Raw genomic sequence first — 44994 nt, 5'->3', positions numbered from 1 at the left:
TGCGAAAAGGCTATAAGGTATGATAGTAAAAACAATGACTTGGTTGCTTAATTCAACGGCATTGGGGGGGTGACTTTATAATTTCCCAATAGCGCTAATAAATAAACCTTGAATAGACAGCTCTAAATCCTTTAATTAAACTAGCTAACTTGATCATTTAAAGCGCTAGGGGGTTCAGATGAGCTCGGGTTTGATTCGTTCCGTAACCACAGATGATGCAGCAGCAATCTGTGAAGTTTATAACTACTACATTGAGAACACCTGTATATCTTTTGAATATGACCCTGTCTCTGTTGAAGAGATGACTCGTCGCATTAGCGCTACTACCGAGTCATATCCATGGATAGTGTATGAAGAGCAAAGCAAGTTAATTGCTTATGCTTACGCGAATAAATATGCAGTTAGAGAAGCTTATAAAAACACACTGGAAGTAACTGTTTATGCAGCAAATGATAGCGGTGCTAAAGGTATTGGAACTAAATTATACGAGCACTTGTTTAAAATATTAGATGAGACTACCAGCGCGCATTCTTTAATGTCTGTAATTGCATTACCTAACGAAGCCAGCGTAAGACTGCATGAGAAACTAGGCTTTGAAAAAGCCAGTCACTTTAAAGAAGTGGGCTATAAATTTGATCAATGGATTGATGTAGGCTACTGGCAGAAGATGCTTTAGTTCCTGTTAGTTATCACGGTCTTTTGTAAAAAGTGCCCCAAAGTAGGGGGGTGACTTCATAACGTTTAAAGCTTAGCCTCAAACGGTTATGAATAGTGGAGTGTTTCTCGAAGCGCTAAATAGCTACTCATTAATCAGCTTACGTATAACCTCAACCGCACGATCGACTTCAACAGCATGTGGAAGATATTCTCTGATCTTTCCTGTTTTATCTAAAACGAAAATATAGGCGGTGTGATCAACAAGGTAACTTGCGGCTGTTGTGCCTTCTGCTTTTCGGTATTTAACATCATAGCGTTCAGCGATTTCGTCAATCTTTTCTTTAGTGCCTGTTATCCCCACCATTTGCGGGTGAAAGTACTTGGTATAATCTGCCAGTTTCTGCAGAGTGTCTCGGTCTGGATCTACACTGATCATTATTCCCTGAACACTTTTTAACTCTTCTTCATTTAACTTTTTAAACGCCGCACCAATCCTGGAAAGAGACGTTGGGCAAACATCTGGGCAAAATGTGTAACCAAAATACAGAAGAGTTACTTTGCCCTTGTAGTCACTTAAACTGACATCACCGTTAATGCTTTGTAGTGTGAAATCTCCACCAGGTGGATCTATATATTCGCCAGATTTTGGCTTTGGTGGCTCAAAGAAACTATTTCCAATAACTAAACCCAACACAAGTGCAATGATGGAAAGAGGAATGAGGGCTTTTGACATAATGGCTATGCTCTAATAAATTGGTATTGTAAATCAGCTATTTACAAGATTAACATACAAAGATGTTAACCTTGTTTCAGTGTTTTTTATATGGTTTCTATACAGAGTTATTCAACCGCTATTTTCTTAACTTCTGTTTTAACGGTCTTGGTTGAACCATCTTTAAACGTAAGTTCGATATCAACCATCTCACCGGGTTGTAGGTCCTTTTTCAAACCGATCAACATAATATGATATCCACCTGGCTTTAGTGCTGCAGTTCCATTTGCCTCAACAGATATTTTTTCTACCTGACCCATTTTCATCATGCCATCAATCATTTTGTGCTCGTGAAGTTCCGCATGGTCACTGGCTGTGGTATCAACAGATACTAAATCTTGTAATGCCGAAGATGAGTTTTCCATATTCATAAACATTGCCGTCACTTTTTGTCCGGGAGGCATTGCTCTTATGTAAGGGTCAACAATCGATATTGAGTCTGCAGCTGACATCTCAGCTTTTGCTTCTGTTTTAGTCTCTTTTTTGGTCTCTACTTCAGCCTCAGTTTTGCTGTTATCACAGGCATTGAGAAAAAAAGAATATAAAAGAATTAACATCAATTGATAGGTTCTAGACATAAGAGATACCGATATAAGTTTATAAATGAACACGTAGTATATAACTGTGAATACTCATTTTCATAGGGTAGTTATGATTAAAAATTGTAGAGAGAAGCTGGCAGAATACATAAAATATTTTAAGGTTACGGTACGTTCAGAAATCCTTATGTTTCTTAGTTATTTACAACTAAATTGGCGTTAAGTTACCACTCGGTCACAAGTTTTTTACTGTAGAATAATGGTGTAAAATACTCCTATCATAAATAATAAAATCGTAAAGAGGTAAATCTATGCCATCGTTTGATGTTGTTTCAGAAATCGATATGCACGAACTACGTAATGCAGTTGATCAGGCAAATAAAGAAGTCACCACCCGTTATGATTTTAAGGGCAGTGATTGTTCTTTTGAATTAAATGATGAAGTGATTACGCTGAAAGCTGAAGGTGAATTCCAGATAAAACAAATGCGAGATGTTCTACGTTCTAAAATGGTCGCAAGAAAAGTAGATACCAGCGCTCTGGATATTCAGGATGTTGAAGGTCAGTTAAAAAATACGCGGCAGAGAATGTTACTTAAACAAGGTTTGGATGGTGATGCTGGTCGTAAGGTTAGCAAACTGATCAAAGCCGGTAAATTCAAAGTCACCACTCAAATGCAAGATAAGCAAGTACGTGTTACTGGCAAGAAACGTGATGATTTACAGCAGGTGATGGCGATGCTGCGCGCTGAGGATATTGGCGTACCCGTTCAATTTACAAACTTCAGAGATTAAGCGTTTATTCTCATTAAAGAGATTCAGTCAAAGCAGATAATTGAGAGTTCTTAAAAAGAATATTTCCCAGATAGCGTGCGCCATCGCGACTGAGATGGCCACCATCAAAAGAGATTATCTTTGCCTTATCGGTGAAGACAGGGCAGCTTGATCCAGGTCCGCATACCACGTTATGCACATCTACAAATACTTGTTCGTCCAGTAATTTAGCCATTAATGTATTGATGTCGAGTTGATGGATATCGACCTTATTTCGTAGTTTTAAACGTTGGTTTTTGTCTAAATATTGCATGACTTGAGTGTCCGGTTTTAAAAAACTCCGTCTTCCAATCACAAATAATTTTTGCTCTGGTGAAAGCCTGAGGTTAGCAATCGTTTTTGGCAAAGCTTTGACCGCCCACATTCTCCAGAGTGCTGATAATATTATGACATCTGCTTCTGCTATTTGTGCTTCGGCTAGTTCGAGGCTATCTGATTTTTGACACAGAGTGACATCGTTCTTATGAACTTCCCTGTGCGATGTATTTCCGAGATATATCTGACATCGAGTCGGGATATAACGCGTTCTAATCTGGCTGTGTGTTAATAGTTTATTTTCAGCGATGGCATTCAAAAAATCTTGTGCGTGACTATCACCGATAATTAGAATTTTTGTTTGGTTAATATTTTGACTATCGGTATCGAAAGGTTTTTTCATTAACTGTAAGAAGCGTTTTCTTACGTATTCGCCGTTAGCGTTTGTTGGAGAGTTTGATGATAGTTTTGAGTTATTATCAGCAAAAGATTTTTCAGGGAAACAAAAGTTAACAGCCAATAAGAAAATTGCCGTGATAAGAATTCTAAAAATTTCCATGCCCCTATTAGGATCTCTATTCTGATATTCGTTTTTTATGACAGTTTAACTGTAATTAAGTGCAACTGGATATACTGAAACATTCTTCGAGGTTAACAGAAAAACCGCTTAAAAGTAGGGGGGTGACCTTACTTTTATTATTAAATATTAATTAGCAATTATTAATTAGTGCTAATAAAAAAGGCGTTCAAATGAACGCCTTTTTTATGTTTTTAATTTAGAAATTTATCTCTCTAAATTTACTTTCTTTTTGGTACATAAATATCTGTACAAGTACCTTCAGCAACTTCTGCAGCGAAGTTGAATGTTTCAGAAAGTGTTGGATGCGGATGAATGGTTAAACCAATATCTTCAGCATCAGCACCCATTTCAAGTGCCAATACAGCTTCAGCGATTAGTTCACCAGCGTTTGTTCCAACGATACCGGCGCCAATAATCTGGCCAGTACCTTTATCAAACATCACCTTAGTCATACCTTCGCTACGGCCGTTACTTAATGAACGCCCACTTGCAGCCCATGGGAATGCACCTTTAGTGATTTCAATACCTTCTGCTTTACATTCTTCTTCTGTTTTACCCATCCATGCAATTTCAGGATTGGTATAAGCAACAGATGGAATGGCACGTGCATCAAAGAATGCTTTGTGACCCGCAATCACTTCTGCAGCTGTTTTTCCTTCATGGGTTGCTTTATGTGCAAGCATTGGTTGCCCAACGATGTCACCAATCGCAAAGATGTGAGGAACATTCGTACGCATTTGGTTATCAGTAGCGATAAAGCCATGATCATCCACTGCAACACCTGCTTTATCAGCATCAATCAGTTTACCGTTTGGAGAACGGCCAATTGAAACGAGTACGCGATCGAATGTATCAGACTCTGGTACTTTCTTAGCTGTCTTTTCATCAAGCGCTTCAAATTTACAAAGCATGCCTGCATCAGATGGCTCAATAGAAGCAAGTTTAGTATTAGTGAAAATGTTTTCGTACTGCTTAGCGATACGACGCTCTAATGGCTTAACAAGATCGCGATCAGTACCAGGCATCAGGCCTGGAGATAATTCTACGATGGTTACTTGTGAACCAAGTGCATCATAAACTGTAGCCATTTCAAGGCCAATAATTCCGCCACCAACAACCAATAAACGCTTAGGAATATCTTCCAGTTCTAGAGCGCCTGTCGAGTCCATTACGCGTGGATCATCCCAAGGAATGAAAGGTAGCTTAGTTACACGAGAACCTGCAGCTATAATACAGTTATCAAAGGTAACTTCTGTTTTAGTGCCATCTTCTGCTTCAACTTCAATCGCTTTATCAGAAGTGAATTTTCCGTAACCCTGAACAATAGTTACTTTACGTTGCTTAGCAAGTCCTTTCAGGCCGCCTGTGAGTTTGCCAACGATATCATCTTTGTTCTCACGAACTTTATCGATTTCAATTTTCGGTTTGCCAAAGCTAACACCGTGGTGTCCAGCTTCTTCAGCTTCTGTAATTACTTGAGCAGTATGTAACAAAGCTTTTGATGGGATACAGCCTACGTTTAGACAGACTCCTCCAATGCTTTCATACTTTTCGATCATTATTACTTCTAAACCTAGATCGGCTGCGCGAAAAGCTGCTGTATATCCGCCTGGGCCAGAGCCAAGAACAACTAGGGGTGCGTGCATATTAATACTTCCTTCTATAGATAGCGGTAAAAGTTAAGATTAAAAAAATCAATGGTACAATCAATTATTATTTGTTCGTACTTTATACCATCATTCGTCGAATGTCAGATAACATTTTACTTAAATGAGAAGTAAATCGAGCACCATCGGCTCCATCTATGACTCTATGGTCATATGAGAGTGATAATGGCAGCATTAAGCGCGGCTTAAATTCACTTCCATCCCATAGTGGTTGTATAGAAGATTTTGATACACCAAGCACCGCCACTTCGGGCGCATTTACGATAGGCGTAAATTTCGTTCCACCAATGCCTCCAAGACTCGAAATAGTAAAACAACCGCCTTGCATATCAGATGGTTTGAGTTTTTTATCTCGCGCTTTTTGTGCGTATTCCCGAATCTCTTGTGATATTTCTACTAAAGACTTTTGATCAACCTCACGAATAACAGGAACCACCAATCCATCTGGCGTATCGACTGCGACACCGATATTAAAATATTTCTTGAGAATCAGGTTTTCACCGGTACTATCCAAAGAGCTATTAAAACGAGGGTAGAGTTTTAGCGTAGTAACAACAGCTCTAATAATGAAAGCCAAAGGCGTAATTTTTATGCCATCTTTTTCCATCTCTTTGCCCATTTGCTTACGAAAGGCTTCCATCTCTGTGATGTCGGCTTCATCGAATTGAGTAACATGAGGAACAGTTACCCAGCTACGATGTAAAAATTCACCTGTGAGCTTATTGATCTTACTCAGAGATTGCGTTTCAATTTCCCCAAATTTTGAAAAATCAATTTCAGGCATAGGTGCGACACCTAAAGAAGATCCACTTCCTTTGGTGTTTAATGCCTTCTTAACAAATCCTTTTACATCGTCTTTATTAATACGTCCTTTGCGACTAGTGCCATCAACTTCACCTAAATCTACACCCAATTCACGGGCAAACTTGCGAACGGATGGGCTTGCGTAAGCTTTACTGAAGCGCTTCTCATCTAAGTGAACAGTAGGTGATAATTTATTTACAGGAGATTTGCTCGGCTTGGCCTCAGCTGGCGCAGATACATTGAGCTTAACTGCATCTTCTTTAGGAGTTGGTTCTTCTGCAGGTTTATCAGCGATTCCACCAGTATTAACTTCCATCATTAATAGTACAGAGCCTTCAGATACTTTATCTCCGATTTTTACTTTAAGTTTTAGGACTTTACCCGAAGCGCTGCTGGGTATTTCCATAGATGCTTTATCTGATTCAACCGTGATGAGTGAATCTTCAGCTTCTATGATATCGCCTTCGGCAACTAACACTTCAATGACTTCTACCTCATCAAAATCACCAATATCTGGTACGATTATTTCTTCAATGCTGGTTTTTGAGGATGAGTCGGTAGCTGGCGCATCAGTGGTTGTTTCCTGCTTGACTGGAGCATCTGTTTTAGTAGTCTCAGTTTGTTTCTCTGTAGCGCTAGTAGCAGGTGCTTTATCAGATGAAGTTTCTGTCGATTCAGAATCATCAACCTCTAACATTAATAGCACAGTGCCTTCTGATATATTGTCACCCATACCTACTTTTAATTTCAGGATTTTCCCTGAAGCACTACTCGGAATTTCCATTGAGGCTTTATCTGATTCAACCGTAACAATTGAATCTTCAGCTTGAATAGTGTCGCCTTCGGCAACTAAAACTTCGATAACCTCTACGGCATCAAAATCGCCTATATCGGGTACTACGATTTCTTTAATACTCATGATCGTGGCCTCCCTTAAGCTTGTAGTGGGTTAAGTTTATCGGTATCTATACCGTACTTTTCAAGCGCATCAGCGACTTTCACCGCAGGTAAAGTGCCTTCATCTGCCAACGCTTTAAGCGCTGTAACCGTTATTTGGTAACGGTCAACTTCAAAATGCTTACGTAGTTCTACACGCGTATCGCTTCGTCCAAAGCCGTCTGTACCTAAAACGGTATAAGCGCTGGGTATCCACTTTCTCACCTGTTCAGAATACTGCTTAATATAATCAGTAGCGGCTACTGCAGGACCGCGATGACCCGTTAATTGCTTGGTAATATAAGGCACTTTCGCATCTTCTAATGGGTGTAATCTATTCCAGCGCTCAATCTCGTGTGCTTCACGAGCGAGTTCATTAAAGCTGGTACAACTCCAGATATCAGAATCCACACCCCAGTCTTCGAGTAATAAATCGGCTGCTGCTATCACTTCAAGCAAGATAGTTCCAGAGCCCATTAACTGGACTTTGTTCTTCTTTTTGCCGCCATTTTTCAGCAAGTACATACCTTTGACGATGCCTTTTTCAGCACCTTTAGGTAACGCAGGTTGCTTGTAAGATTCATTCATTGCAGTGATGTAGTAGTAAACATCTTCCTGCTTGTTGTACATGCGATTCATACCGTCATGAATAATCACTGCCATTTCATAAGCGAAAGTAGGGTCATAACTGATACAGTTTGGAATCAATCCGGCTTGAACCATTCCGTGTCCATCCTGGTGTTGTAAACCTTCGCCAGCGAGTGTTGTTCTACCCGCAGTTGCTCCAATCAGGAATCCACGAGATCGTGAATCACCCGCTGACCATGCGAGGTCACCGATACGCTGGAAACCGAACATAGAGTAATAAATATAGAACGGAACCATATTAACGCTGTGCGTACTGTATGCAGTTGCTGCAGCAATCCATGATGAAAAAGCTCCAGCTTCGGTAATACCTTCTTCAAGAATTTGACCGGTTTTGTCTTCTTTATAGAACATCACTTGTTCTTTATCTTGTGGATCATAAAGCTGACCTACAGATGAGAAGATGCCGAGTTGACGGAACATGCCTTCCATACCAAAGGTACGAGCTTCATCTGGCACGATAGGCACCACGTATTTACCCATTTTCTTATCGCGAGTAATCATTGTTAACATTCGAACAAATGCCATTGTTGTAGACATTTCACGATCACCTGAACCATCAAGAAGTGGCTGGAAGATATCGATGGGGGGAACTTCGAGTGGAGCCGCTGTACTTTTACGTACCGGAAGCGAACCACCTAATTGTTTACGGCGTTCTAGTAAGTATTTTTTAGCAGGGCTATCATCTTCTAGTTGGTAATATTTTGCTGCAGCTGCATCTTCATCGCTTAGAGGAATATTGAAACGGTCCTTGAATGCGATCATTTCTTCTTCGGTTAATTTCTTTTGCGAGTGAGTACGATTCTGGCCTTCACCTGCTGCACCCATACCGTAACCTTTTACCGTATGCGCAAGAATAACCGTAGGGCCATCTTTGTGATTCACTGCAGCATCGTATGCGGTATAGACTTTATGAGGATCATGACCACCACGATTCAAACGCCAGATATCATCATCAGTCATGTTTTGAACCATTGCGCTCAATTCAGGATAAGCACCAAAGAAGTTTTCGCGAACATAAGCGCCATCTTTTGCTTTGTAGTTCTGGAATTCACCATCAACGACTTCAAGCATGCGCTTTTTCAAGATGCCGTCTTTATCTTTAGCCAATAATGGGTCCCAGTAGCTTCCCCATAATACTTTGATAACGTTCCAGCCTGCGCCACGGAAGACTGCTTCCAATTCCTGAACGATTTTACCGTTACCGCGAACGGGGCCATCAAGGCGTTGTAAGTTACAGTTAACGACCCAGGTCAGGTTCTCTAGTTTTTCACGTCCTGCCAATGAGATCGCACCCAGTGTTTCTGGTTCATCGGTTTCACCATCACCTAAAAATGCCCAAACACGTCTGTCTTTGGTATCTGCTAATTTACGATGTTGTAGGTACTTCATGAAACGTGCCTGGTAGATCGACTTTATTGGTCCTAGTCCCATCGAAACTGTCGGGAATTGCCAGTAATCAGGCATTAACCATGGGTGAGGGTAGGAGGATAAGCCTTTGCCGCCAGCTTCTTGTCTGAATGTATCGAGTGTTTCTTCATCAAAACGACCTTCTAAAAAAGAACGTGCATAAATACCGGGAGATGCGTGCCCCTGGAAATAGATAAGATCACCGCCATGATCAGGCGTTGGTGCGCGCCAGTAATAATTGAAACCAACATCATAAAGTGTTGCTGATGAAGCAAATGATGCAATATGCCCACCTAACTCGCTAGCTTTGCGGTTTGCTCTAACGACCATAGCGGCAGCATTCCATCTAATGAAAGAACGAATACGACTTTCAATACCCGCATCACCCGGACAGGTTTTTTCTAAATGAGGAGGAATGGTATTTATATAAGCAGTGCTTGCACTATAAGGAAGGTTCGCACCATTGGTTCGGGCCGTATCGATTAGTTTTTCTATAATGAAGTGAGCGCGTTCAACACCCTCTGCTTCTATTATTGCTTCGATAGACTCCGTCCAATCTAGCGTTTCCTGGGGATCAACATCATTTATATGGTCGTCGCTCATTATTTCATCTCAGTGATATTATTTGTGTTACAAAGTTTAGCGTCAATTTGATTTTTGTCAACGTCAAATAAATCAGTATAAATATCAGTAATATACAGAGGTAGAATAATATATTTATCGGTTGGTGTTAATTTTAAAGCTATTGTTGTAAGCTCGCCTGATGGAAATAAATCTTAAAAAACCACTGCTTAATAGCAGTGCAGTTGAAACAAGCGATACAGAAGAAATTGAAGAATGTCTTTATCCTTTAGGGGGAAGATTTCGCGGGTTTTTACCCGTCGTTATTGATATGGAAACAGGTGGCTTTAATCATCATACCGATGCTTTATTAGAAGTCGCTGCCGTTACACTTAGATGTGATGAGCATGGCATGTTGTCACCCCACAGCACTTATGGATGGCATGTAAATCCTTTTGAAGGTTCAAACCTTGAACCTGCTTCATTAGAAGTGAATGGTATTGACCCTAACCTACCATTTCGTCAAGCGATTGCGGTTGATGAAAAGAAATGTCTAGATGAGCTTTTTCTGATCGTCAGAAAAGAAATGAAAGCCAATAATTGTAAGCGCGCTATATTAGTAGGGCACAATGCAGCTTTTGATCTTAACTTTTTGAATGCAGCGGTGCAGCGCATTGCCAAAAAACGCAATCCATTTCATCCGTTCAGTACTTTTGATACGGTGACATTAGCGGCAATGGCCTATAAACAGACGGTTTTAGCTCGCTCTGTTAAAGCAGCTGGATTCCCGTGGGATGCTAATGAAGCACATTCGGCAGTGTATGATACTGAAAAGACAGCAGATTTATTTTGTAATATCATAAATCAATGGGAAGACAAAATAGGAACGAAGAAACTAAACGGTTCAGAAGAATAGCGTTAAAGGGTTTGCATACGTAAATTACAAATATAAGTCATAACCATAAAAAAGCCATAATGAAACTCAATGAAAAAAGACAGCGATGTAACTAGCAAATTTCTGTGTAAGCTTTCTGATCTTGAGAATTTATCTTGTAAAAGTTTTACCGTTGACCACCCACAAAAGTCATCTCGTATATTTATAATAAGAAAGGCCGATGACGTTTTTGGCTATCTAAACGTATGTCCGCATGCCTTAGCACCTTTAGAGTGGAACCCCGATGACTTTCTTGATGAAAAAAAGGAATTTATTATATGCTCAATGCATGGGGCAAAATTCACTATAGAAGAAGGTACATGTGTTGAAGGACCATGCAACGGAGTTGGTTTAACTAAAGTAAATCTAAATATTACTGATGGGACTATCTTTATCGATAATCCCAAGAAAGTAGGTTAATGAATGGTCAATCAAATTTACTAATTCTATTAACCATCAATGTAAGAGTTTATTTTAGAAACAGCAATAGAATGAAGTTTGGCAAACATTTCTGTAAGCTTATGCCACATAGCTGACAAAACGTCGAGAAGGAGGTTTTCAAGTGTAATTGCCCCTAAAATAAACGAAGGAATAGTGATTGTCCAAACTAAATAAAAGGGTATATATGTAGTCTGATTACCCGTAAAAAAGAACCAGTTTAAACATAGCCATAATACACTCCCGGTAATAAATGCGGTTAACGCGCCTTCAAGACCAAACGTTAGTCTATTTCTTATAGTTTTTTCTTCATTGTTATCCATTTCGAAAGTTTTCCCCTATCTTAGTTTATTTTTATTTTTAAACATAAGCCTTTAGTTTGCTCAAAGAAGAAACTCTGCTTATGGTTTTATTACAAGAAACTGTAATTGAGTCCATTTGTTTAACTGTGACTCATTGAATTTTTAATTCAGACTAATAATTGCATATTTACTATTAATGAATGCTTAATAAAGATTTTAACTTTAAAACTTTTATACACTATAAATACTGTTACATATTACTATAAAAAAGCAGATCTTTTAGGTGAATAACTAAAGATGATGCATTGATTTACACTTAGGGAGACATTATGTCTAGCAAACTAGTTATTGAAAAATATGTGAATTTTACTAAAGTCCACTAACTACTTTCATGTATAGCATTTATGATTAAGTTCTTTTTGCGATAATTTAATTATATTTAGTAAATTAAAATTTAAGAGTGTTTTTGGGAATGTGTTATAAAAAATATTTTAAACAGCGCTTTTTAAAACAAGTAGCACAATTCATTTTTTTAATTTTTCTACTTCCAATTTCATCTGCAATCGCAAAAAAACCTTCCCAGTGTTTTGAAATTCAAAAATCCTGTCCAGCATTTCAATCTTTTCGAAAGAAAACCAATCCTGGAAACGTCATTGTTAAAGAAGGTAATAGTTACTCGATTATTCAAAAGAGTAAAAAAGGCACTCATTATAGAGTAAGAATTGAGGGTATCGATAGACAAGAGCGTTGGATTGAAAGCCGCTGTGGGATAAAAACCAATCAATGCGGTACTTCGAACAAGGAAAAAAGTGCCTTAAAAACAATCGCACCAAAACCTAACAATAAAAAAGCAAAATCAGGGCAGTACTTATTAGCGTTGAGTTGGATGCCTTCATTTTGTGAGTCGCGATCTAATAAAAAAGAATGCAGATCGTTGGGTGAGAATCGATATGACGCGACGCATCTTTCATTGCATGGTTTATGGCCGCAACCTCGCGCTAATGCGTATTGTGGGGTAAGTGATACGGACAAAGGTATTGACCGAAATAAACGCTGGCATCTTTTAGAGCCTTTAAAACTATCCCATGAAACGGTTAAAAAACTTGCATTTGTTATGCCAGGTTACGCATCAAATCTGCATCGACATGAATGGATAAAACACGGTACCTGCTATGGCACTGACGCTGATACTTACTACAAACATTCGATTGCATTAACACAAAAAATTAATGAGTCTGCTGTCGGTCGTTTGTTATCAAAAAATATTGGGAGGAAGGTTTCCCTCAAGCAGATACGTCAATCCTTCGATAGTTCATTTGGCAAAGGTGCTGGCAAAAAAGTCGACTTACGCTGTGACCGTAAAGGGCGAATCAGTGAATTGTGGATAAACTTTACCGGTGTCGTTACCGATAAATCAGCAGCTGCTTTAGATGTATCTAAGTTAATGAAGTCCGCTATAGATGCTGGCTCTACCTGTTTTAAAGGCTATGTCGATAGGGCTGATTAGCATTTTTTGTAATATGTTTTTCGCTATTTTTAGCCCGTGAAAAACGATCAGTTATGTTTAATTAGATAAGCTTAGTGCTTTAACGATTTCTGATTCATTAAACGGTCGAGTGAATACCGCGTATAAAGGCAAAATATCGTTCAATTTATCAACGTATTGGCGTTCGCTTTTATCCACAAAAACAATTACTTTAGTCTCTGGAGAATAGCGTTGTAAGGAATAAAGCATCACATCAAGATTGCTGATGTTTACTCCTGCGTAATTATTGCCGTATCCATAAAAGAATTCTGCCGCAATGAAATCTGGTTGTGTATTCTTTATCTTACTCATCAGTTTACGCATCGACTTAAAACACAACTCCTCTATACCTACCTTTTGATATAGCTGAGTAAAGTAAGGATGTGTCGGTGATTCAATCACACTGAAAATAGTTCGCTGTGGCATGAGTATATTGTTATCTCTAAGCTAGCATTTGTATATATCTCAAATAGCTAAACAGTAGCTGGGTTAATTTGAAATTGAATAGTGTTTAAAATTCCCCGCTCTGTAACAAGCTCTATTTACGTTTGATAAAACAAAAAAACGACTAAAAGTAGGGGGGGGACTAAAATAGATAAAAATTGATATATGTCATGCCTAAAAACGAGAATCATTTGCATTTAAGTTTTTGCTTATATACAATTCTTTTTAATTCTATTAGTTTAAGTAAATTAGAGCTAACACAATGCTAAATCCAAGTCCGCTAGTCAGTCATCAAGAATGTTCTCATGTATATGTGAAGAAGATTGTTTCCGATTGTAAAACACAGGTTCGTTTGCTCGGGCTTGGCATTGGCATCGGTTCTTATCTGCAGATATTACGTAATCGTGGTGGAGATATGGTATTGGCAAATAACAATAGCCGTATTAGTTTAGGACGTTCAATCGCCGAAAAAATTCTTGTTTCAGACGATCTTAGTTAACACGATCACTAGTTAACACAGTTTGAAATAACGGTTCTGGTATAAAAGATGGCTAAAAAATGTTGTGGTGGTGAAGTTTGCGATCGCGAAAACACCCCATGTGGTGATTTGAAAATAGCACTAGTGGGTAACCCGAACGCGGGTAAAACCACCTTATTTAATAAGCTCACAGGATCACGTCAAAGTACCGGTAACTGGCCAGGTGTTACGGTTGAACGCAAGCAAGGCTACTTCAAATATAACGGTCAAAGCATTCGTGTTATCGATTTACCCGGGACTTACTCACTGGATTATTCCGATGCCTCTGAAGATGAAGTCATTGCGCGTAAATTCTGCCTCGATTGTCCTGAACATATCTTCGTCAATATTCTTGATGCCAGCACTCTGGAAAGAGGTTTATACCTAACCCTGCAATTGCGCGAACTGGGTATTCCGACATTGGTCTATTTGAATATGATCGATGTGGCGAATAAGCGGGGGATGAAAATCAATGTCGAAGAGTTATCTAAACAACTGAAGTGCCCTGTAATCCCGATATCGTTAAAAGATGGCCAGACCTCAGCGCAGATACAAAAGCAACTGCTCAAAACAAGTCAGGCCAACAATAATCCAGAAGATTTCGCGCTTCAATACGATGAGAATGTTGAGATTGCGTTAGCTGAATTAGAACGCAAAAATCAGTGTAATCGACCAGAAGCATTGAAAATATTGCAGGAAAATCAGTCCACAATAACGGCGAAGATGATCGCTGATATTGAAGAAAAAACGGGTGAAGAACTCGATTTTCTTCTGGCAGAAGTTCGTTTTGAAAAAGCCACAGAGTTGGCAAAGCAAGTTGTTACAGAGCAGGGCAAAGTCAGCCGAACACGTTCTGACAAAATCGATAAATATGTGCTGGGTAACTGGCTCGGTGTGCCGATCTTTTTAGCGATGATGTATTTGCTATTCACCTTCAGTATCAATATTGGCGGTGCTTTTATTGATGTATTTGATCTCACCGCTCAAGCCTTTTTTGTTGATGGTTTGGGAAGTCTGATGGCAAGTATCGGTCTGCCTCAATGGTTGATTACCATAGTCGCTAATGGCTTTGGTGGTGGTGTTCAGGTTGTTGCCACGTTTATTCCTATTATTGGCGCATTATTTCTGTTTCTAACGATTCTTGAAGAGTCCGGTTATATGTCGCGTGCGGCATTTGTGATGGATCACTTTATGCGCAAGCTGGGTATTTCGGGCAAAGCATTTGTGCCGTTGATTGTCGGATTCGGTTGTAACGTTCCCGGTATTATGGCGACACGTACTCTGGATGATGCTCGCGAACGCATCATCACCGTAATGATGTCTCCTTTTATGTCGTGCGGTGCGCGTCTTGCGGTTTATGCTTTATTTGCTGCGGCTTTCTTCCCCGTAGGCGGGCAGAATATTGTTTTTTTGTTGTATTTGATTGGTATCTTATTTGCCATCATGACGGGTTTCATCCTGCGTAAAACCCTATTGAAAGGCGAAGCGGAAGACTTTTTTATGGAGTTACCGAATTACCAGATTCCTAGTATCAACAGTGTATTATTGAATAGTTGGGGCAAGCTCAAAGGGTTTATTTTTGGTGCAGGGCAGATCATTATCATCGTCGTCACGATCATTAATGTATCGAATTCAATAGGCACTGATTTTAGCTTTGGTAATGAGAACTCAGATAAATCAGTACTTAGTGCAACAGCCAGAACGGTAACGCCCATTTTTAAGCCGATGGGTATTGAAGAAGACAACTGGCCAGCAACCGTAGGCATCATCACAGGCTTATTAGCAAAAGAAGTCGTGGTAGGTACACTTGATGCTTTGTATTCTGGAATAGACAAACCCGTTACAGAAGTCAGCGAAAAGGAGCCGTTTGTTTTATCAACAAGTCTGAAAGTAGCTTTTTTAACAATTCCTGCTAATTTAAAAGATGTGGCAAGTAGCTTATCTGATCCGCTTGGTTTATCAACCGTCGCTGATGTTGCAAGTCAGGAAGAAGCGGCTGCAATTCAGGAGATAGATATTTCAACGTTTGGTGCCATGCATAAACGTTTTGATGGCAAAATTGGCGCATTCGCTTATCTTTTGTTTATTCTTTTGTATTTCCCCTGTGTCGCTGCAACAGGCGCAATGATTCGTGAAACATCAGTGGGCTGGGGTTTATTAGGTATTGGCTGGACCACTGGTTTAGCCTATGCCACAGCTGTGATTTTCTACCAGTTAGCCACTATCTCACAGCACCCAACACAATCAATTATCTGGGTGGTAAGTTTGTTAGCGATACTGACGGCAACAATTTACGCGTTTAAGGTCGTAGGTAATAAAGAGCCGGATAATCATAAGCCATTGAACTCTTCGGTGAGCTAACCATGAAACTCGGTGAAATCAGAAACTACATACAACAACGCCAGCAATCTTCGTTAAACGATGTCTCCATTCATTTCGATATCAGCAAAGAAGCTGCGAAGCTTGCGCTCGAATACTGGATTAAAAAAGGTAAGATCGCAGAGCAGGGCGCATCGTGCGGAAGCAGCTGCAATGGTTGTGGCGATGCAGATGAAAGTTACCAATGGGTAACGAATGAGAAGATCGTTCGCTGGTTGTAATTTAATCGAATTAATGATGAAGCCACCCCCCACCTTTGAGGCACTTTTTATAAAAGTGCCTCAAAGGTGGGGGGTGGCTTATCCAGGTCAAGCAAAAACCAACTAAGCTCATTGCCGTTACCCGAAGGAGTTGTCGATGTACTTCGATGTATTATTGTTGAGCTAATATTTCAGGAAACTATTTTTACTCATTTTGTTAAGTAGTATAAAAAAAGGGACAGTAAACTGCCCCTTTTCCATGAATCATCAAAATAGATAATCAATCTACCAAATGTACCCACTTATAAAATTCACCGCCATATCCATCTCCTGTCTTACCTTTAACCATTAAAGCCCCACCATGCGTTGGATTACTTGGTGGAATGCCATAATGCATATCCCATGAGCCACTATCTTTTCGCCATGCAACATTATTCTTACCGGTGACTTTCTGTGGCCAGAAATACTCGATGCCTTCTGCATTTCCGATAAGAGTGCGGTTGATGATTCTGCCGGTTTCAGGGTGTTCAAATGTCACTTTTAGCTTATCGATGTAAGATTCGCTTTGTGCGTCTAGATAATTAATACATTTTGAAATTGGACCGGATATATCTTTCATACTTGCTGAGACGCCAAGTCGCATATGGAGTGGTAGGTTTATCGTGCCAGTTTTTTTAAGCCAGTTTGTATCTCGTGTGCTTGAAATTTTGATATTTCCTCCGTCCGCACGATTTATACCGAAATCTAGACCTTTAAATGACAAGTTCATATCGTATCGACAGTCATCCTGATCAGCCAGATTCATACGGTACACCAGCTCATAACTTGCGTTTACAGTGCCTGTAGTATCCTTACAATTATCCGTACGAGGACCTGAATAACCGATGTAATGTTTATCACCGATATTACCTGAATTCATCAATTTGAATGCCTGTGAGGTACATTGATCATCACCCCAGAAGTAGGGTACAAAACTCACGTCATTATTCTTTTTACATTCTGCGGTTGCTACCATTGATGCCTTATTACCTGTAGCGCAGTAAGGCTGGTTTTCTTCGGTGTAATCACCGCCATAGTTATTGTGGTGATCTATGCGCAACGGTTGTACCGTTAACCCTCCACTGGTTTGATTGATATAACCGGGAAAGCCCCAAATCTCAGGTGTTTGATAACCTGTACTACCACCGTTGTAGAATTTCACTTCATCATTTTGCCAGGTAATTCCAACCAGATTGTCACTCAATTTATGGATATAACCGGGTGTACCACGCACTGATTCCGGGGTGCGTCCCGCCTGTGCAAATGCATAGAAGTCAACATCATCATGTGCAATGTACGTGGAGACCCGTGCAGTTGAATCTGATCCTTTACTATGGCCAAACACACTAACATCAGGCTTATTGAAGCGGGTTTTTAGTGTGTATAGCAAATCATCAAGCGCGTTAGCTGCATCGCTTACGCTGTTATCGTAGTTAATCGCATCGAATATATCTGAGTTATCACTGTACTGTAAGGATAGGTAAGTACGACCTGCATTGGGTGATATGATGGATGTGAATTGTTTGTAGTCTCCATTTTCAGCATTAGTGCCTGGCACAAAGATGTCGAATTTAGATAAACAAGCTGGCGCATCTGCAAATTTGGCTCTTATACGATCTTCAACACAGCTGGCGATCTCTTCACGATCTGCCGTCATGGTACAGGCGACACCGGATGAAGAGTGTTGGCTAAGATCTACGATATAGACATCGTCTTGAGTAAAGGATTTGTTACAGCTGGTTGTGACGTCATCTGGCGGTGTTGAGGAATTATCTGACCCTCCGCCACCGCCGCCACAGGCAACGAGAAAAGCATTGAGACAAAGGACAGTGCTTATGCGCATTAAGTTATTCATAGTGATCTCCGAAATAGTGAGTAAAGTTGTATGTGCTACGGAAATAACTATAGAGATCGGGTGATAGCTAAGGTATGGGGTGAATCCCCCATTTGAATTAAAAAAACAGGCTATAAGTAGGGGGGTGACATTTTATATTTCAAGGGCAAAGCAAGAGCCTTTATTCTCGATTGAATGAATACTTATTTTAAGATTATGCTGTTCTGCCAATTCTCTTGTGATGGCTAAACCTAAACCTTCACCGTCCGAGCTTTCGCCCTTTTGGTAAAGCTGTTGTAATTTATCGATGGCTTCATTCTTGATTCCATTGCCGGTGTCATGAACTTCAATTCTTATTCCATTATTGAGACGACGGCATCCAATTAGGACTTTCCCTTTATTGGTGTTTTTAATCGCATTTGATGTGAAGTTGGAAACGATGCGCATCAATACTAATGGCGGGAGTTGAGTGATAAAACTGGAATTTACCATTCGGAATTCAAGCCCTTTTGCGAGAGCTTCGGTTTCGAACATTTGTTTGATGGTAGATAGAATCAGCGAGACTGGGTATGGCTCAATCTCTGAAGAAATGATTGTGGTGTTTTCGTCTGCACTTTCCTCCCCAGCTACATTGAGTGAATGACTGATTTGATAATCTGAACCTGCTGTTTTTGCTTCCCCTGTTTCTTCTAATGCGTTTACTTCTTCAGGTCGTGATTCCTGCAAATAGCTATTACAAAGCTGTTCCATATAATCAAAGGCATCGTGTAATTGCTGTTTTATTTCGGGGCTTTGTTTGTGTGAAATACTGTCCATGGTTGATCTTAACGAGATCAGGGGTTGTCGAATATCATGGCTGGCGGTAGCGAGTTGTTGTTGTCTTTGTCGGGCGACTTCGCGTACTCGCGAATAGTTTTTTTCCGCTTCAAACAGTGATTTATTCATCTCTGCTTCGCGTTTTATGGCTTCTAGCTGCTTTTCCAAAGCGATCTCATGGTCTTTTCTTAAGCCTAACATTTGAGCGCTGATGATTGTCATGACCGCGATACCGATCAGTAAATAGGTTGTGTAATTGGCATAGCTGATGAAGGCATCGGGTAAGTTTTGCGAGAAGAAAAATAGCACAGCCAGTACACCGACAAAGAAGGTAATAATGACCATCGTTAAGGTGGTGAATTTGTTTCTTTTGGAGCTTATCCAGCTACTCATCGCAATCACGTTAAACAGGAGCATCAGGAATAAAAAGACATTGGCGATTGCAGAAATTACGGAGAAGTCTCCCTTGACGACAAAAGCGATTAGTAGCAAATTAATGAACGCCAGAGCTAAACTGATTTTTTTAAACAGTATTTGGTTAACCCCTAAGTTGGAGACTTTGCTGCTGATATAGAAGCCGGCTGCGTTTATAAATAATAGTATGTAAAGCGCTGCGCTCTGATTCCAGCGTGGTGAATCGGGCCAGATAAACTTAAAGGAGAAGCCGTCGATGGTCGCGATTAATAATAGACCGAGCAAAAACAGTGTGGCGTAATAACTGCCGATTGGGCTTTTCATGATAAGTGTTAGTAGCAGGAATAGCAGTCCTAGTGATAAGCCAACCGCGTAAAACCAGGCACTTAATACATTATCCGCATTGACGATTTCGGCAAAACTTAATGGTGATTCCAGGGAGAACGGGAGGAATGTTGATCCGCGCGTTTCATAACTGATTAAAATGTTAGTTGTTTCGTTGGGCAGGATTTCAATCAACTCGGTATTGAGCAATCTAAAGTTACTTTTGCGCGCTGAAAAGGGCGTGGTTTGATCTTCGTTTAGAATGAGTTCGAATCTATTGTTTTGATTCGTGTTGACTAGAAAGGCTTGCAGGCCTAGTCGATAGGGCACTCTTGCTACGAGCTTTTGTAATGATGTCTGCTCTGTATTGTTGTTAATGCTAAGCAATAGCCAGAAATGAGAGTCGTGGCTGCCGACATTGAATATAGCATTCTCTAACTGTATAGCCTGTTCAGACATTAATTGAGTGAGGGCAGCATCTTTGCTTAATGTAAGTTGAGGGTCTTCAATATAGGCTAGGCTGCTGATATCAACGGTTGAGTTTTGCGCTTGTGTATTTTCGGTGTTTGAATTCTGAGCGTGCGCGACAAGATTGCATCCCAATAGCAATGTGATTAAAAAACACCGAAAAAGAATGAAGGTTCTAGAATTAGTCATAGTAGTTGATATACAGTGAGGGTATCACAATTACCTTTTGCGGAAATCTATTCCATAAATGTCTGTTGAAACTGTCAGTCCAGAGTACACCGCTATCATAGCCGATGATCATCAAATTGTGCGTCAAGGTTTGAGAGTGGCGCTTGAAACCAAAGGACTGGTTGAGCGCAAAGGTATTAGTGTGGTTGCAGAGGCGGAAAATGGTTTTGAAGCGATTGCCGAGGTTAAAACCCACAAACCCCATGTGTTGTTGCTGGATATCGCAATGCCATTGGCCGGTGGCGCTGAAGTTGTTAATGATATTCAGCGCTGGAGTCCAGACACTAAAATAGTCGTGCTGACGGGAATCAATGCACCGGGTTTGGTGTGTAACCTTCTGGATGCGGGGGTTGATGGTATGTTTTCCAAAGGCTCGGATATGCAGGAGCTTTATGAAAAACTGCCGTTGATAATTCGAGGTACGCGCTATATCGCACAGAGTTTTGTTGATTTGATGGAGTCGTACAACAATAGCCAGAGTTTGACGGAACGGGAAAAGCAAACCCTGAATATGATCATCGCCGGTAAAACCAATAAAGAAATTGCGAATATTCTGGTGATCAGCCCAAAAACCGTAGACAAGCATCGCACCAGTTTGATGAACAAACTGAATGTGCATTCGATCGCCGAATTGATCACTTATGCATTGCGCAATGGCTTGATAGACCCTGATCATACTTCCTGACTCTCTTTCGTTTTCTTGAATTGTTTACATCAAATTCCGAGAATAAGGTGTGGAGCAATCTATTGATATGGGGTGAATCCCTTATTTGCCGTTTGAATAAATTTTAAATTCTGTGATTTATTTACTACAATAAAATATAAAGTCATAAATAATAAAAAATGCAGCTGAAGTTGCAGCTGTTATTGCGAGGAAAAAACGATAAGTAAAAGTGGTACAGACCGCTTCGACCTAATAAATATAAATGGGGGATTTACCCCATAACAAAATAACCTCGGTTTCTCTAATCTAGAAACTAGCAATAACGCTTATAGAGAATATAGAGGATAGAGACATGAACACACTAGCAATGAAGTTGGATTCAACTAACGGATCTGCATTAGCAGAATCATTTCATGCATCACTGGTATACATTTTCGGAGTTTTATTTTTACTCGCATCAAATGTTGTGTTGATGAGTAAAGCCGAAGCCGCAAATTGTGGTGGCTTAAATCAATATGCCTGTAAGGTCACATTTAAACGCCTCAAGGCATGTGATAAAGGCCTGCATAAAAACTATAAAACAAAACGCTGTGTTCGCAATAAAAGAATACTTCCACCTAAACAGAAGAATTGCGGCAAGCTAAATCAGATGGCATGCAGAATTACAGTGACCCGTCCGAAGGCCTGTGATTTCGGTTTACACCGCGATAGCCGTACATTCAGATGCGTTAAAAATAGAAAAATTCTACCGCCCAAGCAGAAAAACTGCGGAAAATTAGGTCAATATGCTTGTAAGGTTACAGCGACGCGCTTAAAAGCTTGTGATCTTCATTTGGTGAAAGATAAACGCACCAACCGTTGCAGAAAAGTAAAGTCGATCATTCCGCCAAAACAGCAGAACTGCGGTAAGTTAAATCAGTATGCCTGTAAAGTTACGGTGACTCGTCCTAAAGCTTGTGACTTCGGATTAGTCAGAGATAAAAATACCAAACGCTGCAGAAAGATGAAGTCAGTTCTTCCTCCCAAGCAAACCAATTGTGGCAAGTTGGGGCAGATGGCATGTCGTATTACAGTTACTCGTCCTAAAGCTTGTGATTTTGGTTTACATCGAGACAAACGTACCTTCCGTTGTGTAAAAAATAAAACAGTGGGTGAAGTGATAGTACCTCCGATGAAGCATTGCGGTAAGTTGAATCAACGTGCATGTAAAAAGTGGGAGAGGGTTGTGGCTTGTGATAAAGGTCTTCGTAGATACCCGCCAACAGGTAATTGTGTAAAGAGAAAAAAAGTTAATATTAAGAACTTCATAAAAACCGCCAAGAATGTGAAGAATGAATCATTTGGATTAATCAAGATCATGGCTACTGGTTACGGCTGTTACTTTAAAAATCCACCAGCGGCTGCATTACTAAAAGCAGGCCTAAACGGTAAACAGAAGAAAAAGGGTTTTATCAAGGCATTGAAGAAAGCGATCAAAAACAAGGATGCTAACTTCGGTCTGGTTCTTGGGCAATCAACGTGCATCAAACAGATTGTTTCTCAGGCAAGCCGAGAAGGGTATAAAACGCTAACCATCGGCTATTCTGGTGGAGGGTCGTTAGGTGTAGGTGCATTTGCAGATAATGGGTTTGCCTACGATATAAAAGCGTTGAATCATTTCTTTAAAAGCCCAAATACAAGAAGAATACCAAACCCAACGTTCTATCAGACAAAAGCCTATTCGGGTGGAATTCAGGCTGGTCTTGCTGGGGGCTTCAATCTGGGTATATTTAAAGGTTCAAGTGCGGCTGATACCAGAGGAAGTGATACACATGGTGTTACCTTTGAAGCGGGTGCAGGCGTTGGCGGGGGAACAGGAATCTGGTTTGATTACAATGGGAAACTGGATGGAATTTCTGCATCGGCAATAGTTGGAGCATCAGGTAAAGCGGGTGCTTATAATCGAATCAACACATCTTTCTATAACCTGAAAGGTCCAAATGTAGTTAATTGTGGTGCGAGAAACCAGCGCGCCTGTAAGCCTTGGGAAAGTGTTCCGGCTTGTAAGAAAGGTCTAAAGCACAATCTGACAACAGAGAAATGTCATGTTAAAGCCATACAAGCCATACAAGTTAGAAAGCTAAATTGTGGTGCTAATGGTCAACGTGTTTGTTCAATTCAAGAGCAAGTACCAGGTTGCAACCCCGGTTTAAAAATCGATTTCAAACTCAAGCGTTGCGTTTATAAATAATCCCCCAGTAATAAAGTTACCCCTGAATCTATTTAAGGGGTAACCAAAATTCAGGTCTTAAGCCTAAGGATCAAATATGAAAACTTTACTCAATCATTCAAAACTTGTTATCACTTTTTTATTAACATTGTCTTTCTTCATGATGAATCCCGCGTTTGCAGCGAAAGCAGAATTACCCTATGCAGACCAGGTTCCCGCTGGCGAGCCGATGGCAATAGACGGCATTTGGAAGAATGCGGTTTTAAATAAAAACTTTCGTTTTGAAGGTGGCCGAGGAATTAATTTAGATCCTTGGGTTGCCTATATATTCTGGAAGGTGGAGCCTGAGATGGTCGCGATGCAAAACATGACACAGGCAGCCCCGGGAAAATTCATCGGCTATAACTTAATTGATAAGCAGTCATTTGAAATTACCTTACAGCCCAATGGAATCATGAAATACAAATCTGCCATATTTTCCTCTGATTTCGTCCCCGTGCAATTAGATTACCCTGACCAGATGGCAGCGGAACTGGCAAATATGGGTGGAGGTAGCAATGCGCAAATGCAAGCAGAAGTTAGCCCCGAACCAGCTCCCGCCCCAGCGCAAAACCCTGAACAATCAAATTGTTCTAACTGGGCTATCGACCCTGAAACAAATACACCAGTGTGTATGGACTAATCAGAATTTACTAACTTTTATTACCTAACTACAGCCATTTGCAATGGGATAACGCTTTGCAATGGCTTGTGGTGTAGGTTGTTTGTAAGGTTTTTTAAGATAAGGAATATTTTTGTTTAACCTTTTGTTTTGCCCTTGCTTCTTCTCTGCAAGCGATTGTGCTTTTTTATAGAAAGTGACGGCTTTTTTACGTTGACCACGTGCGTCATAGAACATGCCTTGGGCAATGTATTTATGGTATCTGGCTCTTAGGGTTGTTGTTTTAGATGTGTTGAGTTCTTTGATCTTGCCCAAATTGCTCAACATATAAAGTTTAAGTGCTTTAAAACGATTAACTATTTTGCGATATTTAGAGAATTGTTTTTGTGCTCTGTGGTTATCGTTTAGTGCTTTTTGAGAGTAGCCACAGTTGTTAAAAACCTTTTGATAGGCAAACGAAAACTGTGGATTATTCGGATAACGTGATCTCAGAGTCTGGGTTAAATCCAGATACTGGCATAAATTATCTGAACCACTGTAGATGATTTCATTGACCACCATTCGACCTGCTTCCGGGGCAAACATCGGGCTCTCTTTCACTGCCTGATGGATTAATTGAATACCTTTGTTTCTATTACCGGAAAAGTTTACTAATTTGCTCAACCAGCGCAAACCAGGGGGAACAGAACCGGTATAGAACTCAAACAAACCAATACCAATTAAGCCATCTTTTTCATCAGGATAGTCACGCATCAGTTTTTGTAATTTTAGTCTGGCCTGTTTGCCATTTTTATACGCCGCCATCCATTGTTTACGACCGGCATAGGCTCTCGCGACTAACATCTGAGACATGCCGCTATTTAACAGATGTTTTGGGTTTTCTGGGTTGGTTTGTAATTGTCGCTGTGAATGTCTAACGCTTTTTTCTAAGGTAGATAAGGCTTGTTGTGCACGTTTCTTGTTTTGTCCTTCACCGGATAATGCCCATTGAATAGCGCCTTCAAAGAAACCATTCATGGGGTCTGATGGGGCTCTTTTTATTTGATGGGATAGCAGTCGTTGCGCGTGTTTAAGCTGATTATTCATCAATTGGTCGATGATTTTTCTGCCGACCTGGGCTTCACAGGCATAGCTGTTTATCGGTAACAGTAAGCTCAATAAAAAGGTAAAGATGGATACTTTAGTCAACACTACGGCCACAATATTTTCTGGGTCATTGGTTAACAATAGCGACACAAGGGAAAGAGATCAAATTCAATAAGAAATATCTACTCTGAGCTCAGTCCTTTATTTATATAAAGTCATTAGAAAAGTGCGATATGCGTTAACAACTTAACTATCCACAACTTAAGGTATGAGAAGTTCACTTTGACAATTTAATGCGAATTCCAATATTCGAGGAACCCGTTTCATCATATTGTTCGCAGTATAGTGACACATGACTTTGTTCATCTTGCCCTTTCCAGCTCGACATTATGGTTGCTTGTTCGGGCCAGTAAAGCTCGTTTTTAGATGATATAGGATTCACCAAAACAGCGTTTGCCATTTCTTTAGCTGCGGCGCAGGTTTTCTCGTAGCCATCATGCCTTAGTGATATGTAAAGTCCATTGGGTGAGAGTATCTGAATGGTTGTATCTGATTTTTTGTTCTGAAAAAAGTTCAAGCGCTCTGAGTCAGTTTCTTGAATAAAACCATAACGTTTAGCAAATTCAGGAATCTCTTTTTGAGATTTCAGACTTACCGCATCACGAAAAAATTCTGACCCTAATTCATCATCAGCGTATGCCATTCCTGAAAATAGAATGCTTAAAAGCAGTATAGATATAGTAGATGTGATAAATGTGAATGGTAACAAAAGACGTTTCAGGAAAAACATTGAGCTAATCTCATAAGGTGCAAAAAGTATTGAGAATAGCATCAGCGCTTAATGCTTGTTAAATGAAAATACACCCCCCTACTTATAGCGTCTTTTTTCTAAACTGTAAAAAAGTGCTTATAAGTAGGGGGTGTATTTAGTTATCCTTAGTTATGGTATTTAGCTTTCGTTGTTAACTAAAGCCACTGATATCAGCTTTTTAAAGCCTTTGATGCTTTGCTTAAACCAATATACAAACTCACACACATTGCCAATAATACAAAGGTAAATGGCAAGCCGGTAGAAACCGCCATGGCTTGTAATGCGCCCAGTGCTTCTTTACCACCGACCAATAATAAGGTGATTGCAACTAAGCCTTCGAAGGTACACCAGAATACACGTTGTGTTACCGGAGCATCTTCTTTACCGCCAGCAGTAATGGTGTCGATAACCAATGAACCAGAGTCAGAAGAGGTGACAAAGAATACCAAAACCAGAATAATGCCAATAAGGGACAGTACGCTGCTAAATGGGAAGTTTTTAACCATTTCAAACAGTTTTAACTCTTGAGCCACTTTAGCAACGGGTGCTGCAGCATCTGCAATCACTTGTGAAATAGCTGCTCCACCAAATGCGCTCATCCATAATACACAAAGAAGTGTAGGAACGATTATTACCGCGAGAACAAACTCTCTGACTGTTCTACCACGTGATACACGAGCAATAAACATGCCTACGAAAGGAGACCATGAAATCCACCATGCCCAGTAGAAGGAAGTCCAGCCTTGTGAGAAGTTAACATCTTCACGACCGAATGGCGTCGAGAGTGGTATTAATTGCTTAACGTATTCTAGACCTCCAGCGAAGAAAGATTGAAAAATATCAGCAGTGGGTCCTACGATAATAATGAAAAGCAAAAGTATAAGCGCAAGTCCCATATTAATTTCGGAGAGTACTTTAACGCCGCCATCCAAACCACGTAGCACTGATATTAATGCAACGGAAGTAACCACTGAAACCAGTACGAATGCGGCTACACTACCGGTGCCCCACCCAAACAAAAAGTTGAAACCAGCAAGTGCCTGCGTGGTACCAAAACCCAGTGAGGTTGTTAGGCCAAACAAGGTTGCAAAAACTGCGGTTATGTCAATAAGATGACCTGGCCAGCCCCAGACTCTCTCTCCCAATAAAGGGTAAAATGCAGAGCGTAAAGTTAGAGGTAAGTTATGATTATACGAGAAAAATGCTAGCGCTAATGCAACAGTGGCGTAGATAGCCCAAGGGTGAAGACCCCAATGGAAAATAGTGGCTGCCATGGCAAGTTTACGCGCACCATCGGCATCTCCCGCGGCTGCACCTAAAGGCGCCCAGTCTGTTCTTACACCGCCTTCGCCTACTGTGATACCGCCCATGGAAGAACTAAAGTGTGACATCGGTTCTGATACACCAAAGAACATCAAGCCAATACCCATGCCTGCGGCAAATAGCATCGCAAACCAGCCAATATAGTTGTAATCCGGGGTAGCGTCTTGACCGCCTAACCTGATTTTACCCAGTGGCGATAAGGCGAGATAAAAGGCAAATAGTACAAAGATATTTGCGGCACTTAGAAAAAACCAATCAAAGGTGCTGGTAACAGCTGGCCGCAACCACTTAAAAAATGTTGCAGCTTGTTCTTGAAACATCAGGGTTAGTAAAACAAAAGCGACTACTGAAAGTCCTGAAATGATGAAGACTGGGTTGTGAATGTCCAGTCCGAAGGGTGACACATTATCTTGTCCTATCTCGTAATCCGTTTTAATTTTTGGCACTAATCCTCCATAAATTGATTTAGGGTGGGGTCTAGTAATAACAGTTTTTGAATGTTGTTAAGGACATAACTCCGACTTCTATTTTTATACAAAAGTTGTGTGTATTTTAAATAGTGCGGTTAGGGTAACGCGAACAGCTCGATAAAAGTAGGGGGTGACCCTACTTATTATTGTCTATTGATTATTAACTCCATGGAAATGGGCTGTTTGATACAGGATGTAATTTGCCTTCTGCATAGCGTGAAAATCTGAATGGCGTCAATAACGAAGAAGTTTCGCCATTTCCTTCACGACAAATATCTTCTGCCACTAATTTACCCACACCGAGCATTTTATAACCGTGGTTAGAATCCGCAATCATGTAGCAATTATCGCGTACCTTATCGAAGACAGGAAAACTATCTGGTGTAAATGCACCGATACCGCCAGATGCTTCATTTTTGTAATGAGCCATTTGACCAGAAAAACGTTTTTGACAGTGTGCGAGTGCGGAAACCCACATATGAGCAAATTCCGTTCCTACTATAAATTCTGGTGATTCAGAACCGTAAGGATCAACTGCTACTTCATCAGCATCTTTATCAACGATAAAAGGCGCAGCACCGCCTTGAATACCACCAAAATGGAAATCAGGCTTATAGTAAATGCCCCACATTTCATCGGTAATCAGCGAACCATCGTTATCTGAATAAAGTGGTGCGTCGGTATCAACATGAATTACGGGTGGCATTTTGCCATCGTTAGTGACTTGTAGGTTTGGATCAACACCGAGCGTGCCTTCTTGTAAGGACCAGTAAACCCACATCGGGATATCATCCGTGACAATCCCAGTCTCAGGGTTTTTGATACTAATGGTCTTAGGCATTTCTAACATGTCCCAGAACTGCTTTGCCCATGGTCCAGCACCTATAACCACATAATCAGTTGCGATATCGCCTTTGTCCGTTTCCACGGAAGTGATCGAGCCTTGCGCATCCTGTTTAAATCCAGTAACCGTAACGCCGCTCATGATACGAACACCTTCAGCCTCAACCTTGTTGGTTAAACCATACATTGCTTTGGTGTTGTTCGCATAACCGCCGGGTTTTTCGTGAAGTACCGAAGTAATGCCTTGTGCCTGCCAATCATCAAAAAGCCCGCGCATGTATTTGGTGCAGTCTTTTTCACCTTCGATAAAGGTAGATTCATAACCAATGGCTTGTTGTTGTTTATGTATAGAAGCCACATCTTCGTGCATGCTTTCGCTACTGATTTGCATATAGCCTACGGGATGATAACTGTAGGCTTCCGGATCGCTTTCCCAAACCTTTACACTGTGAGCCATCAATTCACGCATCGCAGGCTGGAAGTAATTATTACGAATAACGCCACATGCGATCCCGGTTGCCCCAGCGCAGATGCCTGATTTATCTAGAATGATAATGTCTTCGCCACTCTCTTTTCCTCCAGCTTTTCCTCCAGCTTTGCCTTTAGCTTTTAATTCTAATGCCAGGTGGTAGGCGGTACTTAGGCCGTGTATGCCAGCGCCGACGATTACGTATTTTGATTGCTTTGGAAATGCCATTGTCTCTGTCCTTGGTTATTGTCCTAACTTCTTTAATTATTGTTTTTAGTATTTGTTTAGTTTTCCTTTTAATTAAATGCTAGCTAAGACACATTTTCGATTGACGTTAAAATCATGTGTAAAAATGAATCAGCAGATGATCGTGGTGAAAAAAGCAGGTATTCGTTTTCTGCCCCTTGCTTGCTCAGTTGCATGATAATTACTCCCAAATACTCCATTGAAGTACGCGTGACTGAAAAAGTATCGAAACTTGAGGGGTCAGAAGTTGGCTGAAGATTTATTGGGCAAACTCGTTCTAATGCTGATATTGCATTTTCCCCACTGATTTTTAACATCGCCCAGCTGTCAGATTGGTCGCTCAAGTAAGCGGCATCTTTTGTTTTCTCTTGTATATGAGACACAGCATTGCCATTTTTATAAACCGCTTCATTTTCAAATAAGACAAAACACTGTTCTTGCTGTAAACCCAAGATGCGCATGTTATCGATAGCGGATATTGTGAATTTCCCCACCTCGGGTAAATCGGTTTTGTAAGCTGCTTTGATATTTTCTGCTAAAGCCGACTTTTTATCTTCAGGCATCGCCATTGAAACCAAGGAGTGTCCCAAAAGCTCCGATACTTGAATGCCATCAAAGCTTTGATTAAAACCATTTAAAGGTGTTTGCGCTTCTAGTGTGAAGCTACTATTCGAATGAGGGTTAGACACGTAAACGTTCTCCATCTGGATCTATAAAGTGGGCTGAAACAATTTCAACATCGATTTCTTTACCTTGAAGCAGATTACTCGCGGTAACAATTTCGCCCATGCGTTGATGTCCGCTTTTTATAAATCCGATGCCAATCGAATGGCCAAGAGAAGGAGAGAAGGCGACCGAACTCATCCAGCCTTCATCGTTCTCAGTGATGGCGCTTTTTCCTTTCTGGATGAAATGAGCACCTGCTGAAAGTTTCTCGCTTTTATCGACGGGTACAAACCCAACCAATCTATTGGCATCTTCTTTAATAAGATTCGGACGTTCAGACATTATATTGCCGATACTGTCTTTTTTCTTCGATACCATACGACCCATGCCAAGATTATGCGCGGTGGTTTGACCCGTAAGCTCATTACCCGCTGCGTGTCCTTTTTCGATGCGCATTACGCTGAGTGCTTCAGTGCCATAAATGACAGCATCAAATTCTTCGCCAGCCTGCATCAATGTTTTCATCATGCTGTAGCCATAACGAGTCGGGACTGCGATTTCATAAGCGAGCTCGCCGGAGAATGAAATGCGGAATAAACGCGCCGCTGTTCCACCACACACCGTAATGTCGCCACACGCCATAAATGGAAACGCTTCATTACTGATATCAAATTCGGGATCAACAATTTTCTGTAACAGCTTGCGAGCATTAGGACCTGCCACAGAATATTGCGCATATTGCTCAGTGGCTGAAATCACGTGTACATCTAAATCTGGCCATAAGCATTGTCGGCAAAATTCCAGATGTCTGGATACGCCAACCGCATTGGCTGTGGTGGTGGTCATCAGATAATGATGTTCACCAAGACGCGCGGTGGTGCCGTCGTCCATGGCGAAGCCATCTTCTCTTAACATTAAACCGTAACGCACCATACCGACTTTGAGGGTAGAGAAGGTATTGCAGTAAACGCGATTTAAAAATTCTCCCGCATCACGACCCTGAATATCGATTTTACCTAAAGTACTCACATCGCAGATGCCCACAGAGTTTCGTGTTTGGGTAACTTCACGATCGACACTTTCGCGCCAGTGAGTTTCTCCATCTTTAGAAAACCATTGCGCGCGCATCCAAGCGCCTACTTCAACAAATTCTGCACCTTGTTCTTTGGCCCATCGATGACTGGGTGTGAGACGTGTCGGACGGAATTCTTTACCCCGAGATCGACCTGCATACGCCGCAATAGATACGGGTGTATAAGGTGGTCTGAAAATGGTGGTGCCGACTTCAGGAATGGTTTTGCCTTCGTTGTCCGCCATTACTGCCATCGCAGGAATATTTGAGGTTTTGCCCTGATCTGTTGCCATGCCCAAAGTGGTGTAGCGTTTTACGTGCTCGACTGCGGTGAAGCCTTCTTGTTGTGCGAGTCTGACATCTTTGGTGGTAACGTCATTTTGAAAGTCTAACCAACTGCGTGATTTGGTATCTGTCTTTACAAACCAGAAAGCGGAGTTCGCGATAGACTCAGATTCTGCCTTAGGGCACCCCCCCACTTTGGAGGCATTTCCTAATTCTTTGGATAATGATTTGGCTAATTCGTATCCACTACTTAACGCAGATGATAAGTCTAAATGACCGTTTGCGGCTCCAGCAATATGCATTTCTGGAGGGAGTCCCCCACTACCATCTCCACTCGGCACAAAAGAGAGAATATCTTCATTCCATTGGGGTCTACCACGATGATGACAACTCAATTGTACATTCGGGTTCCAGCCGCCTGAAACGGCGAGGCAATCTGTATCGTAAGTTTTACCATTGGATAACTGAATCGATTGAAGCGCATGACGACCTTTTGTATCAATCACATGAGCACCCATTTCAATGCTAGCTCCAGCAATTTCGGCGACGGGATGAATGTCGCGGCTATCAATCACTGCCTGCACAGTGACACCTTTAGCAACAAGATCACTTGCTGTTCGCCAGCCATCATCATTATTGGTAAATATACTGACGTTTTGACCGACAGCAACATCATAGCGATTCGCGTAGGTTCTAACTGCCCCAGCTAACATTACTCCAGGTCGGTCATTGTTCGGAAAAGCAATGGGTCTTTCAGTCGAGCCTGCGCTTAAGATGGCGCGTTTAGAATAGATGCGCCAAAGCACTTGTCTTGGTTTGTTTCCATTGTATGCAATATCACTAGCAGAAAGGTGATCTGTTTTACGCTCAAGTGCGCTGTAAATACCATGATCGTAAGCACCGAGGACAGTAGTGCGTTTCATTAAACGTACATTATCCATCGAGGCTAATTCAGCCAAGGTTGCCTTTGCCCATGCTGCACCATGCATTTCGTTGACCTGATAGGTTTCGTTATTTAAACGACCACCCATGACAAAGTCTTCATCAGCGAGAATCACTCTGCTTCCTGCCTGAGCAGCCGCTAATGCCGCAGCTAAGCCACTAGGGCCTGCGCCGATAATTAAAATATCGCAGTGCAAAAAGCCTTTGTCGTATTTATCGGGATCTTCTTGTCCTGATAGCTCACCTAAACCCGCTGATTGGCGAATAATTGGCTCGTAGAGTTTTTCCCAAAATGCCTTTGGCCACATAAAGGTTTTGTAATAGAAACCAGCAGTAAGGAAGGGAGATAAGAAATCATTGATTGCCATTAAATCGTGCTTTAACGAACCACGATGGTTTTGGCTGCGCGCTTCTAATCCTTCAAAAAGCTCAGCAACGGTTGCGCGCACATTAGGTTCCTGATACGCACCTGTACGTAAATGCATCAATGCATTTGGCTCTTCCGAACCTGCCGTGAAAATGCCTCGGGGACGGTGGTATTTAAATGAACGAGCGACTAGTTTTTGATCATTCGCGAGTAATGCAGAGGCAAGTGTATCGCCTTGATAACCTTCAAACTGTTCACCATTGAAATTGAAATGGATGGTTTTATCACGATCTATGAAGCCGCTACTTTTGTCTTTATTTAATCTGTTTTGTTGGCTCATTTCTTACCGCCTTGAGTAGCTCGCGCGGTTTTATTAGCTAACGCAACATCTTTAGCCAGCTCAACATTATAAATTTCATGGGTGATGGTATTGCGAGTGACAACTAACCACGATCGATCACCTTGTTCGTGATACCAAAGTTCTTTGTGTTCGCCCGCATTGTTTTGTCTTAGGTGAACATAGTCGTGGTATTGCTGAAGTGCTTCTGCCGTTTTTGCGTCATTAACATCTTCACCTTCGGTTCTTTCTCCTACCCAGGCTGGTCGATTAATTAAACAGGCATCACCTAAATAGACGAATTCAGATGAGTCACGAGGGCCGAGAAGAGGGTGGTTAATAATCATTCTTTTGTACCTCTTGAATGAATTAAAAATGACACCCCCCCACTTATGGGCATTTTTTTAATAGCGTTTAGTTTGTTGAAATTGAAGATAGTCATAATTAATGCGTATTCGGTTGCGCGCCTCGTCCGTTTTCATCAACAATATTGCCGGTCTTAAATCTATCGAGACGATAGCCTCTGGCAACTTCGTGCGGAGTATCTGTAGCGAGAAGGTGGGCGTAACACAAGCCACTAGCAGGTGTCGCTTTGAAACCGCCGTAACACCAGCCGCCGTTAAAATACAATCCCTTGATATGCGTTCGATCTATAAATGGCGAGCCGTCCATCGACATATCCATCACTCCGCCCCAGTTTCGTAACAGTTTTGCGCGGCCAATGGAGGGCATAATCGCCATACCGCTTTCACATACATCTTCCACTACTGGCAGATTGCCGCGTTGTGCGTAGGTGTTGTAACCATCGATATCACCACCAAACACCAAGCCACCTTTGTCCGATTGGGAAATATAGAAATGTCCCGCGCCGAAAGTTATCACGCCATCAATAATCGGCTTTAACCCTTCACTGACAAACGCTTGTAATACATGACTTTCAATCGGTAAATTCATACCTGCTTGTGACATTACCCGGCTAGAAGAACCCGCCACACAGGACGCCACTTTTTTAGCGCCGATGTTACCTTTATTGGTTTTAACACCGGTACATTTTCCATCTTTAATCAGGAAGCCCGTGACTTCACAATTCTGGATAATATCGACGCCTCGACTATCTGCGCCACGCGCATAACCCCAGGCTACAGCATCGTGTCTTACGGTGCCGCCACGTTTTTGTAAGAGCCCACCTTTGATGGGAAAACGTGCGTTGTCAAAATCGAGGAAAGGGTAGAGCTCACGCACACCTTCTTGATCCAGTAATTGTGCATCAGCACCCGACATAAGCATCGAGTTGCCACGACGAACATACGCATCTCGTTGGCCATCACTGTGGTAGAGGTTAAGTATTCCGCGTTGCGACACCATCGCGTTGTAGTTTAAATCTTGCTCGAGTCCTTCCCAGAGCTTCATCGATAATTCATAGAAAGGTTGGTTTTCCGGGTGTAAATAGTTAGAACGAATAATCGTGGTATTACGTCCCACATTTCCGCCACCAATCCAGCCTTTTTCCAAAACAGCCACATTGGTGATGTTGTATCGGCTTGCCAGATAATGTGCCGTGGCTAAACCATGACCACCGCCGCCAATGATAATAATGTCGTATTCTTTTTTTGGTTCAGGCGTGCGCCAAACTGGCTTCCAACCTTTATGGCCGGTGAGGGCTTCTTTGATAACTTTAAAACCCGAATATCGAAAACCCGAATATCGAAAACCCGAATATCGAAAACCAGAATTACGCATATTTAATTCTCTAGCAGTTAATACAATTAATGTTGATTAATAGTGGCAGGTTTATCGAGACTTGGATTTCTTAAAATAGACGGAATATGTTCTAATATAGAAATGCCGAAAAATAATAAACAATTATTCAGAGTGGGTTTTTTGCTCATCGACGATTTTGCCTTGATGGCTTTCTCTTCGGCGATAGAACCATTGCGTGCTGCAAATACATTGCTTAAGCGGGCAAAGGAACAGCCGTTTTATAAAATTGATCTATTTTCTATTGATGATGTTTCAACAAAAAGTTCGATGGGTATTCAGGTAAATGCAACCGCTAAACTGGAAGACGCAGAGAATGTGGATATTCTGTTTGTGGTCGGTGGTGGTGAATTCAATGTTTTGAAGAAACCAGAGATTTATAAATTACTGAGAAAGTTAAGCAAGCAAGGAATGATCCTGGGCGGTGTTTCAGGTGGGCCGGTAACATTAGCTTTGGCGGGAGTAATGAATAATCGTCGCATGACCGCACATTGGGAGTACACCACAGCGTTGCAGGAATTAATGCCAGACATACTGCTTGAAAACTCACTATATGTTATCGACCGTGACCGCTATACCTGCGCCGGTGGTGTTGCGCCAGTAGATATGATGAATGCGATTCTCACTAAACATCATGGTGCAACATTTGCGCAAGAAGTCAGCGACTGGTTTATCCATACCGAAGTCAGACCTTCGGCAGGGCCGCAACGTTCGAGTTTGGCAGAACGCTATCCATCAGCCACACAGCCGGTAATTCTTGCGATTGAAGCGATGCAAAATCACATTGCTGACCCATTAGATTTGGAACAACTAGCCCGACTTTCGGAAATTAGTCCGCGTCAGTTAAACCGTTTATTTAAAGATAAACTGGGTCAAAAAACCATGGATTTTTATCGGCAACTACGCTTGAAAACCGCCAAAAAATTACTTCAACAATCTCCAATGAAAATTATAGAAATTGCTCAGGCGACAGGTTTTGTGAGTGCGGCGCACTTTTCGGCTTCGTTTAGTAAGTTGTTTGGGGAGACGCCTTCTGTATTACGCAAGAAGAGTTAGGTAAGTCACCTCCCCACTTATAGGCACTTTTTTAAAAACTGCCCCAAAGTACGGGGGTGACATTAATCTTACTTTGACCCTAATTATTCGTAGAAAAATATTACTCAATTTACTAATACTACCAAAGCTCAATACACACCCAACGCTTATACAAGTGTTATTTATTTTTATTACTCAGAGCTTTAATCCATGTCCGCTAGATCAACTTGTTTAGTGACTTGAATCACTTGGTGCTGCAATAAAATATCTTGAAGCTTTTGAAGCCGGTGATACCACAAATAAAAACCCAAATAAGCTAATAAAAATCCGAACAAACCGCCAAACAGCATAAAGGGAGCAATTCGTAATGTCCTTTGCAAGTGATTTTCAGCAACTTCAGATTTTTTCCTCAAAGGCATGTTGCCCTGCGCAACCTTTTTCAATCTCTTTTCTATTTCTTCTAAATCGTATTGTTTCAAAGTGTAATACTTAAATGCAATGTCTTCTTTTGATAACCCTTCCCCTTCCCCTCAAATACCTTTTGATCAGGGCTGATTTCTTCAAATTTTTTCAGTATTAGGCTCATATCACTAATTTCTTTCGTTATTTGGCTCATATCACTCTGTAAAGACTCTTTCCCGAGACTGATTTCTGTATCGAGTTCAATTTGTTGCGTGATGCGGTACTCAATTACCCCAAAACAAACGAGTGTCAGAAAAACACCTGTTAAAGCAACAAACTTGTATAAGTTATCTGTAGGTAGATTGGGAATATTCATGAATAAGACTCAATTACATGGGAACTCTAATTTCTGCAAAACAGATAATTAGTAGGAGAATAATCAGCTTAGTAAGTTTACAACATCATATACTTACACAACAAGGTGTTCCGTGTGGAACTTCACAACGAGGTAGTAGTATTTCTAAAGGTGGGGAAAAAATGCGAACCACGAACAAAGCAAAAAAAAATATTTGAGTGTGTAGTTCCATTAAATACAACGCGGTAACCCGCATTCGTAAGTTAGATAAGCTTGCGCCATCTAATGCATGATTATTGGCACATACTTAATTCTTCACCTATCTGTTGTAGTCTATCTTTCGAAACACAGATGACGCTATCGCTTATCTAGGCTACATCTGACGTCGGAAGCCCATAAACTATCTATTTAAAACCATATATTCAACTGAGGCTTTTTTCTGCCTGAGATTCCCATGCTCATTTTTGCTTAACCAAAAAATGAGAAAAAGCCTCCAAAAGTAGGGGGGTGACTTAAAAACAGCCCTAAAGTGGGGGGGTGACTTAAAAACAGCCCTAAAGTGGGGGGGTGACTTAAAAACAGCCCTAAAGTGGGGGGGACTTAAAAACAGCCCTAAAGTGGGGGGGTGACTTAAAAAGAGCCCTAAAGTACGGGGGTGACCAAAAAACAGCCCTAAAGTACGGGGGTGACCAAAAAACAGCCCTAAAGTACGGGGGGTGACCTTCAAGGAGACTCTAATCAAGTCCAATAATTTTAAGCTTGCTAAAAGCGTCCGTAAGTTCCCCGAAGATCGCCGCAATAAAATGACTATTACGACTCACTTCGTGAAACCCACAAACACTTTTTTCTGCCCTTAAATCTTATCGACTTAATCAGAGGCTCCTTTAACAGCTCTAAAGTGGGGATGACACAAAATAATTTATTTCTCTGTTTCAACCAGCACTGCGCCATGCTTATGCATGGCCCTGCGTACCCTTATGCCTTTTGGTAAGCCTGGAAGGGCAACCTAAAAACAGCCCAAAAGTGGGGGGGGTGATAATTATTCTTTTAAAATAGAAAAAAATTCACCTTATTAAAAAAGCCTCAATTTCTGACAACACGATTTTTCTCTACTACGATTGACTTAACTAAATGAAATTGTAGAGATTAGTTGCCACCTAATTTGATCAATTTTCTTTTATGTTTTTGTAGCATATTTTTTGTGGCATATATTAAAGAGGATCCATGATGATTAAACCTATCTTAAGTAAACTTGTAAGCGCTTCCGTGCTTTGTGCAATAGCGATGAGTAGCCAGGTTGCTCAAGCTGACGCGATTGATGATATTAAGAAAAGCGGTGTTTTAAAAGTAGCAGTAAAGGCCGACTACAAACCTTATGGCTTCCGTGATCCTTCTGGTGCAATCATAGGTATTGAGCCTGAATTAGCAAAAGATGTTGCTGATCGTTTAGGTGTAAAGGTTGAATATGTACCGGTCGTAAGCTCAAATAGAATGCAATTTTTGGAGCAGGGTAAGGTTGATTTAATGATTGCGACAATGACGGATAAGCCAGACCGCCGTAAAGTCGTTTCGATTGTAGACCCTAACTATTACTCATCGGGTACCAATATTTTAGCGCCAGCTAAATACGGTTTCAAAAAGTGGGAAGACCTAAAGGGCAAGCCTGTTTGTGGAATTCAGGGTGCTTTCTACAATAAAAAAACCGGTAAAGAATATGGTGCTCAAATCGTAGCCTTTAAAGGAACGGCTGAAGCGTATGCTGCATTAAAAGGCGGTAACTGTGTAGCATTTGTATACGATGATTCGGCAATTGTTGCTAAAACCAAGGATCCTGCTTGGGAAGGTTATGAAATGCCATTAAAAACAATCGATGATGCACCTTGGGGTTTAGCGGTTAAATTAGGTGAGACTAAATTCCATGAATTAATGAGTGATCAAATCAAGAGCTGGCATAAGTCTGGTCGTATTCTTGAGCTTGAGAAAAAATGGGGTGTAGATAACACACCTTTCGCACTTAAGATGCATGAAGAGTACAAGTAAACTTTAGTCCTTTGCTAAAGTTTATCCTAATGGATGAAATTTGATTTCAAATTTCATCCATTTCTATTTGTTTTATTTTACTTTCAATACTGAGATCCATGCATGGAATCATTTTTTGATTGGTTTAGAATCCTCTATGACAACACGGGGATAAACCTACCTTTTTTATACGATAGTTATGATCGAGCCCGCATGTGGAATGGCTTCTTGATGACAATCAAACTATCCGTTGTAGCATTATTTTTCTCCGTTATTATTGGAATCATCGGTGCATGGTTACAAAACTCACCGCTGAAATGGACCCGCCGAATTGTTAACGGCTATATCCAGATATTCAGAAACACCCCCCCACTTGTGCAGCTTTATTTCTTTTATTTCGCGATAGGCGCATTACTGCCAAAAGTATCTAACGGATATGGTGGTGAAGTCCCTATATTAGGTGGATTTGCCTGGGCGGCAATCTCCTTATCGTTCTTTGCGGGAGCGTTTAATGTTGAAATTTTCCGTTCTGGTATGGAAGCAGTTCCCAAATCTATGACTGAAGCCGCTGAGGCTTTGGGGTTTTCACGATTACAAATTTATAAAGATATAACACTGCCTTTGGCATTTCGTGTGGTATTACCCGCGTTAAATAATAATCTGGTCAATCTGGTTAAAACGACCACCTTGGCCTATGCGATTGCAGTACCTGAAATGCTCTATGAATCGAATCAAATCTGGTCTGATAATGTCAATGTCACTGAGATGATGATCTTCTTACTACTCGCATACTTCTTTTTAGTCGGCGTTCTGGTATGGGGCATGAATCGCTGGGAAAGATCGCTTAAAATCCCGGGGTTTGGCACATGAGTCAGTCTACTTATAACGGCTTTAATAGCCGTAAAAACCAGCAGCAATATAAAACTGATCTTCCGGTAATGATCACCCCTGAAGCAAAAGTACCCGGTTCACTTACTTCTAGTTTAAGTGCGTATATTTTTAAGCCATGGCATGGCTTTATGCTTATCTTCTTTTGTATCGTTTCATCGAGTATCGCGTTTGGTGTCGATGAAAATGCCAAGTCTTCCATTCCCGAAGTTTTATGGCGCTGGATGCCGCTGTTATTGAAAGGATTCATGTTCAATATCGTGATTTCTATTTGTGCCATGGCAATTGGTACAGCAATAGGAGCGGTGTTAGGACTAGGGCAGATTTCATTGAATAAATGGGTGCGAAGATTTTCGTGGATTATTACTCAGTTCTTCCGTAATTCACCGTGGTTGGTTCTACTGTTTTTTGCGATGTTTTTACTACCGTTTGAAATTAAGATTGGTGGTTTATCTATACCGTTACCTGACTGGGTAAAAGCCATTATCGGCTTGTCATTACCTGTAATGGCGAATGTCTCTGAGATTGTTCGTGGTGCTGTGGTATCGCTACCTAGTGGTCAATGGGAAGCCGCTGAAAGCTTGGCGTACACGCGCAGGCAAACACTTTGGCTAGTTATATTGCCACAATGTGTAAAACGCATGTTGCCACCCTGGATGAATCTCTATGCAATTCTAACCATGGCTACAGTATTGGCTTCAATCGTAGGTGTGTCTGAGGTTATGACACTTACAGGACAAGCACTGGCTGCCGAAGGTGGCAGAACGGATTTACTCGCGCCGTTTTATTCATTCGTGTTGTTAATTTTCTTTGTGTATTGCTACCCGATTGCACGCTGGACAGTTCGTCTGGAAAAGAAATTCTCAGTGATAGGTTAAAGAGAGTATTCTTAATTAAATTCTCTGTCAGTAAAATAAATTTACGCATGGTTGTTTTTTAGAACAACAGTGTGATTAAAAGTTAAAGGAAAAATATATATGAACTGGGATGACAGCATGCCAATGGTTTCGATTAAGGATGTGCACAAAGCATTCGGTGATCTTGAAGTTTTGAAAGGTGTCTCGATGGACATCAAAAAAGGTGAAGTGGTGTGTATTATTGGGCCATCAGGTTCGGGTAAATCGACACTTATTCGTTGTATAAATGCACTTAACGATATTCAGCAAGGATCGATTTTAGTTGAAGGGCAAGAAGTTAACGACCCACATTTAAATAAGCTAGAGCTGCGAAAAAAAGTGGGAATGGTGTTCCAGCAGTACAACCTTTTTCCGCATAAAACCGCGCTCGAAAATGTCATGATGGCGCCCATTCGCGTGTTGAAACAAAGTAAAGCTGAAGTAGAAAAAACGGCCAGAGCGCTGATTAAAAAAGTACGTCTCGACGGTAAAGAAGACAGCTATCCAGGTGAATTATCCGGTGGTCAGCAACAACGCGTTGCCATTGCACGATCACTTGCCATGAATCCCGATGTAATGCTGTTTGATGAAGTCACAGCAGCACTTGACCCTGAGACTGTTGGCGAAGTCTTACTCACCATTAAAGACCTGGCAGAAGAAGGCATGACTTGTATCCTGGTTACACACGAAATGAATTTTGCGCGTGAGGTGGCTGATCATATCTACTTTACGGATAGAGGTGTCATCGTTGAGCACGGTTCGCCAACCACATTCTTTGATGAAGCTAAAGACCCGCGTACTAAAGAGTTTTTGAGTCAGATTCTTTAGTCATTTCAACGCTATTACAAATTATAAAAATAGTTTGAGTGAAAGAGGTAAAGTGGTTCTCCGTAATGATTTTACGAGTATTAAATTAAATTTAAAAAGATGTTTAAAATCAGTAAGGGTGACTTACTCTGTCTTCTTTTTGATGAATATCAAGAGTAATAGAATATTCAAATGTATAATAAATAAAGGATTATTCTTGGAGAAATGGAAAATGAAAAAATAGAGATGAGTTATTTTTATAAAATTATTATGGTTTTAATGCTCATCGCTAGTTTACCTACTCAAGGTGATACTAGTAACAATATAACCCTTTCTCAGGGAAAACTGGAACCCGTATTATTTAAACTAACAGCAAGACGTGTTCTTACTGAAGCCTATGCGGGTATTGGTGTAAGTGTTCTCTTCGATACTTTTCCAGAACAGCGTTCACTTGTCGCTGCCAATACAGGTGTAACAGATGGTGAGCTAATACGAATTGGAGGCCTTCAGGATAAATATCCCAATTTAATTCAAGTTCCCGTTTTGATTAGTAAAAATGAAATATTGGTTTATTCCAAACACCATAACTTCAAGATTGAAGGGTGGCAAAGCCTTAGGGGATATAATATTAATTATCCATTTGGTTCACAATTAGTACAATTACATACCCAAGGTATGAACACTGAATCTGTAACAAGCATAGACCAGGGCTTAATAAAATTAAATGCGGGAAGAAGTGACTTTTTTATTGGCACTTTAGGATTTCAATGTTCGATTAGAAGACTTAATTTAACTGATATCAAAGCATTAAACCCTCCTGTAGATACAGTCAATATGTTTCATTATTTGCATAAACAACATAAAGACATTGCCGAAAAATTAGAAAAAGAATTAGTGCGAATGCAAGAAAGTGGAGAAATGGAATCCATTCAAAAGCAGGCCAGGAAAGATTTTCTTGATCAATGTAATAATGTTAATAAATCAAATGAGTGAAGCTAGGGCTGTTTTCTCCTTTTTTTATTGAATCTTACGTTTCAAAAAACGAAACGAAAAATACACTAAAAGTAGGGGGGGTGACTAACTCCTCTACTGCATGTCTGTAAAGTAAATACCATTTCGATTGAACATAGGGGAACTGATGAAAGTATATTTTTATTTAATTAAAACGGATGACTGTGAATAGTTTTCATAAGACCTTTATTGTCCTTATTTTAGTCATTTCTGCTTATTCCTATGCTGAGGACTTTGAGCACAAGGTCGTTTCTCATGCTGAAGCTCACTCCACTGTCAACTTAAAAGATACGCTCGTTATTTCTCAACCAGATGTGGTCTACACATTATTTGTGCAAACATCAAGGCAGATTCTAAAAGAAGCTTATGCCAGAATTGGTATAAAAATAAAATTCGAAACTTTACCCGCCGAACGTTCACTGGATCTTGCTAATAAGGGAGTTACCGATGGTGAGTTAGCTAGAATTTCAGGTCTTCAGAATGAGTACCCTAATCTTATACAGGTTCCAGTTTCGATTGCTCCAAACAGAGTCTTTGCATATTCCAAAAAACATAATTTTTCGGTAACAGGATGGCAAAGCCTTAAACCTTATAAAATTGATTTTATTTTTGGTTCTAAATTTTTAGAACAAAAAAGCAAAGGGTTTCAAGCTACAAAAGTAAAATCGGACTACCAAGGCTTACAAAAACTGAGTGCGGGTAGAAGTGATTTATATGTTGGCTTATTTGGTATCAAATGTTCAATCAATAAACATAATTTTACCGATATCAAAATGTTAACTCCGGCCTTGGATGAGATGTCTATGTATCACTATATGCATAAACGGCATAAGCACATTGCTGACAAATTAACAGTCGTGTTAAAGCAGATGAAGCAAAATGGTGAGATGGAATTAATGCAAGAGCAAGCGAAACAAGAGTTCCTTAGGAAATGTGGTTAGAACAGATAGTCATCAGTATTAAATATGCCTAGCTATGCATAAATTCCAAAATCGTTTTTAAACAAAAAAAACCAATTGTCATTCAAAGTAGGGGGGTGTCATGTCCGTTTACATAATAAATAAATGTTAAAGTAATTTGTGTAAAAGATTCCCCTTCCACCTATAATGCTATCTATCAGTGCAATTACCTCCTGATAAATAATGAATGCCTAAAGAAATTTATGAATGCCATAAACATAAAAATACATTTAAGAATAATGGATCATTATGAATAGTTTTCACAAGATAATTTTCCTGGTTGTTTTATCTATTGCTTCAACCATTACTTCATCTGTTGCTTCAACTTCTTTTGCTGACGATAAAATTGTAATTACTCATGGTGACTTGGGAAATTCAGCTTTTCAGTTAATGGCTAAGCCTATTCTTGAGGTTGCTTATTCACGAATCGGAAAAAGTGTTAAATTTGAAAAGTTGCCCGCAGAACGTTCGTTAGTCTATACAAACAGTGGTTTTTCAGATGGTGAATTAGCACGTATTGCTGGTCTTGAAGAGAAATATCAAAATCTTACGAGGATTTCTATACCGATAGCCTATGATGAACTTTCTGTATATTACAAAAAGCCAAATCTAAAAGTCGAAGGGTGGAGTAGTCTTTTACCTTACAATATTGGTTTTGTGGCTGGTTCTAAAATAACAGAACAAAAAACCGAAGGTATGAACGTAGAAATGGTGTCGTCTGCAACCCAGGGTTTAAACAAGGTGAACTTGGGAAGAAGTGACATTTTCATTGGTCTTAAAGGGATACAGTGTTTAATAGACAAACTTAAACTAACTGATATTAAAGTCATCGACCAACCGTTAGAAAAACTTGTTATGTATCACTACGTTCATAAAAAACATAGTCAAATGGCTAGAAATTTAGAGACGGTACTGAGACAAATGAAAGAGAGTGGTGAAATGGATTTATTGCAAAAACAGTCATGCCAAGATTTTTTAGATCACTGTAAATAGCAGCTCGTTAATATGGATTTGAATTTGTATATAAAAAAGAAATGGTTAAAAGTAGGGGGGTGGCATACCAGTTTGCTTATCGTACTTATTTTATCGATTCCCTCACAATCTCACGCTGACGATAAAATCGTAGTTACACATGGTGATTTAGAATATTCTGCTTTTCAATTAATGGCTAAGCGTATACTTACACCCGCTTATTCAAGAATTGGCATAAGTGTTAAATTTGAAAAATTACCAAACGAACGTTCATTAGTAAACGCCAACAGAGGTATTACAGATGGCGTATTGGGGCGAGTTGGCGGTCTTGTAGAAAGCTACCCAAATCTTATAATGATTCCCATACCAATAGCCTATGACGAAATATTGGTCTATTCGAAAAAAATCAATTTTAAAGTTGAGGGGTGGAATAGTCTTTTGCCTCATAAAATTGGCTATGTCTCTGGTTTTAAAAAGGCCGAGCTAAAAACAGTGGGTATGGAAGTTGAGACGGTTACCTCTCCAACTCAAGGCTTACATAAATTAAACCTTGGAAGAACGGATCTTTTCATTGGTATTAAAGGCATTCAATGCTTAATTAATAGACTTGAACTGTCAGAAATTGGGAGCTTAGATCAACCGTTAGAAAAAATTATTATGTATCATTATGTGCATAAAAGTCATGGCGAGATGGCTGCCAGGCTAGAGACGGTACTGAGACAAATGAAAGAGAGTGGTGAAATGGATTTATTGCAAAAACAGTCACGCCAAGATTTTTTAATTCAATGTAATTAGCTGATCGTTTATTGTGATTTGAATTTGTATCTGTAACTGAAAAATAAATGCCTAGCTCTGCATAAATTCTATTACACATAAGAACCACGTCCTTAGGACGTGGAAGAGGTTCAAGGCTCTAGCCT

Annotated in this window: 40 protein-coding genes; 20 read left to right on the top strand and 20 right to left on the bottom strand. The window is 40.5% G+C overall.

Annotated elements, in window-relative coordinates; all coding sequences use genetic code 11:
• Window positions 1-178 precede the first annotated feature (178 nt).
• The gene (locus Q1A31_RS17770; protein WP_299879961.1) at window positions 179-676 is read left to right on the top strand and encodes a GNAT family N-acetyltransferase; all 498 of its coding nucleotides are present in this window, start codon (window positions 179-181) and stop codon (window positions 674-676) included.
• Window positions 677-799: 123 nt separating this feature from the next.
• Here the strand turns inward: Q1A31_RS17770 and Q1A31_RS17765 are convergent, their stop codons facing one another.
• Together Q1A31_RS17765 and Q1A31_RS17760 are read right to left on the bottom strand one after the other, a co-directional pair.
• Entirely contained in the window at window positions 800-1390 is a 591-nt protein-coding gene (locus tag Q1A31_RS17765; RefSeq protein ID WP_299879958.1) for an SCO family protein, read from the bottom strand.
• Window positions 1391-1497: 107 nt separating this feature from the next.
• Window positions 1498-2007 carry a copper chaperone PCu(A)C gene (locus Q1A31_RS17760; RefSeq protein WP_299879955.1) on the bottom strand — a complete coding sequence of 170 codons (510 nt, stop codon included), beginning with the start codon at window positions 2005-2007 and terminating at the stop codon, window positions 1498-1500.
• A gap of 272 nt (window positions 2008-2279) precedes the next feature.
• On the opposite strand from Q1A31_RS17760, the gene Q1A31_RS17755 reads away from it, so the two are divergent.
• Complete coding sequence (locus Q1A31_RS17755) at window positions 2280-2762, top strand: YajQ family cyclic di-GMP-binding protein (protein ID WP_299879952.1); 483 nt, start codon at window positions 2280-2282, stop codon at window positions 2760-2762.
• Window positions 2763-2775: 13 nt separating this feature from the next.
• Here Q1A31_RS17755 and Q1A31_RS17750 read toward each other — a convergent pair whose 3' ends face one another.
• The 4 genes from Q1A31_RS17750 to aceE form a co-directional block, all read right to left on the bottom strand.
• Entirely contained in the window at window positions 2776-3615 is an 840-nt protein-coding gene (locus Q1A31_RS17750; RefSeq protein ID WP_299879949.1) for an SGNH hydrolase domain-containing protein, read from the bottom strand.
• A gap of 239 nt (window positions 3616-3854) precedes the next feature.
• Entirely contained in the window at window positions 3855-5282 is a 1428-nt protein-coding gene (lpdA, locus tag Q1A31_RS17745; RefSeq protein WP_366943046.1) for a dihydrolipoyl dehydrogenase, read from the bottom strand.
• A gap of 82 nt (window positions 5283-5364) precedes the next feature.
• Window positions 5365-7026, bottom strand: a complete 1662-nt coding sequence (gene aceF / locus Q1A31_RS17740) for a dihydrolipoyllysine-residue acetyltransferase (RefSeq protein ID WP_299879947.1) — start codon at window positions 7024-7026, stop codon at window positions 5365-5367.
• Between the two features lie 14 nt (window positions 7027-7040).
• Window positions 7041-9701, bottom strand: coding sequence for a pyruvate dehydrogenase (acetyl-transferring), homodimeric type (gene aceE / locus Q1A31_RS17735; protein ID WP_299879944.1), 2661 nt, complete (start codon window positions 9699-9701; stop codon window positions 7041-7043).
• 160 nt (window positions 9702-9861) lie between these two features.
• On the opposite strand from aceE, the gene rnt reads away from it, so the two are divergent.
• Together rnt and Q1A31_RS17725 are read left to right on the top strand one after the other, a co-directional pair.
• Window positions 9862-10575 (top strand): ribonuclease T, encoded by a 714-nt coding sequence (gene rnt / locus Q1A31_RS17730; protein ID WP_299879941.1) that lies wholly within the window; start codon window positions 9862-9864, stop codon window positions 10573-10575.
• Window positions 10576-10644: 69 nt separating this feature from the next.
• A complete protein-coding gene (locus Q1A31_RS17725) occupies window positions 10645-11013 on the top strand; it encodes a Rieske (2Fe-2S) protein (RefSeq protein ID WP_299879938.1) in 369 nt (122 codons plus the stop codon).
• Between the two features lie 29 nt (window positions 11014-11042).
• Here the strand turns inward: Q1A31_RS17725 and Q1A31_RS17720 are convergent, their stop codons facing one another.
• The gene (locus tag Q1A31_RS17720; protein WP_299879935.1) at window positions 11043-11354 is read right to left on the bottom strand and encodes a hypothetical protein; all 312 of its coding nucleotides are present in this window, start codon (window positions 11352-11354) and stop codon (window positions 11043-11045) included.
• A gap of 451 nt (window positions 11355-11805) precedes the next feature.
• Here Q1A31_RS17720 and Q1A31_RS17715 point away from each other — a divergent pair, with 451 nt between their 5' ends.
• Window positions 11806-12840, top strand: coding sequence for a ribonuclease T2 (locus Q1A31_RS17715; protein ID WP_299879932.1), 1035 nt, complete (start codon window positions 11806-11808; stop codon window positions 12838-12840).
• A gap of 57 nt (window positions 12841-12897) precedes the next feature.
• On the opposite strand, the gene Q1A31_RS17710 is transcribed toward Q1A31_RS17715, so the two are convergent.
• Entirely contained in the window at window positions 12898-13284 is a 387-nt protein-coding gene (locus tag Q1A31_RS17710; RefSeq protein WP_299879929.1) for a hypothetical protein, read from the bottom strand.
• 280 nt (window positions 13285-13564) lie between these two features.
• Here Q1A31_RS17710 and Q1A31_RS17705 point away from each other — a divergent pair, with 280 nt between their 5' ends.
• From Q1A31_RS17705 to Q1A31_RS17695, 3 genes are read left to right on the top strand one after another with little or no spacing between them, the layout of a single operon-like run.
• Complete coding sequence (locus tag Q1A31_RS17705) at window positions 13565-13801, top strand: ferrous iron transport protein A (RefSeq protein WP_299879926.1); 237 nt, start codon at window positions 13565-13567, stop codon at window positions 13799-13801.
• Between the two features lie 48 nt (window positions 13802-13849).
• Window positions 13850-16180, top strand: a complete 2331-nt coding sequence (gene feoB, locus Q1A31_RS17700) for a Fe(2+) transporter permease subunit FeoB (RefSeq protein ID WP_299879923.1) — start codon at window positions 13850-13852, stop codon at window positions 16178-16180.
• A 2-nt stretch (window positions 16181-16182) separates the two neighbouring features.
• Window positions 16183-16419, top strand: coding sequence for a FeoC-like transcriptional regulator (locus Q1A31_RS17695; RefSeq protein WP_299879920.1), 237 nt, complete (start codon window positions 16183-16185; stop codon window positions 16417-16419).
• Window positions 16420-16678: 259 nt separating this feature from the next.
• Here Q1A31_RS17695 and Q1A31_RS17690 read toward each other — a convergent pair whose 3' ends face one another.
• Together Q1A31_RS17690 and Q1A31_RS17685 are read right to left on the bottom strand one after the other, a co-directional pair.
• Window positions 16679-18292, bottom strand: coding sequence for a hypothetical protein (locus Q1A31_RS17690; RefSeq protein WP_299879917.1), 1614 nt, complete (start codon window positions 18290-18292; stop codon window positions 16679-16681).
• A 132-nt stretch (window positions 18293-18424) separates the two neighbouring features.
• A complete protein-coding gene (locus Q1A31_RS17685; protein WP_299879914.1) occupies window positions 18425-20482 on the bottom strand; it encodes an ATP-binding protein in 2058 nt (685 codons plus the stop codon).
• Window positions 20483-20540: 58 nt separating this feature from the next.
• Between Q1A31_RS17685 and Q1A31_RS17680 the strand changes: the two genes are divergently transcribed.
• From Q1A31_RS17680 to Q1A31_RS17670, 3 genes are all read left to right on the top strand, one after another.
• Entirely contained in the window at window positions 20541-21206 is a 666-nt protein-coding gene (locus tag Q1A31_RS17680; RefSeq protein WP_299879912.1) for a response regulator transcription factor, read from the top strand.
• Between the two features lie 331 nt (window positions 21207-21537).
• Complete coding sequence (locus tag Q1A31_RS17675) at window positions 21538-23415, top strand: hypothetical protein (protein ID WP_299879908.1); 1878 nt, start codon at window positions 21538-21540, stop codon at window positions 23413-23415.
• A 76-nt stretch (window positions 23416-23491) separates the two neighbouring features.
• Window positions 23492-24076: a hypothetical protein gene (locus tag Q1A31_RS17670; protein ID WP_299879905.1), complete on the top strand. Its 585-nt coding sequence runs from the start codon at window positions 23492-23494 to the stop codon at window positions 24074-24076.
• A gap of 24 nt (window positions 24077-24100) precedes the next feature.
• Here Q1A31_RS17670 and Q1A31_RS17665 read toward each other — a convergent pair whose 3' ends face one another.
• The 8 genes from Q1A31_RS17665 to Q1A31_RS17630 form a co-directional block, all read right to left on the bottom strand.
• Window positions 24101-25282, bottom strand: a complete 1182-nt coding sequence (locus tag Q1A31_RS17665; protein ID WP_299879902.1) for a hypothetical protein — start codon at window positions 25280-25282, stop codon at window positions 24101-24103.
• A 136-nt stretch (window positions 25283-25418) separates the two neighbouring features.
• The gene (locus Q1A31_RS17660; protein WP_299879899.1) at window positions 25419-25844 is read right to left on the bottom strand and encodes a hypothetical protein; all 426 of its coding nucleotides are present in this window, start codon (window positions 25842-25844) and stop codon (window positions 25419-25421) included.
• Window positions 25845-26122: 278 nt separating this feature from the next.
• Entirely contained in the window at window positions 26123-27721 is a 1599-nt protein-coding gene (locus Q1A31_RS17655) for a BCCT family transporter (protein ID WP_299879896.1), read from the bottom strand.
• A gap of 184 nt (window positions 27722-27905) precedes the next feature.
• Window positions 27906-29285: an FAD-binding oxidoreductase gene (locus Q1A31_RS17650; protein WP_299879893.1), complete on the bottom strand. Its 1380-nt coding sequence runs from the start codon at window positions 29283-29285 to the stop codon at window positions 27906-27908.
• A gap of 83 nt (window positions 29286-29368) precedes the next feature.
• Window positions 29369-29992, bottom strand: a complete 624-nt coding sequence (locus Q1A31_RS17645) for a sarcosine oxidase subunit gamma (protein WP_299879890.1) — start codon at window positions 29990-29992, stop codon at window positions 29369-29371.
• Window positions 29985-32975 (bottom strand): sarcosine oxidase subunit alpha family protein, encoded by a 2991-nt coding sequence (locus tag Q1A31_RS17640; protein WP_299879887.1) that lies wholly within the window; start codon window positions 32973-32975, stop codon window positions 29985-29987. The genes Q1A31_RS17645 and Q1A31_RS17640 overlap by 8 nt, the downstream gene beginning before the upstream one ends.
• Window positions 32972-33319, bottom strand: a complete 348-nt coding sequence (locus tag Q1A31_RS17635) for a sarcosine oxidase subunit delta (RefSeq protein ID WP_299879884.1) — start codon at window positions 33317-33319, stop codon at window positions 32972-32974. The genes Q1A31_RS17640 and Q1A31_RS17635 overlap by 4 nt, the downstream gene beginning before the upstream one ends.
• Window positions 33320-33416: 97 nt before the next feature.
• Entirely contained in the window at window positions 33417-34712 is a 1296-nt protein-coding gene (locus tag Q1A31_RS17630) for a sarcosine oxidase subunit beta family protein (protein WP_299879881.1), read from the bottom strand.
• Window positions 34713-34814: 102 nt separating this feature from the next.
• On the opposite strand from Q1A31_RS17630, the gene Q1A31_RS17625 reads away from it, so the two are divergent.
• A complete protein-coding gene (locus tag Q1A31_RS17625) occupies window positions 34815-35786 on the top strand; it encodes a GlxA family transcriptional regulator (protein WP_299879878.1) in 972 nt (323 codons plus the stop codon).
• 182 nt (window positions 35787-35968) lie between these two features.
• On the opposite strand, the gene Q1A31_RS17620 is transcribed toward Q1A31_RS17625, so the two are convergent.
• Both Q1A31_RS17620 and Q1A31_RS17615 read right to left on the bottom strand, forming a co-directional pair.
• Window positions 35969-36244: a hypothetical protein gene (locus Q1A31_RS17620; protein WP_299879875.1), complete on the bottom strand. Its 276-nt coding sequence runs from the start codon at window positions 36242-36244 to the stop codon at window positions 35969-35971.
• The gene (locus Q1A31_RS17615) at window positions 36241-36543 is read right to left on the bottom strand and encodes a hypothetical protein (RefSeq protein WP_299879872.1); all 303 of its coding nucleotides are present in this window, start codon (window positions 36541-36543) and stop codon (window positions 36241-36243) included. Before Q1A31_RS17615 ends, Q1A31_RS17620 begins: the two co-directional genes overlap by 4 nt.
• A 1203-nt stretch (window positions 36544-37746) precedes the next feature.
• On the opposite strand from Q1A31_RS17615, the gene Q1A31_RS17610 reads away from it, so the two are divergent.
• The 8 genes from Q1A31_RS17610 (at window position 37747) to Q1A31_RS17575 (ending at window position 44869) form a co-directional block, all read left to right on the top strand.
• Window positions 37747-38562 (top strand): transporter substrate-binding domain-containing protein, encoded by an 816-nt coding sequence (locus Q1A31_RS17610; protein ID WP_299879869.1) that lies wholly within the window; start codon window positions 37747-37749, stop codon window positions 38560-38562.
• 102 nt (window positions 38563-38664) lie between these two features.
• Entirely contained in the window at window positions 38665-39411 is a 747-nt protein-coding gene (locus tag Q1A31_RS17605; protein ID WP_299879866.1) for an amino acid ABC transporter permease, read from the top strand.
• Window positions 39408-40307 (top strand): amino acid ABC transporter permease, encoded by a 900-nt coding sequence (locus tag Q1A31_RS17600; RefSeq protein ID WP_299879863.1) that lies wholly within the window; start codon window positions 39408-39410, stop codon window positions 40305-40307. Before Q1A31_RS17605 ends, Q1A31_RS17600 begins: the two co-directional genes overlap by 4 nt.
• A gap of 123 nt (window positions 40308-40430) precedes the next feature.
• Window positions 40431-41153, top strand: a complete 723-nt coding sequence (locus tag Q1A31_RS17595; protein WP_299879964.1) for an amino acid ABC transporter ATP-binding protein — start codon at window positions 40431-40433, stop codon at window positions 41151-41153.
• 204 nt (window positions 41154-41357) lie between these two features.
• Window positions 41358-42125 carry a transporter substrate-binding domain-containing protein gene (locus Q1A31_RS17590; RefSeq protein WP_299879860.1) on the top strand — a complete coding sequence of 256 codons (768 nt, stop codon included), beginning with the start codon at window positions 41358-41360 and terminating at the stop codon, window positions 42123-42125.
• Between the two features lie 182 nt (window positions 42126-42307).
• Window positions 42308-43084: an ABC transporter substrate-binding protein gene (locus Q1A31_RS17585; protein WP_299879857.1), complete on the top strand. Its 777-nt coding sequence runs from the start codon at window positions 42308-42310 to the stop codon at window positions 43082-43084.
• A 267-nt stretch (window positions 43085-43351) separates the two neighbouring features.
• Window positions 43352-44095, top strand: coding sequence for an ABC transporter substrate-binding protein (locus Q1A31_RS17580; RefSeq protein ID WP_299879854.1), 744 nt, complete (start codon window positions 43352-43354; stop codon window positions 44093-44095).
• A 12-nt stretch (window positions 44096-44107) separates the two neighbouring features.
• Window positions 44108-44869, top strand: a complete 762-nt coding sequence (locus Q1A31_RS17575) for a hypothetical protein (RefSeq protein ID WP_299879851.1) — start codon at window positions 44108-44110, stop codon at window positions 44867-44869.
• Window positions 44870-44994 lie beyond the last annotated feature (125 nt).

Source organism: uncultured Cocleimonas sp. (genome assembly GCF_947495625.1).
In the GTDB taxonomy this organism is placed as follows: Bacteria; Pseudomonadota; Gammaproteobacteria; order Thiotrichales; family Thiotrichaceae; genus Cocleimonas.
Note: the sequence above shows the minus strand (reverse complement) of the source record. Positions and strands in the feature narration are given on the sequence as shown.

Excerpts from the sequence above, each read along its gene's own strand:
- Q1A31_RS17770 (WP_299879961.1), top strand. The coding sequence starts at position 179 with ATGAGCTCGGGTTTGATTCGTTCCGTAACCACAGATGATGCAGCAGCA.
- Q1A31_RS17765 (WP_299879958.1), bottom strand. The coding sequence starts at position 1,390 with ATGTCAAAAGCCCTCATTCCTCTTTCCATCATTGCACTTGTGTTGGGT.
- Q1A31_RS17760 (WP_299879955.1), bottom strand. The coding sequence starts at position 2,007 with ATGTCTAGAACCTATCAATTGATGTTAATTCTTTTATATTCTTTTTTT.
- Q1A31_RS17755 (WP_299879952.1), top strand. The coding sequence starts at position 2,280 with ATGCCATCGTTTGATGTTGTTTCAGAAATCGATATGCACGAACTACGT.
- Q1A31_RS17750 (WP_299879949.1), bottom strand. The coding sequence starts at position 3,615 with ATGGAAATTTTTAGAATTCTTATCACGGCAATTTTCTTATTGGCTGTT.
- lpdA (WP_366943046.1), bottom strand. The coding sequence starts at position 5,282 with ATGCACGCACCCCTAGTTGTTCTTGGCTCTGGCCCAGGCGGATATACA.
- aceF (WP_299879947.1), bottom strand. The coding sequence starts at position 7,026 with ATGAGTATTAAAGAAATCGTAGTACCCGATATAGGCGATTTTGATGCC.
- aceE (WP_299879944.1), bottom strand. The coding sequence starts at position 9,701 with ATGAGCGACGACCATATAAATGATGTTGATCCCCAGGAAACGCTAGAT.
- rnt (WP_299879941.1), top strand. The coding sequence starts at position 9,862 with ATGGAAATAAATCTTAAAAAACCACTGCTTAATAGCAGTGCAGTTGAA.
- Q1A31_RS17725 (WP_299879938.1), top strand. The coding sequence starts at position 10,645 with ATGAAAAAAGACAGCGATGTAACTAGCAAATTTCTGTGTAAGCTTTCT.
- Q1A31_RS17720 (WP_299879935.1), bottom strand. The coding sequence starts at position 11,354 with ATGGATAACAATGAAGAAAAAACTATAAGAAATAGACTAACGTTTGGT.
- Q1A31_RS17715 (WP_299879932.1), top strand. The coding sequence starts at position 11,806 with ATGTGTTATAAAAAATATTTTAAACAGCGCTTTTTAAAACAAGTAGCA.
- Q1A31_RS17710 (WP_299879929.1), bottom strand. The coding sequence starts at position 13,284 with ATGCCACAGCGAACTATTTTCAGTGTGATTGAATCACCGACACATCCT.
- Q1A31_RS17705 (WP_299879926.1), top strand. The coding sequence starts at position 13,565 with ATGCTAAATCCAAGTCCGCTAGTCAGTCATCAAGAATGTTCTCATGTA.
- feoB (WP_299879923.1), top strand. The coding sequence starts at position 13,850 with ATGGCTAAAAAATGTTGTGGTGGTGAAGTTTGCGATCGCGAAAACACC.
- Q1A31_RS17695 (WP_299879920.1), top strand. The coding sequence starts at position 16,183 with ATGAAACTCGGTGAAATCAGAAACTACATACAACAACGCCAGCAATCT.
- Q1A31_RS17690 (WP_299879917.1), bottom strand. The coding sequence starts at position 18,292 with ATGAATAACTTAATGCGCATAAGCACTGTCCTTTGTCTCAATGCTTTT.
- Q1A31_RS17685 (WP_299879914.1), bottom strand. The coding sequence starts at position 20,482 with ATGACTAATTCTAGAACCTTCATTCTTTTTCGGTGTTTTTTAATCACA.
- Q1A31_RS17680 (WP_299879912.1), top strand. The coding sequence starts at position 20,541 with ATGTCTGTTGAAACTGTCAGTCCAGAGTACACCGCTATCATAGCCGAT.
- Q1A31_RS17675 (WP_299879908.1), top strand. The coding sequence starts at position 21,538 with ATGAACACACTAGCAATGAAGTTGGATTCAACTAACGGATCTGCATTA.
- Q1A31_RS17670 (WP_299879905.1), top strand. The coding sequence starts at position 23,492 with ATGAAAACTTTACTCAATCATTCAAAACTTGTTATCACTTTTTTATTA.
- Q1A31_RS17660 (WP_299879899.1), bottom strand. The coding sequence starts at position 25,844 with ATGGCATACGCTGATGATGAATTAGGGTCAGAATTTTTTCGTGATGCG.
- Q1A31_RS17650 (WP_299879893.1), bottom strand. The coding sequence starts at position 29,285 with ATGGCATTTCCAAAGCAATCAAAATACGTAATCGTCGGCGCTGGCATA.
- Q1A31_RS17640 (WP_299879887.1), bottom strand. The coding sequence starts at position 32,975 with ATGAGCCAACAAAACAGATTAAATAAAGACAAAAGTAGCGGCTTCATA.
- Q1A31_RS17635 (WP_299879884.1), bottom strand. The coding sequence starts at position 33,319 with ATGATTATTAACCACCCTCTTCTCGGCCCTCGTGACTCATCTGAATTC.
- Q1A31_RS17630 (WP_299879881.1), bottom strand. The coding sequence starts at position 34,712 with ATGCGTAATTCTGGTTTTCGATATTCGGGTTTTCGATATTCGGGTTTT.
- Q1A31_RS17625 (WP_299879878.1), top strand. The coding sequence starts at position 34,815 with ATGCCGAAAAATAATAAACAATTATTCAGAGTGGGTTTTTTGCTCATC.
- Q1A31_RS17615 (WP_299879872.1), bottom strand. The coding sequence starts at position 36,543 with ATGAATATTCCCAATCTACCTACAGATAACTTATACAAGTTTGTTGCT.
- Q1A31_RS17610 (WP_299879869.1), top strand. The coding sequence starts at position 37,747 with ATGATGATTAAACCTATCTTAAGTAAACTTGTAAGCGCTTCCGTGCTT.
- Q1A31_RS17605 (WP_299879866.1), top strand. The coding sequence starts at position 38,665 with ATGGAATCATTTTTTGATTGGTTTAGAATCCTCTATGACAACACGGGG.
- Q1A31_RS17600 (WP_299879863.1), top strand. The coding sequence starts at position 39,408 with ATGAGTCAGTCTACTTATAACGGCTTTAATAGCCGTAAAAACCAGCAG.
- Q1A31_RS17595 (WP_299879964.1), top strand. The coding sequence starts at position 40,431 with ATGGTTTCGATTAAGGATGTGCACAAAGCATTCGGTGATCTTGAAGTT.
- Q1A31_RS17590 (WP_299879860.1), top strand. The coding sequence starts at position 41,358 with ATGGAAAATGAAAAAATAGAGATGAGTTATTTTTATAAAATTATTATG.
- Q1A31_RS17580 (WP_299879854.1), top strand. The coding sequence starts at position 43,352 with ATGAATAGTTTTCACAAGATAATTTTCCTGGTTGTTTTATCTATTGCT.
- Q1A31_RS17575 (WP_299879851.1), top strand. The coding sequence starts at position 44,108 with ATGGATTTGAATTTGTATATAAAAAAGAAATGGTTAAAAGTAGGGGGG.